This window comes from Gardnerella sp. c10Ua_31 (assembly GCF_055700915.1).
In genome coordinates this window covers 1-57,671 of the sequence record NZ_JANUYG010000002.1, presented here as the reverse complement: position 1 = coordinate 57,671, position 57,671 = coordinate 1, and the positions used below count along the sequence as shown (strand labels likewise).

The window sequence follows — 57,671 nt, the reverse complement described above, 5'->3', positions numbered from 1 at the left end:
ATCTACTGGTTTGCATCAGTCGGAATATTTGGATTAATTTGGATTTTAGTGTGGAAAATCTGCTCTAGAGTCTGCTGGCGATTTTTCCGCGTTAAGTCTAAAAATGTGCAAAATAAAATCCCGTTCGTGCCTGTTCTAGCTGTATCTGCGCTCATCGCTGTTATGCTTTGAACTTTTGCTGCAATTCTATAGTGATAAGTAAGGTGGAGATTCGAGATTTTTCGCCATGAATGAGATGTTTCGTTCGAGCGGTCTAAGCGCGCTCACGTCTTCGCAGCGCAGAAGCAGTGCTTCTGCCTTGAGCTGCTCAGCGCGCCAAATTGCCTTCGCGCGCTACGCTTTAAGCGCTCCGGCAGGTTGGCGCGCCTGCGAGGAGAGAAATACTCAAACCTCGCGCAATACTAAATAGGAAGTCGCGCAACAGCAAACAAGGAATCACACAATACCAAATAAAGATAGTGGTTTCTAGAAAAGTTTGCCAGATTTTGCGATTGATTACGTGGATTGTTAGCAATACTTAGTGGTTAGTAGAATACAGATTTAGAATCGAGTATTGATTTAAAATAAAGAACAGTATTAAGTGCAAGAAGTATAACAATAAATATAACGCACAACGCGATTGGAGAAGGCATGCTTAGATGGCAAACGGCAGGGGAGTCGCATGGTGAAGCGCTGGTGGCAATGATTGAAGGCATGCCAGCAGGAGTTAAGATTACTAGCGCAGACATTGTTTCTGCTCTTGCGCGTAGACGACTTGGATATGGTCGCGGAGCGCGAATGAAGTTTGAGCAAGACAAAGTGCGTTTGCTTACAGGTGTTCGCCACGGTGTTACTCTTGGGTCTCCAATTGCAATCGAAATCGCAAATAGCGAGTGGCCAAAGTGGGTGGAAGTGATGAGTGCAGATCCGCTAGACCATGATTTGCCAAAAGAAGGCCGTAACGCGCCTCTTTCTAGGCCTCGCCCAGGGCATGCGGATTTAACAGGCATGCGTAAGTACGGTTTTAGTGATTCTCGCGAGGTTTTGGAGCGTTCGAGTGCTAGGGAAACGGCTTCCCGCGTGGCTTTAGGTGCTGTAGCTAATGCGTTTTTGCAACAGGCGCTTGGCGTGCGAACAGTTGCGCACGTTATTGGGATCGGCGGCGAATATGTAAGCAAAAGTTTAGCCCTGCCAACACCAGATGATATTGAGGCGTTGGATGCTTCGCCTGTTCGTACTCTAGATAAAGATGCGCAAGCGCGAATGATGGCTCGCATTGATGAAGCAAAGGCCAATGCAGATACGCTTGGCGGTGTTGTTGAGGTTTTGGCTTACGGCATGCCTGCTGGAGTTGGAACGTATGTTGAGTCGGATCGCCGATTGGATGCGGCATTAGCAAGCGCGCTTATGGGAATTCAGGCCATTAAAGGCGTGGAAATTGGAGATGGTTTTGAAGAAGCAAATCGCCCTGGTTCGGTTGCTCACGACGAAATCGTAACAGGCGAAGATGGCAACATTGCGCGCCTTAGCAATCGCGCAGGAGGCATTGAAGGCGGAATGTCAAATGGAGAGACAATTCGCGTGCGTGCAGCAATGAAGCCTATTCCGTCCATTCCGCGTGCTTTGAGAACGGTAGATGTGCTTACTGGCCAGCCAGCGCAGGCAATTAATCAGCGCTCCGATTTTACAGCAGTTCCAGCAGCTTCCGTAGTTGCAGAGGCAATGGTTCGATTAACGCTTGCAAAGTATGCGTTAGAAAAGTTTGGTGGAGATTCGCTAGAAGAAACTGCTAGGAATGCTAAGAGTTACGTTCAATCTTGGAAAGAGCATATGAGATGAGCGAAGAATCTTTGCAAAGTTTCACTCACGGTGTGCCTAAATACAAAATGCCGTTAGCTGTTATAATCGGCATGCCTGCAGCTGGAAAAACGCGTGTTGGCAAGGAATTAGCGCATATTTTGAATGTTCCTTTTGTAGACACAGACGATTTAATTGAGCAAAAAATCAATATGCCGATTAGCCAATATTTTAAGGATTTTGGCGAAGAGTCTTTTAGAGATATTGAAGCTCAAATTGTTAAAGATGCTATTTTTGCAGATTCTGAGCAATCCGCCCCAATAATCGCCCTCGGCGGCGGCTCCCCAATGCGCCCACAAACGCAAGAAGTCTTAAAAAAATATACAAAACTCGGTGGCCGCGTTGTTTACTTGCAAGTGGATCCAAACGATGCAATTGAGCGCGTAAGCTGGAATTCAAATCGCCCTATGCTAAGCGGCAAAGACGGAGCAAAACGGTGGTTGGATTTGTTTGCTAGAAGAGACCCCGTGTTTTGTAAAGTAGCGAATTTGCACGCTCGTGTTTACGGATTAACGCCAAAACCTGCCGCAAGAAAGCTGAAAGATATGATTATGCAACGAATTGTGCATGTAAGTGGCAAAGATATTGAAGACTATAATGTTCATATTGGCGCTGGTGCTATGAGTCTTTTGCCGCAAATGCTTGGAAAAGAGCCTGTTCGAGTAGCTTTGATTCACACTCAGCCTGTTCAAAGGCATAGCGATAAAGCAAGAACTATTTTGCGCGCTGCTGGCTACGATGTTTTCGACATTCTTATTCCAGACGCAGAGGCTGGCAAAACCGTTAAGGTTGCGGATTTTGTATGGTCGCATCTTGCAAATGCTGGTTTTACGCGTTCAGATGCGATTGTTGGCTTGGGCGGTGGAGCAGCCACAGATTTGGCTGGATTCGTTGCATCTACTTGGATGCGCGGAATCCGCTACGTAAATTGCCCAACTTCTCTTCTTGCTATGGTAGACGCTTCGACTGGCGGAAAAACTGGCGTAAATACTGCATTTGGCAAGAATTTGGTTGGTAGTTTTTACACGCCTGCAGGCGTTTTGGCAGATACTTGCGCGTTTTCTACTCTCAATAACGATATTTTTGTTGAAGGCTTAGGAGAGGTTGCAAAATCAGGGTTTATTGGCGATACGAGCATCCTAAAAATTCTGGAAAATCCGCAAAATGCTAGCAAATTACGCACTCTCGATGGCTCTTCTGTTTTAAGCGATTCGCACTTGAACAATATGGTTTGCGATTTAATAGAAAAAAGCGTGCGCGTTAAGGCGTACCACGTTTCTAACGACTTAAAAGAGCAAGGTTTGCGCGAGTTTTTGAACTACGGCCATACTCTTGGGCATGCAATAGAGCAAATAGAGCATTTTTCTTGGCGTCACGGAAACGCAGTTGCTGTTGGAATGGTTTTTGCGGCGGAGCTTGCGAAAATTTTGGGCTATTTAAGTTCAGAAGACGTTGAGTATCATAGTTCACTTTTAAAGTCACTTGGATTGCCAATATCTTGGAATGGCGGCGGCAGTAGTGACGATGCTTTTAATAAGGTTCTTGATTTGATGCATAAAGATAAAAAAGCTAGAGGCAACACCTTGCGATTTGTTGTTTTAGACGGGATTGGAAACCCGATTCACTTAGATAATCCGCCGCTGGAGGCGATTCGCGAAGCGTTTAATAAGATTAGAGGTTAGAAAATGGTAGATGTAGAAAACGCGCAAAATTCAGAAAATTCAAAAAACGCTATAAATATGCGCAAAGTTTTGGTAGTAAATGGCCCAAATTTGGGGCGATTAGGCGTTCGCCAGCCAGACGTTTATGGCAATCAAGATTTTGAAGCACTGTGCTCGCTTTGCAAAAAGTGGGCGCAAGAGCTTAATTTGCAAGTAGAAGTGCGTCAAAGTGACGACGAAGCACAAATGGTGCACTGGATGCACGAAGCAGCTGATACGCATACTCCAGTAGTTATGAATCCTGCTGCTTTTACACACTACAGTTATGCGCTCGCGGATGCTGCTCACATGGTTTTGGATGCTGGAGTGCCGCTAGTGGAAGTGCATATTTCTAATCCTTCTGCGCGCGATGCTTTTCGTAAAATTAGCGTTATTAGCGCTGTTGCAACTGGAACTATTACAGGCATGGGGCTGTACGGTTACAAGCTTGCACTAGAAGCTGTCGCTCATTGTTTAACACCCGAGTCGAGGCTCGAAGATACTATGGAGTTCCATGGTTAGAAGAAAACATGGTAACTCTCAGGAGCATATTACAAAGCATATTTTTGTTACTGGTGGCGTTGTTTCGTCCCTCGGAAAAGGCCTTACAGCATCATCTTTAGGCCGACTTTTACGCAGTCGCGGATTGCATGTATTACAACAAAAACTTGATCCTTACATCAATGTTGACCCAGGTACAATGAACCCATTCCAACATGGTGAGGTTTACGTTACAGAAGATGGCGCAGAAACAGATCTTGACATTGGTCACTACGAGAGATTCCTCGATGTTTTTCTTAGCCAAAAAGCTAATGTTACAACTGGCCAGATTTATCAATCCGTGCTTAGAAAAGAGCGCGCTGGCGAGTATTTGGGTCAGTGCGTGCAAGTTATTCCACACATTACTGGCGAAATTAAATCGCGTATGCGTGCGCAAGCTAGCGACGATGTAGACGTTATTATTACGGAAATCGGCGGTACTGTTGGAGATATTGAGTCGCAGCCATTCTTGGAGGCTGCTCGCGAAGTTCGCCGCGATTTAGGTCCAGAAAATTGCATGTTTGTGCACGTTTCCTTGGTGCCTTATATTGCTGCAGCTCATGAGTTGAAGACTAAGCCAACTCAACATTCCGTAATGATGCTTCGCTCTCTTGGTATTTCTCCAGACGCGCTTGTTTTGCGTTCAGATCGCCCTCTTAATCAAGGCATTAAAGACAAGATTTCGCTTATGTGCGATGTTGATTCAGAAGGCGTTGTGAATTGCGTGGATGCTCCAAGCATTTACGATGTTCCAAAGATTTTGTTCAACGAGGGCTTGGATGCTTACGTTGTGCGCGAGCTTGAGCTTCCATTCCACGATGTTGATTGGAACGAGTGGGAAGATTTGCTTGAGCGCGTTCATCATCCAAAGCATGAGCTAAACATTGCAATTGTTGGAAAGTACATTGATTTACCAGATGCGTATCTTTCCGTTACGGAGGCCATTAAGGCTGGCGGTTTTGCAAACTGGGCTAAGGTTAACGTGCGCTGGGTTGCTGCCGACAAGTGCGAAACTCAAGAAGGTGCGGCGGCGGCTCTTGACCAAATGGACGGCATGGTTATTCCAGGCGGCTTCGGCATTCGTGGAATTGAAGGTAAGATTGGCGCGCTCCGTTACGCTCGCGAGCATGGCTTGCCAACGCTTGGCCTTTGCCTTGGCTTGCAATCTATGGTTATTGAGTACGCTCGTCACGTGCTTGGGCTTGAGGATGCTAATTCCACTGAGTTCGAGAAGGATTGTGGCGATCCAGTAATTGCGACTATGGAAGAGCAGAAGGATATCGTGGCTGGTAAAGGAGATATGGGTCACACAATGCGACTTGGCTCTTACCCTGCAACGCTTGAGGAAGACTCTATTGTTGCTGAGCTTTACGGCACTACGCATGTTACTGAGCGTCATCGTCACCGTTACGAAGTGAACGTGGCATATAAGAATCGTTTGCGCGAAGCTGGCTTGCGTATTAGCGGCCAAAGCCCAGATGGTAACTTGACTGAGTTTGTGGAGCTTCCAAAGAGTGTTCACCCATTCTATGTTGCAACTCAAGCTCACCCAGAGTTTAAGTCTCGTCCAACTAAGCCTCATCCTTTGTTTGCTGGATTAGTGGCAGCTGCTCTTGAGCATCAAACAAATAACGCTAAGTGATTTAATCAAACTATTTGACTAGATTCGATTAGCTACTTGACTTAAATTATTAAGTGGTGTAGACTCGTATTTTTGGGTGCGATTTTACACCACTTTTTATTTTGATTAATACTTAATCATCTTGTTGCATATTTTGCATCGTTTAACATGATTGTTACATATTCCAGATGTAAATTTACATTTTTGTAATATCACTGCAGATGTAAAAGACTTGGCAAAATATCTCATAAAACACGATTTAATCTAATATTTTTCTATTACAATAGTTGTTTTTACTGTTTATAGACAAAATAACAGTAAATTTTACATTTAGACTTTGAGCTTGCGTTGTTTAATAAAATCCGTATGATTGAATTTTAATCAACGAAGAGGCCTCCTTATTGGCTTTGCAAAGAATCCATCTGGCAATAAATACTAGGTGGATTTTATTTATTAAGCCTATAGAGCCTGTAAAGCGTAAAGGCTTTGCAAAGCTTGTAATGAGACTTTTTCGTGATATTTAATTGAATCCTGCCATACCCGACGTTAGGAGAAAACATATGAAGAATAAGGCATTACTTTTTGCCGCAGCTGCGTGCTCGGTTGCTATGCTGCTCGGTGGATGTGGTTCTTCTGCCTCGAAGACCGCTCAAACAAATGGTGGCAAGGTTGTTATTACTGTAAACAACTCCGAGCCTCAGAATGAGATTGTTCCAGGAAACATTAACGAAAATGCTGGTGGTCGCATTGGTTTGCTGGTCAACTCCACGTTGGTCACTTTTGATGAAAAAGGCAATACGGTAAACGAAGATGCCGAGAGCGTAACTCCAAACGCGGATGCAACCCAATACACTGTTAAGCTTAAGAAAGATAAGAAGTTCAGCGATGGCACTCCAATCACCGCAGAAAGCTTTACTAAGGCTTGGAGCTTTGTAGCAAACGCTAAGAATGCTCAGAAGTGCTCTTCCTTCTTCCAAACCATTAAGGGCTACGAAGACTTGCAGAAGAATGATACTAAGGGCGACGAGCAGCTTTCTGGCTTAAAGGTTGTAGATAAGTACACCTTTACTGTTGATTTGAACCAGCCAGATTCTGTGTTTGCTATTAAGGTTGGTTATCTTGCATTCGCTCCTCTTCCAGAATCCTTCTACAAGAATCCAAAGGCTTATGGCGAAAAGCCAGTTTCTTCTGGTCCATACCTCTTTAAGTCTTGGGATCACAACAAGCAGATTGAACTTGTAAAGAACCCAGCATACGAAGGTCCACGCAAGGCTCAGAATGACGGCATTACCTTTAAGATCTACACCGACGGCACCGCTGCTTACCGCGATGTTCAGTCTGGCAATCTTGATATGACCGATAACATTCCAGATACCGAAACCAAGACTTTCCAAAAGGATACTACTGTTAAGGCATACAACCGTCCAGGTTCTGTAATCCAGCAGTTCGGTATTCATGCAAAATTGCCACATTTCGATGTAACTACCGAAGAAGGCCGCTTGCGTCGTCAAGCTGTTTCTATGGCAATCGACCGCGAAACCATCATCAAGAAGGTTCTTAACAACACTGCATCTCCTGCAAACGAGTTCACTTCTCCTTTGACTCCAGGCTACAAGGCAGATCTTAAGGGTCACGAAAATCTTAAGTTTAATGCCGCAAAGGCTAAGGAGCTTTGGGCAAAGGCAGATAAGATCTCTAAGTATGATGGTCCTCTTACCTTTACTTACAACGCCGATGGCAACGCTAAGTCTGTGTTCGACGCAGTTGTAAACTCCCTCAAGAATCATCTTGGAATTAATGCTGAAACCACTCCAGTTCCAACATTCCAAGAGTTCCGTAACGCATGCGAACAGCGTCAGGTTAAGGGTGCATGGCGTGCAGGCTGGATGCCAGATTACCCAAGCCCAGAAAACTACTTGACTCAGGAATTTGCTTCTGTTGCTGCAGATGGCAATGGCTCTAACGAAGCTGATTACAAGAATCCTAAGTTTGATGCTTTGCTTAAGAAGGCTGCTTCTTCTAAGCCAGCTGAGGCAACTAAGCTTTATCAGCAAGCTAACGAGATTCTTCTTGAGGATCTTCCATACATCCCACTGTTCTACGCGAACGCTAAGGCTGTTATGGTTCCAAGCTTGAAGGGCTTTGTAATGGATTGGCAGAATATGCCACTTTACTACAAGCTCCACAAGTAAAGATTAAAATCAAGTAGCTATTAAAAATAAATCATAATTAAATAGCATGTAAAAACGTGCTGCTGCCTTCGAATGGCGAATAAAATTACAAAATTCTATCCGCTGTTCGAGGCAGCACTTTGTGTTTTTACTTAGGTTGGGTTAAATCAATATGCAAGCCACAAGTTGGGTGTGTGCTATGCGAATTTTTAAGTAAATATATAAGGAGAAACCAATGGGTAAATACGTTCTGCGTCGTGTTTTGCAGATGATTCCTGTGGTTCTCGGCACAACATTGTTGGTATACGCTTTGGTGTTTGCTTTGCCTGGAGATCCAGTAAAAGCAATGTTTGGCGATAAGCCAATTAATCATGCTGTAGAAGCGCAAATTCGTGCCGAGTATAATTTGGATAAGCCATTTATTATTCAATATTTGTTGTTCTTAAAGAATGCGCTTACTCTTGACTTTGGCCATACTTTTGCTGGTCAGCCAGTAATTGACGAGATTGGCCGCGCATTCCCTGTAACCATTAAGCTTGCGTTGATGGCGTTTGCTTTTGAAGCCTTATTCGGCGTAGCTTTCGGCATAATTTCTGGCTTAAAGAAAGGAAAGTGGTACGACAGTGTAATCCTGGTTGTATCACTTCTTCTTATTTCTGTGCCAACATTTGTTACTGGCTTTATTGGCCAATATTTGTTTGGTGTTAAGTGGCATATTATGCCTGTTACTGCAAGCAATGATCCTGGATTCTACGATCTTCTTCTTCCTGCAATAGTTCTTGGATCCGTTTCAATGGCATATATTATTCGACTTACAAGGTCGGAAGTTTCGTCAAACATATCGCTTGATTACGTGCGCACGGCTCGCGCAAAGGGCTTAAAAGAAGGCTCCGTTATTGTTCGACACATTTTGCGTAACTCGCTTATTCCTGTTGTTACATTCTTAGGTCAAGATTTGGGCGCTCTTATGGGCGGCGCAATGATTTCGGAAACAATCTTCAACATTCATGGCGTTGGATTCCTTACATATCAAGGAATTCTAAAGGGAGAAGGAAACCTTGTTGTTTCTATAGTTACGCTTCTTATGTTGATATTTGTAGTCAGCAATCTTCTTGTTGACATGTTGTACGCGGCTCTAGATCCGCGCATTCGCTACGCGTAAGGAGAGCACATTATGGAAGATAATTTGATGGAAGATAATTTGACTACAAATAATGCAAATTACAATACATTGCCAGGTCAGGAACGCTATGTTGCTCCTCTTGACGATACGCCTCTTCAAGAAGTTGATTCTGTAGACGAATCCGCTCCAGCTACAAGCATGTGGGCTGATGCTTGGCGATCTTTGCGCAGAAATCCATTGTTTATTGTTTCTGCAATTTTGATTATTGCGATTATTTTTGTTGCGCTCTTCCCAGGCGCTCTTACAAAGCACAATCCTAATTATTGCGCTTTGGAGCACTCGCTTGAGCCAGCTTCTGCTGCGCATCCGTTTGGATTTGACATGCAAGGATGCGATATTTATGCTCGAGTTGTATACGGAACACGTACATCTTTAAGCGTTGGCTTGCTAGCAACGGCTTTAGTGGTGTTAGTTGGTTCTCTAATCGGCGCTTTGGCTGGATTCTTTGGCGGATGGATTGATGCGGTTCTTAGCCGAATCACCGACATCTTCTTGGCTTTGCCAATGCTGTTAGGTGCAATCGTAGTTTTGCAAATGTTCCGCACATCTAAGTCGATTTGGAAAATCGTGTTTGTTATGGTTCTTTTTGGATGGGTAGGCGTTGCTCGAATCGCAAGAAGTGCTGTTATGGAATCCAAGAATCTTGAATTTAACACAGCATCTACCGCTTTAGGTTCTACTCCAATGCGAAACTTGTTCCAGCACATTATTCCAAACTCGCTGGCTCCAATCATTGTTGTAGGTACAACTTCTCTTGGCTCTTACATTGTTTTGGAAGCAACACTTAGCTTCTTGGGTATTGGTTTGCCAACTACAACAGTTAGCTGGGGTGTAGATATTTCTACCGCTAGAAATGTTCTTACTACGAATCCAGAAGTCTTGTTCTATCCGTCTATTGCGCTCGCTATTACCGTTCTCGCCTTTATTATGATGGGCGACGCCGTAAAAGATGCGTTGGATCCAAAGAGCCGCAAGGCGTAAGTTAGCGTGGAGGAATAGTGATTATGAACACAGCAACACGTAAAAATGTAGATACTATTGCAATGCAACGCGAGCAGGGTCCTTTGTTGGAAGTCAAAAATCTTCAAGTTGACTTTACAACGGATTCTAAAAAGGCCGTACACGCTGTTCGCGATGCAAGCTTTAACGTTTACCCAGGTCAGTGGGTTGCAATCGTAGGCGAATCTGGTTCTGGAAAGTCCACTTCTGCAATGGCAGTTCTTGGTTTACTTCCTGGAACAGGTCACGTTACGGGTGGTTCTATTAAGCTTAAAGGTCAAGAAATAAGCAATCTAAAGCCTAAAGATTATGCGGCTTTGCGCGGTACAGCAATGGGCTTGGTTCCGCAAGACCCTATGAGCAATCTTAATCCTGTTTGGCGAATTGGAACTCAAGTTAAAGAAGCTCTTCTTGCAAATGGCGTTGACGTTAGCCATGAGAAGCGCTCCGCTTTGGCAGAAGCTTTAGCAGGAGACGCTGTAGAAGTTAAAAGCAACGAAGACGAAATCTTCCTTGGCTCTAAAGAACTGAGCGCATTATTAGACGAAGCAAAGCAAGCTTTGGCGCAGGCTGGTCTTAGCGAGCAAACGAATGTCGAAAAGTTTAATGAAGCTATGGAATACTACAAAAAAGAGTGGGTTCCAGGTTCTGAAACTCGTTGGCGCGTTGCAGACGATTTAATCAAGTATGGCGTAGATGACGACAAAGCTTGGGAAATTGCCAAAAAGTATGTTGTTGGAGCAAGCGTTGAAGACCGCATTGCTGGTTTGCTTGATGAAGCTGGTTTGCCAGATGCTGCGACTCGCGCACGTCAGTTCCCGCACGAGTTTTCTGGCGGCATGCGTCAGCGCGCGTTAATTGCGATTGGCTTGGCTTGCCGACCAGATTTGCTTATTGCAGATGAGCCGACTTCCGCACTAGACGTGACTGTGCAAAAGCGCATTCTTGACCATTTGCATACGCTTACTGATTCGCTCGGAACGTCTGTTTTGTTTATTACTCACGATTTAGGTTTGGCTGCAGCTCGCGCGCAGCACGTTGTTGTTATGTATAAGGGTCGCGTTGTTGAGTCTGGTCCATCTTTGGACGTTTTGCAACATCCGCAGCATCCGTACACTAAGCGACTTGTTGCTGCCGCTCCAAGCTTGGCTTCTCAGCGAATCATCTCCGTTAAGGAGCATGGCGGCAACGCGGATAATTTGCTTGAGCATCACGTAGTGGGTGAGCAAACTCTTGAAAAGAGCGAGCATATTATTACAGTCGACCACTTAACGCGCGAGTTTAAGCTTCCGCGCAAGAAGGAGCTTTTTAAGGCTGTTGACGATGTTTCGTTCTCTATTAAGCGCGGAACAACGTTGGCAATTGTGGGCGAATCTGGTTCTGGTAAGTCTACTGTTGCAAACATGGTTTTGAGATTACTAAAGCCAACAAGCGGAACTGTTACTTACGAAGGCAAGAATATTGCTGACTTAAAGGGCGCGGATTTGCTCGATTTCCGCCGCCATGTTCAGCCAGTATTCCAGAATCCTTACGGTTCGTTAGACCCAATGTATTCGATTTATCGTTCGATTGAAGAGCCTTTGCGAATTCATAAGATTGGAAGTAAAAAGAGCAGACAGAATCGCGTACGCGAGCTTTTAGATATGGTTCGCATGCCTGCTTCTGTTATGACTCGATTCCCGAACGAGCTTTCTGGTGGCCAGCGTCAGCGCATTGCGATTGCGCGTGCAATGGCATTGGATCCAGACGTAATCGTTTGCGATGAGGCTGTTTCTGCATTAGACGTGCTTGTGCAAGATCAGGTTTTGCATTTGCTTAACGATTTGCAAGCAGAGCGCGGATTAAGCTACTTGTTCATCACTCACGATTTGGCTGTTGTTCGTCAGATTGCGGACGAGGTTGTTGTTATGCAACACGGCAAGCTTGTTGAGCATGCTACAACCGACGAAGTGTTTGATCATCCTCAAAAGGAATACACTCGCGATCTTCTCGACGCAATTCCAGGTGGAAATTTGGAGCTTGGATTGGATTAGTCGCAAGATTCGTATTAGTGCAAGCTAATAGATGCAGATAAAAGTGCAGGAGCTAAAACTTCTGCACTTTTGTTTTATAACGCGCTTTAATAGACTTTAGAATCTTGGTCTGTTTATTTGGTCTGTTTATTCAGTCTGCTTATATTCGCGTGTTTATATTCGCGTGTTTATATTATTAAAACATGGCTGATTTTTCTCATATTCTTGCAACGCGTCCAGATTTTGACGAGTCGGATCGCGAATGGTTGCATCACCTTGTAGCAGATTGGCAAGTAATAGCAGATTTAAGTTTTGCAGACTTGCTTTTGGTTATTCAAAATGGCAATGGCGATTACGTTGTAGCAGAACAATGCCGTCCGTCTACAGCAATCACGCTTAGAACCGAAGATTTACTCGGCGTAAAGCTAGATGAATCAATGCATAATGAGCTAGAAGCAGCAATGAGTAAAGAAACAAGTTTCCACTCTTCTGTGTTAAGAACTGTTGGCAGAGCTACTGTTTGCAACGTTTACGCTCCAGTTCGCCACAACGGCAAAACGCTTGGTCTTGTTCTTAGGGAAACAAATCTTGCAACAAGAGAATCAAACGGTAGGTACGAGACGGAAAGCATTAATGCTGGCAAAACGTTGTTCGACATGATTGCGCGCGAGCAGTTTCCGTACCACGATTCAATGCTAAATCAGCGCCACAATGCTCGAGTTGCAGATGGTTTTATTATTTTAGAAGAAAGCGGTGTTGTTCGTTATGCTTCTCCAAACGCAATCAGCTGCTTCCGCAGACTTGGCGGATTAAACACTATGCAAGGCGAGTTCTTGTGCGAGTTTGGAGCGCGTCTTCTTCACACAAACGATGTTGTTCCCGAAAGCTTGCCTTTAGTTTTAAGCGGTAAAGCCGATGTTGATTGCGAGTTAGAAGTAAATAATTCCGTTGTTTCTATGCGCTCGCTGCCGCTTTATGGTCCTAACGATAGAACTGGTGCAGTTGTTCTTTGCAGAGATGTTACGGAGGTTCTTAGAAGAGAAAAGGAGCTTCAGACTAAGAACGCTACCATTTCCGAGATTCATCATCGCGTTAAGAATAATCTTCAAGCTGTTTCTGCTTTGCTTCGTCTTCAAGCTAGAAAAACTAAGTCGTACGAAGTTAGAAAAGAGTTAGAAGAAGCTCAAAGGCGAGTTCAAACTATTGCTCTTGTTCACGAAGGTTTAAGCCAGACTGCCGATGAGGTTGTTGACTTCGACAAAGTGATTTCTAGCTTGCTTAAAATGACGATTGAGCTTGCTTCGCAAAATCAAAATATTACGGTTGATTTTTGTGGTAAATTCGGCAAGCTTGCAGCTCAAGACGCAACGCCTCTTTCTCTTGTTTTAACCGAGCTTGTTACCAATGCTGTTGAGCATGGTTTTGAAGGAATGAGCGAAGGCCATATTACGATTTCTGTTGGTCGTGGCGGAGACAATCTTAGTATTGTTGTAGAAGACAATGGCGGCGGAATCGAAAGCGAATCCTTGCATGGAATGGCAAAGTCTTCTGGATCTGGATTAGGCACTCAGCTAATCAACACTTTTGTTACTAACGATTTTGGTGGCACTGTTAAGTGGGAATCGCGCAGAGAAGGCGGAACTCGCGTTTTGCTGGATATTAAGCTGCGTGTGCCTGGAGTAGAGTAGTCTATTACTTAAAATTCAGTGCTTTGATTTCTGCGCGCTCGCATTGCTCTACGCTTTAGCGAGCGCCTTTCATCTTCGCTAAGTCCGCCCCAAACGCCGTAATCTTGGCTTGTTTCTAGAGCGCATCTTAAGCAATTGTCGGCAACATTACAAGTTCTGCACACCGCTTTGGCTTCTTCAACTTGCTGATTGGATGAGCTGTTGTTTCCTACTGGGAAGAAAAGTTCAGGATCCTTATCTCGGCAAGCTGCTTTTGCACGCCAGTCGAATGCGCTACTCATAAGTAAATAACCTCTTTTTAATACGCGTATATTTTTACTAAATTTGCTAGATTTTGTATAAAACTATCCGCACTCCAGGAAAGCATGAATATAACTTTTTTTCAAGACTTTTACAAAATTTTTTTAATCTTTTTGAGTGATTTAAGTCATATTTTTATGTAAAACTCAATATTTGCAGCAAATTAGCTTTTCCAGGAATCACCATTATGCATCTTCCTGGTGTTTGATAATCTTCCACGCTTAGTGTTTTTAGTAAGTCGGTAGGTATTCCAAGCATTGAGTCTGTTGCAGCATCGCCTGTTGGGAAGATTATTCTTACTGGCGCTTGCTCTGGTATGCGTATGTGTCTTGCGTTTTGAGCGCAAAATATTACTGTTGTTTTAGTGTCTTTTAGTTTGCATTGCAATTCTTTAGACTTTTCGTCGCTGTTAAAAGGCTCTAAAAGTGAGTCTGCGTTGTCTTGAATGTGAATGTTTTTTGAATCAAGATTTTGCACACTAATAGCATTTTTAATCACATTTATAAGATTAGACTTTCCTCGTTTGCTTCCGCCAATAATCGCTATGTTTCCAAGATTTGTTGGCAAAATTGCTTCGCTTAGGTTAATTCCATCGTCTTTTAAGCCGATTAAAAGTCCAAACTCGCTATCTTTTGTGTTTTTGCAGTATTTATTAAGCGTTGAATTATTTAAGTATCTTGGTAGTGGAGCGCTAAACAATTGCTTAGGAGTTTTGTAGCAATAGAATTTTCCAGCCAATTCGATTGCTTTTATAAGCGAATTTTTATTTTGACTTTGTGAACATTGTAACGCCACTATTCCGTCTCCTGTATTGCAATATGCTGCTCCAGGCTTATTCGGGTTTATGCTTGCGGCGGCAGGAGACCCAAGTAGCTCGTGCGATTGCATTGCATCTCTAACTCTTAAACAAATGTTTATAGACATATTCGCCTTCATATCTGCGTTTACTTGTCCCATTGGGTTTTGTGTGCATGCTATAAGATGCATTCCAAGGGACCTTCCAACAGAAGCTATGCGTATTAGGCGATTCATGTAATCGGGTAGTTGATTTTTAAGAGCATGGAATTCGTCTATAACAATCACCATTGAAGGCTCGCTTGGTTTTACTTGACTAATATCGTGGCAGCCTTGATTTGCCACCAATCTTTCTCGCCTGTCTAATTCCATTTCTAATCCGCGCAATGCTCTTGCAGCATGCTTAAGATTTAAGTCTCCAACGTTTCCAACGCTGTGTGGAAGCGTGGAAAGAGAATCGAATGTAGCTCCTCCCTTAAAATCCATAAACACAAATTGCAATAATTTAGGTGAGTATTTAAAAGCTAGAGCCAAACACCAAGATGTTAGTAAAACGGATTTTCCAGACCCTGTTGTTCCTGCTACAAGCGCGTGCGGCCCATTTTTAACAAGATCTATACAAAAATAACCGCTGCTGTTTATTCCAATCGGAGCTTCTAAAGAGTTTTTAGAAGACACTAGCCAAGCGTATACAACATTTTTCCATGGAGGAACACGATTTTGCATGTTTTTAGAGTAATTTGTAGAAACGATTTGATTTGCGTTATTAATCAGCATTGCTTCCAGGTTTATTGGAACAAGAGTTTCTGGAACACCTTTAATATGAGAGTCGACTGTTGTTTTGCTAAAGTGAACGCTTTGATTCGTATTATTCTTTACTAAACTTTTGTTGTTTTTGTTTGAATTGTATTGAACAATTTGCGGTATTAAGCAAGCAATATACATCATTATGCTAGGAACAATCATTGCAAGCATCATCCAACTTTTTTGCAAAAACGCCATTATAGCAAGAGCAATATTGGCTAAAATAGGCACAATATTTGCCATTATTTGCATCCAAAACATTGGTTTTGAAGCTATGCTTTTAGTATTGTTTGCATTGTTTTCGTATTCCATAACGCAATAGTGTATTGCGATTAAGAAATATGCAAGTAAAAACTATAAATGTGGTTAAAGGCTAAATTGGCTAAATATGATTAGCTAAAATTATGTTTATTGCTCTGCAAGCGTTCCAACGTTTCCAGGCGCATGCGTTCCAGCAGATAATTGATCGAATAATTCAATGTTTTTAGCATCGTCTAACAAAACGGCTGATCCAACTGAATACACCCAATAATCTGGATTAGTCCAATAGACTGTTCCTGTTACGCCGTCTTTTCCTGTTGCTTCCTTAAAAGCAAGACCCATGTTCAGCAGTGTTCCAGGATTTGAGTTTTCGTCTAATATTGCAGAATCAAGCGATGCTTTTGCAAAGCCTTTTACTTTCGAGAAGTTTGTAAGCGTGCTGCTAGATAAAGCTTTTTTCATTATTGCGCTAATTACCATTCGCTGTCTTGCAGCTCTTCCAAAATCAGATTGAGGATCCGCATATCTCATTCTAGAAAATGCTAATGCAACGTTTCCGTCTACGCTGTGGCATCCTGCAGTCCAATTAAGCCCACTGTAGACATCGCTAACTGTGCGATCGTAGCATAAGTCTATTGTTCCAAGCGAGTTTACAACGTTTGTAAGTCCTGCGAATTTTATTTCTGCAACGTGGTCTATTTTGTGACCCGTAATTTTTTCAACGGTTTTTGTTAATGCTCTATTTCCAAGATCTTGTGCAACTGTGTTAATCTTCATTTGCTGGCCGTTTACAGAAACTAGCGAGTCTCTTGGAATGGATATTAAGGAGCTGTGCCCACTTACTGGTTTTGTTAAAACAAGAATCGTATCTGTTCTAAAACCAGTTATTTCTTTTGCTTCTTCGCCTTCTCGCTGATCCGATCCCAGGATTAGCCAAGTTGTTTCTTGAGTATCTGGAGTATCCGTTAGCCAATTATCTCGCTTAATTTGAGAGTCAACCCAGTTCCAAGATAAAACGCCTAGTGCTCCTACAAGAATCAATATTGTTACTAAAAGCAGGGATAAGTACTTTAGTAAGCGATGTTTTTTTCTAAAAGCAAGAGTTCCAGCAGAAGAATTACTTGCTATTGGTCTAACTTCGTTTTGACTAAAGTTTTGGATTCTTTTTGAAGTAAAACTAGATGCACTTGCATTGTTTTGGCTTAAACGCTGACTTTGTTCGGGGTAGTATTGCTCGCTATATGCTTGTGTGCCAGTGTTTTGCGTGCGATAATTTTGCGAGTTTTGGCTTACTTTTCTAGGCTTTGGCTCAAACGACGGTGCACGCTGAACAGTCTCTTGCTTGTTTAATTCGCTGTTTTTATGCGCGTTATTGTGTGCGTTTTTAGGCGGAAAGCTCGGTATTGAATTCGCGTTTTTATTGTGTTTATTCGATGGAGTAAAGCTAGGTGGATTATTTTGATTCCCCAAAGCGTCTTCTGGACGTTGCTGGCTCATTTATCCTCCCTAAGCCATACATTTGCAATATTGATGGCGTCTATATGTATGCATAATTATTAGTGAAAACTACCAATGGCATTATAAAACAACGTAGTTATAAACGATTTAACAACGTGCTTTTTCTAGTGTATTATCTTCCTTTTGGAACAGCGCATATTGTATTATTTAGGTATTTATCTGCAATTCCCATGTAGTGACCAGTTTGTGGGTTTCTTATTGTTCCGTCTTCTGGGTTAACGATTCCGCCGCTATTTGGATCAATAAGTCTGCCTAAGCTGTCTTTTGCTAATCCAGTTTTTGGATCCACGCGCCCAATTTTAACTGCATTTGGATCTGCATAGGAATTAGAGGAATTAAGGCTATTCTCGCCAGAATTTGTAGACTCCGCAGAGTTGTTAGAATCTGCACTAGAAGAATCGGAGTTCTCTTTAGAATCAGACTTTTTGCCATTTTTTGCGTTCTTTTTTGAAGACTTTTTACTTTTACTTGGTTTTTCGCCTAAATCTTTAGTTAACGGCTTATCTTCTTGCATTAAATCCCAAACGTCTTGAGCACTTTCGTCTAAAATAACACGATTTGCATCGTATGGGTCGGTTGTAATCGGTATTGTTTGCGCGTAAATGTGCGAAGGTTTTAGATTACGAAGACTTGCAGCTAAACCAACCAGTGTTGTAGGGTTTGCAAGACCCTGGCTCATATTAAGTGACTTTAGAGCTGATTTTGCAAGTTGATAAAGCTGACTCGACTGTGTTAGAAGATTCTTTGATAGAGCTTGATGAATAAGTTGCTTAAGAAGATATTGCTGGCGCGTTGTTCGCATAATATCGCTTCCGTCGCTTGCGCTGTCGTGCCTCATTCTTGCATATTGTGTTGCTTGCACGCCATCAAGGTGTTGAAGTCCGCGCTTTAGATTAACGCCCGTGTAATAATCCCTAGTGTTTACAGGAATGCACAAGGTTACTCCGCCAATCGCGTTAATCATATCGCTTAAACCGCTAAAGTCTGCAACAATAAAATCTGTTATGTTTAAGCCAGTAATTTCGTTTACTGTTGCAAGCGTACATGATGCTGCGCTTGCTAAGTCGCCTCCCTTAGCGTAGCCAAGTGCGAAAATCGAGTTAAACATAACTTTACGTCTAGCTGGAATTCTGCCTTTAGACGTATTGCACGATGCGGCTTTAACCATTGAATCTCTTGGAATTGAAACAATGTTTATATAAGACCTGTCTGCGCTGATTTGAACAATCATTGCTGTGTCTGATTGATGATTTTCGTCTTCTCCACCGCCCTGAAAAGCGCGATTCTTACCTTCTCGAGTATCTTGACCAAGAACAAGAATATTAATAGTTTTACCAGCATTAGGGTCTATTGACTGAATCTGTTTGGCGCTTGTTGAGATGGTTTTTATAACGCGCGAACTAATAGTAGAAGAAAAGTCAAGCCATACGGATGCGATTATTGTAGTTAAAAAGGTTAGAACGGCAATAATTGCCATGCAAATGATTTTACGAGTATTATTAAGCATTTGACTATTGAGAGTATGGTGTGGTGCAGATGAGTCCCAATAGTTAGTTTGGTACCGACGGTCTTGATTATACCGAGAGGCTGCCATGCTTCCTTCTTTCGTAAATGCACATATAAATCACCATTATAGTGTATTCTATTGAGATTTTAACATGCATAATACATACCCCTTGCGTAAACTGTTATGTATGGATTCAATAACCGCTGAAACTTGCACTTTTGAAAACGATGTTTTACAAGTCTTTTCTGCTATGAATAGAATAAAGCCTCGCGAGGTTGATTCTTCTATTGTTTCAATAATGAGCGTTGAGCAAGATACGCGGTTTTACGAAGAAACTTTGCAAGCGGTTATAAATCAAAGTGTTCTTCCTGGAACTATTGTTGTAGCTGATTGTGCTAATAGAACACAAAAAGAGTTAGTAAAGTCTTTTGACGTTCAAATAGAGCCAACTCAATTATCGGGATTAATTTCTAGTGCAGATTTTTCCAACGGAAATCAAGCTTTTAGTAATGCGTATGGCAATGCGTACAGTGGCAATAATGCTGAATCCTACAAACAATATAAGCAAGTAAAAGTTGTTATTCTTCCTATTAAGTCTGCAAAATCATTTGGAGATGCTGTAGAAAAGTCTTTAAGAAAACTTTTGCCATTGCAAGGCGTTAAGTCGTTATGGCTTTTGCACGACGATTCAAAACCTTGCGATTCAAAATGCTTGGAAGCTTTAAGAGAGACTTGGCGAAACACTCCAACAGCTTGCGTTCTTGGTGCAAAACAAGTTGATTGGCAAGGAAAAATTCTTCATAACGTTGGCATGTATGCGTGGAAGCATAAAGTGCATTCACTTAGCGTAGAAGGCGAGCCAGATCAAGAGCAATACGATTTTAGGGGAGACGTTTATTCTGTTTCTCTTGCAGGCGCTTTAGTTTCGCTTAGCACTTGGCAGACAATGCGAGGAACTCAGCCTTGGCTTACCACTTTTGAAGAGTCTAACGATTTTTGTAGGCGAGTCGTTTTAAGCGGTGGGCGAGTTGTTGTTGTACCACAAGCCAGAATCGCGCATAGAAGAGCACGTTTTGACGGTCTTCGCACTAGGAGTGGCGAAGAGCGCGATGCAGAAAAAACCAATATTTGCTACGGCTTAGCTTATTCGATTATGGCAAAGCAAAGATACATGTATACAGATGTTAGCGTTATTATGTGGCCTCTTATTTGGCTTTGCTCTGTTCCAATGTCAATAATCCGCGCACTTCAATCTTTGTTTGCTAAGCAGCCGTATGTTGCGTTTATGCGTCTTATGCTTCCTTGGATTGCGTTAGCGCAATTACCTCGCGCTATTTTTGCAAGAAGACGAGTGTCTAGAGTTTCAAAAGTTTCCTTAAAACGACTCACTTCTCTTATAGCAAGTCGTAGTCAAATTACGCGTTGGAAAGACAAAACTATTGCTTTTAAGACTCAAAAAAAGGGTGTTATTTTAAGTCCACTTGCAAGAAAACACTTGCATAGAAGAGTTTTGTTTAGGTGGAGCGCAGCAATTTGTGCATCTCTTCTTGTTTTTGCAACCGTAATACTTCTTTACGGAGCGCCAATTAACAAGATTCTTTCTGGCTCTTCGCTTTATTCAAGCCAGCTTCTTTCTACTGGAACAAGTTTTAGCGATTTATTTAATGCTGCGATTGGAGCATACATTCCAGACGACGGTTTTGCATCTCCTCTTCCTCCATCTCCGCTTCTTATGATTTGGATGCTAGCTTCCATTGTGTTTGGTGGTAACACGCTAGCTGCAATAAACGCCATATTTTTCCTTGCTGCCCCCGCTATGCTACTAAGTTTTTGGGCGCTCGCAGGCGTCTTTACTAGATCAGACATTGTGCGAGTGTGCTCTGGTCTTTGTTGGACAATGATTGCGATGGCTTTTGGCGTTTTTGCTAGAGGCGATTTGCCAATGATTCTAACAATGGTATTTTTGCCAGCTGCATTTGCGTTCGCTTTCCACGCTGTAGGAATGTACGTTACAGAAGACCCTGTTGTTCCAGTTGCGTCAATCCAAAGCGCAGCTTGTGCATCTTTGTGCTTTATGGTTCCACTTGCTGCAAGTCCTCAGCTTTTGCTGCCAATGTTTGTTATTTTTGTTGCATCAATAATTATGGTGCGCTCGCATCGTTTTATGCTTGCGCTAATGCCTGTTCCATCTGTTTTGGTTCTTTTGCCAACACTTGGTAGCGTTGTGCGCTATTTTGGAACTGGAATGTGGCGTCAAATTTTTGCTAGTATGGCTTTGCCTTCTCAAAAAATAAATGGCGCTCCTAGAGCTAGTAGTTATATAGATGTTTTGCTTCGAGCGTTTAACATTGATTTGAATCATTTTTCTTCGGGTTCAATGTTAATTTTGCAACTTCGCGGAATAATCATGATTGTGTTCGCAGCCTTAGCTGTACTAATGGCTTTGTGCGCGCTTGCTCTTCCGTTTGCTTTAAGAGCTTCAAGAATGATGTGGGTTGTAATAGTTAGCGGAATGGTGCTTTCTTTAGTCGCTTGCCGCGTTGTTGTTGCATCCGATTTTGACGGTCCTATTAGTGCAAGTGTTCTTCCAGGCGTAAGCTTGAGCGCTCTTGGTGTTCTTGCATGCATGTGCATGGTTGCAGGAAAAGCAGTTCGTAGATTTGAGCCTTTGCGAAAATCTAATTCTGCTAATCAAGACAATAATCCAGACGATTACACTACTCGCGTTTCTAAGCGTGCAGCTATGAATCGTTCTGCTAAAGCAATGATGAAAAAGCTTATTCATCTTGCAAGAGGAATTTTAGCTTTTGGAATTTTTGCAGTTGCTGCTTTGCTTGGATTATTTGCGATTATTAGCGGACCTGTAACCTCCGTTTACGCAAGCGATAGTGGCCTGCCAATGGTTGTTTCGGACTACCTAAATAAGAATAGTGCAAATCGCGTTCTTGCGATTAAAGCTGTGAATAGTCGTGAGTTGAATATTTCGCTTATGCGTACCGCTCGTGGCGATTTAGTTGACTTATCTCCATCTTTACAAGTTAGAGATGTTTTATATGGGCATTCTCCTAGTACGAATACGCTTTATTACGCGGCTTCTAAGCTTCTTTCTCACGCAAGCGATGAGTCGATTGTAACCTTAAAGCAGCTTGGTATTGGCGGAATTTACATTGTTAATGATTCTAAAGCCAAAAACGATTTAGCGGCTAATAATTCAATGATTAGCTTAGAAGGAGACGCAAATAAAGACGCAACAGAAAAATTGATTGCAAACGTAAACGCTTCGGAAGGAACTCAGCTTGTTGTTTCATCTAGTCATGGAACGTATTGCAGATTCGACGATGTAGCAGATATGTCTTCTTCTAAAACTTCGATTTATAGCCATTCGCGTCCGCTTTCTTGGAGAATTCCATGGATTGTTGTTTTTGCTTTAGTGCTGCTATTGTATTGCCTGGTTGCTTTGCCTCGTTTTAACAGCAATAACGTAATAGAGCGTGAATAATTAGAGCGTGAATAATTAGGATGATTAGTTAGAAGCTATGATTGATTAGACGGATAAATGGCAGGTAGATTAATGAAGTCAGATACGAATTCTAAAAATAGTCATCGTCATGCACAAGATGCTGCTTCGATTAGCGCTTCTGTTCGTTTTAGAAGATTCAAACTGTGGTCTTTGTCTATTTTAAGCGCAGCAATACTGGTTTCTTGTGCAGTTGTTGCGTCTTGCGTATGCCCACTAAAACAGCTAACAGACGACCCGATTTTTCCTATTGGAAGCGTAGAAAAGCGTGTTGGTTCTACAAATTTGCAAACAGTTTGCCCTAGCAGAATAGCTCTACCAGATTCAGCAAAATATGGCGATAGCGAGTTTCAAGAATCCGAAGGAGACTTAAAGTCAGTATCCAGATATGCGTCTTTTGGAAGCGTTTACAAGTCCACTCTTAATGGCATAAAATATGCTGGCGATTCTAAAGATTTAGTTAACAAATCTTTTAACAATCCTTCTAGTTCTTCTAGTGATCCTAGTGATTCAAGCGAAAGCCAAGATAGAGCTTATTTTGCAGAAAGTAATGTAGATAAAGACGCTCAAGTTTTGGAAAGTAGTCTTTTAAGTGCGCAATCTGGAACTGGGTCTGCTGCATCTGTTGCATCTTGGGCTAAAAACGGCGACTTAAAAGGCTTATCGGCCACTTCTTGCGTATCTCCTTCAATGCGCCAAAACTTTATTATTCCAAGAATAGCGGAAGGTGTTTCTGTAAGATTAAACTCTGTTAATCTTTCGTCTAAGCCTACTGTTGTAAGCGTTAAAGCGTGGTCAACTAATAAATCGGGCGCGCAACTAAATCTTTCTACAGGAAGCACTTTTACTGTTCCAGCGCATAGTGACGCTTACTTTAACATTTCTGCAGCTGCAGAAAAGTCGGATGGCCTTTATATTCAAGTTTTAAGCGAACAGGCTCCAGTTTCGTCGTTCGTTAAGTTTATTCGTTCATCTGGTCTTGTTTCTAAAGGCGTGGATGTTATTTCTCCGCAAGAATCAGCATCTTTAGAGCCTGTTTTGCCAGGTGTTATTGAGGGTGATCAAGCTAAAGCTTATATTTGGTCTAATAAAAGCGGAAAAGTCGATTTGTATTGGCTTGATGATTCTGGAAAAAAGAGCATAAAGCAAGTAGATTTTAGTGCAAGACAAATTCAAGTTGTTGATTTACCAGAAGTACCTAAGGGCGTTGGGGCGATTTTTGCGCAAAGTAGCGTTCCGATTTTTGCTATGGCTTCTGTTGAAAAAAGTGGCAAAGATGGTCAAAGCGATATTGCTTTTGTTAATTCAGTTCGTTCTATTACAAATAGTGCGCTTGTTTCCCCATTTTCTGCAGACGAAACTTCGCTACATATTGCAAACGGATCTGTTGATAATGCCAATGTAAAGATTAGTGCTTACGATTCTTCTGGCTTAAAAGTAGCGTCTAAGACTATTGAAGTTAAGTCTTATACTGTTTCAACGATTTTAGCGAAAGATATTAATCCTAAAGCTGTTATGTTTACTATTAAATCTAAGTCTGGCGTTTCGTTTGCGTCTAGGATTCAATCAAAAGCAGTAAACGATGCTGGTTTTGCAGGCGTTGCATGGATTCCTTCTAAGTCGCTTGACCCTAACAGTATAAGTGTTAAAGTTCGCTCGAATCCTTCGATTGTAAAGTAGACTTAGGGCTTTTTAGGCTGTTATTTACAATCCCCAATCTGGGTCGATTTCTTCTGGTCTTCTTCCGTACAATTCTGCTAAACGTTGCACTATTTCGTCTCTAATCGCGTATTGAAGCTCAGCTCTGCTAGTAACGTGTGTGCATAGTGGAAGTCTGTACAAAACTATTCTTTGTGGTATTCCTTTAGATGCAGGAAAAGCTTGAGACATTATTCTTTTATTACTTTCCCACAAAACTGGCTGGCTTGGAGGAACATCTTCTACAGCAAATTGAACGTCTTTTATAAGATTTGACCAAGCACTGTTAAGTCTTCTAATTTGAGCTGCTACCATTGAATCGAACATTCCGCTGGCTGTTCTGTATCTAGGAAGTCGCGTGCCAAACATTGGCGCACGCATGCCGCGTCCGTGGCGGTTTCTATATCTTTTTTGTTCCCATACTAAAGACGTCATACACTTAACTTTATTTGTACGCTAGGGCATTTGATTAATATGCAAACACAAAACGGTGTAGTAAATATGTTGATAATATGGAATACTTGAATTGCACAGTTTGTACAGGAGGAAAGCGTTGGAGCCAAATATTCATGAGTACAATGAGCAGGGGATTTGTGAGCGTCTTGCTTTGTGTTCGCTTATTGGTTTTGACTTAGACAACACTCTTGCATGTTCTAAAAAGCCTATGACTAGTCCAATGTGCAAGGTTTTTGGCGATTTAATCAATAAAATGCCAATTGCGCTAATTACGGGTGGAGACTTGCGACTTGTTAAAAGTCAAGTTCTAAGCGTTTTGCCTGCTTCTACGAATTTAGACAATTTTCACATTATGCCAACTAATGGAACAAGCTATTATCGAATTGTTGATGGCAGTCTTAAATGCGTGTATTCTCACACGATTTCCGTAAAAGACGCAAATCGAATTATTTGCGTTGTTAAAGATTGCGCTAAAAAAATGGGATTGCTAAAAAGTAGTGGAGACAAAGACCTTTGGGGTAGTCAAATAGAAAATCGTGGTACTCAAATCACTTTTTCTGCACTAGGGCAGCTTGCTCCAATCGAACTTAAAAAGGATTGGGATCCTAGCGGCAAGCTAAAGGAGCAGCTAGCTGAACAAATTTCTGCATATTTGCCCGACTTTTCTGTGCGAGCTGGCGGAGAGACAAGTGTTGATATTGTTTGCAAAGGAAACAACAAGGCTTATGCTCTTGATTCTCTTTGTAGTATTTGCGAAATTTCGCTAAAATCTGTTGCTTTTGTGGGAGATCGTATGTATAAAGGTGGTAACGATTACCCAACTTCTTTAACAGGAGCGCTTGCGATTTGCGTAAAAAATCCTAATAACACTTTTGAATTATGCTCTAAGCTATTGGCAAGTCTTTAAGTAAAGTCTTAAGTAAATACTTAACTAAAGTCTTAAGTAAAAAGCCTTTAACCACATTGCTCTAATTTTATTGCCATTTGTTTTTAGCATTGTTATCGTCTTTTTATGATTTACAAAAACCTTAACAAAAGCAAACAAAATCGGCTTATTTCCAACGTTTCTTGGGTAAATTTGCTTAAGACCATTCTTAATCTTGCTTTTCCAATTTCTTGTGCTGGCTGCTCAATTGCAGATTGCGTACTTTGCAAAGAATGCAAATCAAAGTTTAGTAAGTGGCATATGGATCCGTTTAGCGGAGTGTTTTGCAAAAATATTTATTCTTGTGCAACATACGGATGGGCTGTAAGAAGGTGTATTTTGCAATGGAAAGATCATGGAAACCAACTTTTAGATAAGCCTTTTTCTAACTTGCTTTTTAGCTTGATTATTAGTGTTGTTGGAAGCTCAAGCAAAGTGGCCATTATTCCAGTTCCTTCGTCTTTTGCGTCTAAAAGAAAGCGCGGAAGAAGTCATATGGATCCAATAGCTAAAAATGTTGTTAAAAGTCTTAAAAAACAAGGCATCGATGCTACTTTTGTTAAAGCAATTAAAATGATTAATGTAAGGGGAAAATCGGTTCAAGCAAGGGGGAGTAGGCAAAGGTCTTTGCGCACGTCTAAAGGTTTATCTGTAAACGTAAAGGGCATTAAAAGCGGGTGCAAAGTGATTATTATAGACGACATTATTACCACGGGGTCTACGCTAAAAAACTGTGTTAAAGAGCTAAATAAAAGCGGTGTTACTGTTTTTGCATGTTTTGCGCTGGCTGGAGTGTGGTCTAAAGAAAGCGTTTTATACTCTTAGATTTGCGTGATTATGGGCCTTGCATGATTATGAGCCTTGCGCGATTATGCTATTAAAGTTTGCGCAATCTTTCTATTCGCTATATGTAAGCGGCAATGTTATCTCAAAATTAACTCCGCGCTTATCGTCTACAACTCTAATGTTTCCGTGATGAAGCAGAGCAGCCCATCTTGCAATAGAAAGTCCTAATCCAGTTCCTCCAGACTCTGTTCCCATTCCTTGATTTCCCTTAACAAATCTGCGGAAAATGTCTGCTCGATTTTCTTCAGGAATTTGTGTTCCAAAATTAATAACATTGCAAACTAAAATATTTTTTTCGTGATTCGACTTAGCGCTTATAAGAATCTTAGTGTTGTCTGCAGAATGTTTGATTGCGTTAGATACTACGTTTGTAAACAATTGAGATAGGCGATTTTTGTCTCCAACAAGCATAATGTTGTTCTCAATATTAAGACTTATGCTGTGATTGTGACCCGCGTCTGCGATTTTTACTGTTTCTACAATGTTGTTAATAAAGTCTTTAAAGTCAAAGCTTGTAATAACAAGGCTTTCTGCGCCTGCTTCTACTCTAGATAAGTCAAGAAGAAAAGTGATTAAATCAGCTAATTTATGTGTTTGATTTACGATTGCTTCCATATTGGAAGGCGTTGGCTCCACAACGCCATCTGCAAGGTTTTCTACCATTGCTTGCAAAGCGCTAACAGGCGTTCTAAGCTCATGGCTAACGTTTGCTATAAGGTCTCGGCGCATGTTGTCTGCGTGCTCTAGTTCTTCTGCCATCTCGTTAAAAGCAAGAGTGAGTTTTCCAACTTCGTCTTTTCTGCTTTCGATTTGAACACGCACAGAATAGTCGCCATCTGCCATCGTTTCTGCAGCATCGCGCATTTGTCTAAGTGGGGAAGTTAATCCTCTAGAAAACGCGTATGTTATTCCTAATGCAACTGCAAGAGTTAGTGGCATTGCAATCCAACCACTTAATCCAACTTTTAGTAAAAACCATGCCATAACAAATGCTATAGCGGTTGCAAAAACAATAATCGCAGACAATTCGCCTTTTAATGACGTAAAAAATCCTATTGCGCTTTTAGGATGAGGCAGTGGGTTTTTTAGTGGGCTTTTTAGAGTATTCTTCATTGAATTTTTTAATGAACGCTTTAGCAGATTGCTATTTTTTATGTTCTTATGATCTTTGCTATTTTTGAGAATCAAATTCTGGCTCATAATCTTCTTTAGGTGGCTCAAAAGCGTAGCCTACTCCATGTATTGTGCGAATCCAATCAGATCCAATCTTATGTCTTAAAGATTTAACGTGGGAATCAACTGTGCGCGTTCCCGAAGCATCTGGCCAATCCCAGACTTTTTCTAAAAGCGTTTCTCTTTTTAACACTTCGTGAGGATGATTTGCAAAAGTCGTAAGTAAAGAAAATTCTGTAGGCGTAAAGTGGATTGCTTTTTCGCCAATCGTAACAAGTCTCTGCTTTGTGTCAATAATCAAGTTTCCAAACTTAATTAAAGTGTTGTATTGTTCTCTTTTTGCTATTATTGCAGCGCGCTCAACTCTTCTTAAAAGCGCACCGCATCTTGCAATAAGCTCTCTAGGGGAGAATGGCTTTGTAACGTAGTCGTCTGCTCCTGCGCTTAGTCCAGCCAACTTATCTGCTTCTGAGTCTCTTGCTGTAAGCATAAGAACAGGAATCGGGCATTTAGATACTATTCTTCGCGTTGCTTCTATGCCATCCATAAGCGGAAGCATAATATCCATGATTATAAGGTCTGGTTTTAAGCTTAACGCTGCTTTAACGGCAGACACTCCATCGCAAACAACTCTAGCTTTCCAACCTCTAGCAGCAATTCTTTGTGCTATAGCTGTAGCTAAATCTGGCTCGTCTTCTACAACAAGAATTGTTCGAGGAGCACTTGTTTGTAATGGAGTGTCCAACATTTTACCTAGTTTAGATTCCTTTTTAGCTATTTAATTATTAACTTAATCTAGTGGCTTAAGGAATACAGCTCCAAGTGCTGGAACAGTAATCCTTGCAGAATACGGCCTGGAATGATACTCTTCGGCTGCAGCAGTAAATGTGCCGTTGTGAATATCGGATCCGCAATACTTAGCGTCGTCTGTAGTAAGAATCTCTTGCCACTTTCCGCCCTTAGGTAATGCCACTTGGTAATCTTGCCAAGCTTGACCAGAGAAGTTAACAACAACAACGATTTCTTCGCCGTTGTCTCCGATTCGCATGTAGCTTAATGTATTGTGGTCGGAATCGTCGCTAGTAAGCCACTGGAATCCGTCTGGCGTAAAGTCTTGGCTCCAGAATGCCCTAGAGCTCTTATACAAAGCATTAAGATCTGCAACCAGCTTTTGAACTCCTTGATGGAATGGCCATTGAAGCTCGTGCCAATTAAGCGAATTGTTGAAGTTCCATTCGCAAGACTGGCCGATTTCTCCGCCCATAAACAGAAGATTCTTTCCTGGGTGAGACCATTGATACGCCAAGAGCGCTCGAAGGCCAGCAAACTGTTGCCATTCGTCTCCAGGCATCTTTCCAAGAAGAGATCCCTTGCCGTACACAACTTCATCGTGGCTAAGTGGCAACACGTAATGCTCGGAATACGCGTAAACCATAGAGAATGTGATTTCGTTGTGATGCCAACGGCGATTAATCGGCTCTTCTTTAAGGTATTGCAAAGTGTCGTGCATCCAGCCCATGTTCCACTTTAAGCCAAAGCCTAAGCCGCCCATGTCTGTAGGAGCAGTAACGCCTTGGTATGCAGTGGACTCTTCTGCAATCATCATAATTCCAGGATTATTCTTGTATGCAGTAGCGTTTGCTTCCTTAATAAAGTCGATAGCTTCAAGGTTTTCGCGTCCACCATACATGTTTGGACGCCATTGGCCAGCTTTGCGGCTGTAATCCAAGTAGAGCATAGAAGACACGGCATCTACTCGCAAAGCATCAACGTGATATTCGCTAAGCCAGAAGCACGCGTTAGCAACCAAGAAGTTGCGAACCTCGTGTCTGCCAAAGTTAAATATGTACGTTCCCCAATCTGGGTGCTCGCCGCGAAGTGGATCTGGGTCTTCGTAAAGCGCAGTGCCGTCGAATCTACCCAAAGCAAAGTCATCCTTAGGGAAGTGTGCTGGAACCCAATCCATAATCACACCAATGCCAGCCTTATGGAGCTTGTTTACTAAGTACTTAAAGTCGTCTGGGCTTCCGAGTCTGGAATCAACAGCGTAATAGCCAGTAACTTGATATCCCCAAGATCCCGAGAATGGATATTGTGTAAGAGGCATAAACTCAACGTGAGTAAAGCCTTCTTGCTGAACGTAGTCAACTAAGTGATCTGCAAGCTCGCGATAATTGTCGTAATCGCGATTCCAGCTATTTGCTTGAACTTCGTAGATGCTAACAGGACCATCGTGTGCATTCGTCTTTGCGCGATGCTCAAGCCACTCGTTATCGTGCCACTTAAAGTCGGAGTCAACAACAACAGAACCAGTGTTAGGTGGAACTTCGTGCGAGCGCTCCATTGGGTCTGCCTTCATAATCCAGTTTCCAGCTTGAGTCATAATCTCAAACTTGTAAACCTCGCCTGCGCCTACTCCTGGAATAAAAAGCTCCCAAATGCCACTAGAGCCAAGTGAACGCATTGCGTGACGGCGGCCATTCCAATAGTTAAAGTTGCCAACAACTCTTACAGCGCGAGCATTTGGAGCCCACACAGTAAAGGATGTTCCAGTAACTTTTTTAACCATTTTGCCTGTTTCTGGGCTTACAAGACCCCAAGAATCAGTAATGCTTTTAACATGAGCACCTAGTGCTTCCCAAAGTTTTTCGTGCCTGCCTTCGCCAAACAGGTACATGTCCATATCGCCGATTTGAGGCAAGTAGCGGTACGGATCGTCGTCTACAGACTCAGTTCCATCTACCTCTACAGTGCGTATGCGGTAGCTAGGAACAGACCATTCTTTGCTTTTAGCGTGCTTAGTTGCAGGAATAGTGGCAACAAAAATGCCATTGTATTCGTGCTGAGCTTCGTATTCGCCGCTCTTAGTGAGAATTGTTACTTTCTTGGCCATTGGTCGTAAAACGCGAACAGTGGCAGTACCAGCGCCTTTGCCAGTTCCGAGATGTCCACCAAGGACCTCGTGCGGATTGTAATATTCTGCGTTGCTCACCGCAGCAAGCACGTCTTGACGAACGGCCACTGCGATTGCATCTTCATTGATGTTAGATACTGTACTCATGTTGTCTATCATACAACATTATTTGCGTATGTCTTGTGTGTTTTGAGTAAACTTTGGCTAATAAGTCAAAAAAATAATTTAGCAGCACTCAAGTCTTTGCCTTATGGGAAACTGAAATGAGTTTTTCTGTGCATACGGAGGGTTCTGTGGGTTATCAAGTCGGCGATATGGTCGTCTATCCTCGTCATGGTGCGGCTAGAGTCGAGGAAATTAGTGAACGTACTGTTAAGGGTGTTACTAGGCAATATTTGCGCTTAGTCGTATTGTCTTCAGATGGTTTAGAGATTAACGTTCCAGTAGATAATGTTAAAAAAGTTGGCGTTAGAGACATTGTTGGCGCCAAAGAAGTTGCTAAAGTTTTTGAGATTTTGCGTACGCCAATCATTGAAAAAGAAATGAATTGGTCTAGAAGATACAAGCTTAACGTTGAGAAAATTGCCACGGGCGATGTTAATAAGATTGCGGAAGTTGTTCGCGATTTGTCGCAGCGAGACGTTGACGAACACGGACTTTCTGCTGGAGAAAAGCGTATGCTTGCTCGCGCTCGCAGTATTCTTATATCGGAGATTGCGCTTTCGGAAAAGATTGACGAGGCTCAAGCAGAGCGTTTGCTTAATGTGAATCTTGGTTATGCTAATCCTTTGCCTGGAGACGAGGAACACCATACTCATGCTCCAGAAGAAGCAGCTGCAGATACTCTTAGATTGCTTGCGGAAAAGTCTAAAAAAGCTAAGAAGAAGTAAGTCTATTTTTATTAGCTTAAATTTTATTAGCTTAAATTTGCTACGTAGGAGCGCATTGTGTGCAAACCGCCGAAAGTGATTTCGATTGTAGGACCAACAGCATCTGGCAAAACGAGTCTTGGTATTGCGATTGCAAAGAAATTTGCTGAACGTGGTGTAAAAGCGGAAATTATTAACGCAGACGCATATCAAATGTACCGTTATATGGATATTGGTACAGCAAAAGCCACTAAAGAAGAGCAAAGCGCGGTTAAGCATCATTTAATAGACATTATTGATCCTCAAGAATCTATGAGCGTTGCAAAGTTTCAAACGCTTGCGCGCCAATGCATACGCGATTTGCAAGAAAAAGGTATTCGCCCGATTCTTGTTGGAGGTTCTGGTCTATATGCTCGCGCTGCTGTAGATGATATAACTTTTCCTGGCACGAATCCTGATGTTCGCAAAGCTTTGGAAGAGCGCGAAAAATCGCAAGGAGCAATGGCTCTTTTTGAAGAATTACAAAGGCTGGATCCAGTGGCTGCTAAAAATATGGATCCAAGAAATTCGCGCCGAACAATTCGCGCGCTAGAAGTTATTGAGCTAACAGGTAAGCCGTATTCCGCAACTTTGCCAAAATACAAGTATTTGATTGATTGCGTGCAAATCGGATTGGACTTAAGTAGAGAAGATTTAGATGCACGAGTGGATCTTCGCACAAAAATGATGCGCGAGCAGGGTTTTGTAAACGAAGTTAAAGAGATTCGCTCAAAGCTTGGTGTTACTGCTATAAGGGCTTTGGGATACAAGCAAATAATGGACTATTTAGATGGGGTTTGTAGTGAAGATGAAGCATTTGACGATATTGCGCAAAAAACTAGGCGACTTGCGCGCAAGCAAATGGGCTGGTTTGGAAGAGACTCGCGTATTCATTGGATTAATGCTTTGAAATCAAATGTTGTTGACGATGCTATGGAAATAATCGACGCGGCGGATAATGGCAATTTCAAAGATGATTTGATTGCCGAATCAACTTCCCATCATCTCGGCGCGTTAATTGTCGAATAGTAATAATAGAATAAGTTTTTAGATAATTAATCTTTAGATGTTTATGCGTGAACCCTAGCTTAGGCTGGGGTTCATTTCGTATAAGGCATATTGGGAATGATATTGAGAAACGATATCGAGATACTTATTTGTATGAACATAGGAGATTTGTGTGAATAATCATCATTTGTCAAACTCTTCCAGTGAAATCTTAGAGAAGAATGATTTAAGTACTTCTGGAACTAATGCCGCTTCTTTGCAAGATGCTATTAGCGCAAGTCACGCGCATCAGCATAAGCTTTCGCTATCACTAGCGTTAACGTCAATTGTGTTTTTGGCAGAAGTAATCGGATCTATTTTAACTAATTCGATTTCTTTGCTGATTGATGCTGGTCATATGCTAACGGATATTTCCGTTTTAGCTGCATCTACGGTTACTGCGATTTTAATGCGCAAAAAGCCTAATGCAAAGCGCACTTGGGGGTGGGCAAGGCTAGAAGTGATTACTGCTGCAGCTGGCGCTCTTGTGCTTCTTTTTGTAGGCGTTTATGCGATTGTGGAGTCGGGGATGCGTCTTTTTGGCGCAAGTCATAATGAAATTCACGGTGTAAGTCAGCTGCTTTTCTTTGGTATTCTAGGTCTTCTTGCAAATATTGCTTCGCTTATAATTCTTGTTTCTCAATCTAAAGACAATATGAATATGCGAGCAGCGTTTTTGGAAGTTATGAACGATGCTTTAGGCTCTGTAGCAGTAGTTGTTTCTGCATTAGTTATGATAGCTACAAATTGGAGCGGTTTCGACGCTGTAGCTGGCGGAATTATAGCAATTTTGATGATTCCTAGAGCGTTGCACTTGCTTAAAAATGCTGTAAAAGTTTTGCTTGAGCAAACTCCAGAAGGATTGGATATAGAAAAAGTTCGTGACCATCTTGAACACGTTCCGCACGTTCTTGCTGTTCACGATTTGCATGCAAGCACTGTTTCTACAGGAATGCCTATTTTTATGGCGCATGTTGTTGTTGAGCGCGATTTGACGATGGGGCAGTGTGCGGATATTTTAAGCCAGCTTCAAGATTGTTTGCGTGAGCATTTTCCAGTTTCTGTTTCGCACACAACATTCCAACTAGAACCTGAAGGATATACCACTCAAAGTTCGTCGGAACATCATGAGTAGTTTCGTTGAGTAGTTTTGTATTGCAACATTTACGCGTGTTGTAACTATATGTAAAGTAGAGTGATATTATGCCGTTAAAAGAGTTAATAGACAACGCGCATAGCGATCGCGTTAAGCGTATTTGCGCAATAAGTCGTGCAAAATCGCGAGTGGATGGGCGCTTTTTAGTTGAAGGACCGCAAAGCGTTAGGGAAGCTGTACGGTACGTGCATAAGTCGATTTTAGACATTTATGTTTTGCAAGATGCTGTTAATAGTGGCAGTAATCGTAGATATAGTAGCGTTAGTAGTGGTGGCCCTATAGAAGTTATCGCTAAAATCGTTGACGAATCATTAAAGAATAATTGCTATGTTCATCCTGCAACAGCAGAAGTTATGCGAAAAATCAGCACGGATTGCCAGGGGATTGTTGCACTTTGCGATTCTAAGGTTTTAGACGAAGAATTTAGTAAAGAATTTAATAAGATTGGCAAGATTAGCGAAATCGATGAGATTAGTGAGATTGATGAGATTGAGAAAGAAGTTGTCGATGATGCTAAATCTTGCAACAATAAAGACATATTAATTGCATCATGTTGGCAAGTAAGAGACCCAGGCAACGCTGGGGCGATTATTCGCGTTGCAGACGTAGCTGGATGCAATGCTGTTGTTTTTGTTGACGATTGCGTAAGTCGATTTAACTCAAAGCTTGTTCGATCTAGTGCAGGATCGTTATTCCACTTGCCAGTAGTAAAAATGAGCGAAAACGAATGGTTTGATTGGGCAAAAAATGCAAAAATCAAAGTGATTGCTGCAGATATTTACGGAACGGAAAATAAAAAACCAAAGTCGTTTGCGAGTGTTTTAGATTCGTTTAGAAATTCGCATAATATCGCGTCTAATAATGTGTCTAATGCGCATAATATCGCGTCTAATAATACATCTAATAATCCGTCTAATACCGCAATATTATTTGGAAACGAAGCCAGAGGATTGCCGCAAGAAGTCTTAAATAAAGTAGACGAAATATCGGTAATACCAATCTACGGAAAAGCGGAATCAATGAACTTAGCAACCAGTGCAGCGGTAATGCTAATGGGCTTGGCTATGTCTAGTCATGAGCGAAAAATGGGGATTTGAGACGTTTTTGAATGCTTCACAAAAGTACGCATACACGGATAGGAAGGGTGCTGTGGCAAAGAGTCAGCCATTTGACGCAAAGTCAATTACAAAGGTAGTAAAAGAGGGCATTGCTTGTGTTCAAGCCGCTAAAACAATGGAAGATCTAAAAGCGGCAAAAACTAAGTATGCTGGCGCTCAGTCTGCAATGACACTTGCTAGCAAAGCTATTGGAAGTCTTCCAGTAGAAGAAAAGAAAGAAGCTGGCAAAGTAATGTCTGTTTTGCGTGCTGATTTTGGTAGGGAATTTGCGGCTGCGCAAGAGCGTATTAAAGCTGTTGAAGAAGCAAATATGCTTCAAAAAGAAACAGTTGATATGACTTTGCCAATAAATCGTAAGCCGCTTGGCGCTCGCCACCCGATAGCGCGTATTATTGAAGATTTTGAAGACTTTTTTGTGTCTATGGGTTGGCAGATTTCTGCAGGTCCAGAAGTGGAAACTGAGTGGTTTGATTTTGACGCGTTGAACTTTGGTCCAGATCATCCTGCTCGCCAAATGCAAGATACTTTCTACGTGCAAGGAAATCAGGCAAAGGATGCTGCAGGATTTGTTGGATCTAACATGGTTTTGCGTACGCAAACTTCTTCCGACCAGGTTCGCGCGCTAATTGAGCGAGGCGTTCCTCTATACATTGCGTCTCCAGGTCGCGTGTTCCGCACGGATGAGCTTGATGCAACGCATACGCCAGTTTTCCATCAATGCGAAGCTTTAGCTGTAGATAAGCACTTAAGCATGTCAGATTTAAAGGGCGTGCTCGATCGCCTTGCTGTTGCAATGTTTGGTCCAGATGCAAAAAGCCGTTTGCGCCCAAGCTACTTCCCATTTACGGAGCCTAGTGCGGAGTTGGATCTTTGGTTCCCAGATAAAAAGGGTGGCCCAGGTTGGATTGAATGGGGCGGTTGCGGAATGGTTAACCCGAACGTTCTTAAGTCTGCAGGCTTAGACCCAGATGTTTATACGGGATTTGCTTTCGGTGTTGGCTTGGAGCGCACTTTGCTGCTTCGTCACGATATTAACGATATGCACGATTTAGTTGAAGGCGATAAGCGCTTCGCAGAACAGTTTGTGATGGGAGAGTAACTCATGCCAATGGTAGATATTGACTGGCTTAAAGATCATGTTGAAGTGCCAGAAGGTTTGACTTATAGTCAGCTTGCTAAAGATTTGGTGCGAGTTGGCTTGGAAGAAGAAGAGATTCACGATTCTCAAGTTACAGGTCCTATTGTTGTAGGTTACGTTGTTGATGCTACTCCAGAGCCACAAAAGAATGGCAAGGTTATTAATTGGTGCCATGTTGATGTTGGAGATAAATACAACGAGGTAGATGAAAATGGCAATAAGGTTCCTCGTGGAATTATTTGTGGCGCTCCAAATATGGCTGCTGGAGAAAAGGTTGTTGTAACTCTTCCTGGCGCTGTTTTGCCTGGCGATTTTAAGATTGAGCCTCGCAAAACTTACGGCCACATTTCTAATGGAATGTGCGCGTCCGAGCGCGAGCTTGGTTTGGGAGATAGTCACGATGGCATTATTTTGCTTCGCGAATATGGATTCTCTAAAGCAGAATATGAGGCGTTAAAGCCTGGAGATGACGCAATGTCGCTTCTTCACTTAAACAAGCCTTTGCTAGAGATTAACATCACTCCTGATCGCGGATACGCGTTCTCTTACAGGGGTGTTGCGCGCGAATATCACCATTCAACTGGTGCTGCATACACGGATCCAGTGGTGGAACTTAATAATAAGGCAAGTCAAGTTTCTGTTGAAAACGCGTCTACAGATATTGAAGTTAGCATTGAAGATACAAACCCTATTCATGGCGTTGTTGGATGCGATCGATACTATGCGCGTGTAGTTCGCAACTTTAATCCACAAGCTGCAAGTCCTAATTGGATGCGTAGGCGTTTGACTCGCGCTGGAATGCGTGGAATATCTCTTGCAGTAGACGTTACAAATTACGTAATGCTCGACTTAGGTCAGCCTCTTCACGCTTATGATTTAGATAAGATTGAAGGCCCTATTGTTGTTCGCCGTGCTAAAGCTGGAGAGCATTTAACAACTTTAGATGGCAAAGATAGAGAGCTTAACGTTGAGGACTTGCTTATTTGCGATTCTCCAAAGGGAAATCACGGTTCGCGTGTTCTTGGACTTGCTGGCGTAATGGGCGGAATGTATGGAGAAGTGACGAGCGAAACAAAGAATATTCTTGTTGAAGCTGCACACTTTGATCCCGTTTCTATTGCTCGTACAGCTCGTAGACACAAGCTTCCAACCGAGGCTTCTCGCCGCTTTGAGCGCGGAGTAGATACTCAGCTTCAGCCTGCAGCTGCGCAAATGGCTGTTACAATGCTTAGCGAGATTGGCTCTGGAGAGCCTTCTAATACGCCTACAGACGTAAACAATACTGTTGATAGAAACGTTATTGTTTTCAAAGCTAGCGAGGTAGAGCGCGTTTCTGGATTAAGCATTGATTTGAACCGCATTAGCGATATTCTTACGGATATTGGTTGCTCGGTTGCTGGCGGCGGAAATGGTTCGTTCTCTGTTTTGCCTCCAACTTGGCGCCCAGACTTGAATGATCCATGCGATTTGGTTGAAGAAATCGCGCGCTTGGTTGGCTACGATGAGATTCCTGTTAAGGTTCCAGCTGTTCCTGTTACTGGCAAAACTGGTTTAACGCAGGAACAAGCAACTCGTAGAGCTATTGCTTACGAGCTTGCAGAAATGGGCTTAGTTGAATCTTTGAGCTACCCGTTTGTTGGTAAGGAAGATTTTGATGCTTTCCGCGAAGATGTTGATTCTGTTGCTGAAGTTAGCGTAAAAATCGCAAATCCTTTGGCTGGTGATCGTCCTTGGCTTCGCAGGAATGTTCTTACCACTTTAGCTGGAACTGTTCGCAGAAATATTCGCCGCGGTTTGAGCAATGTTTCGCTTTATGAGCTTGGCCACGTGTATTTTGCAGATCCTAATGCTCCTGCAATTCCTGCTTTGCCTGGCTCGGTTCGCCCTACGGATGCTCAACTTGCAGCTTTGGATGCTGGTTTGCCTAAGCAGCCTTTGCACGTTGCAGCGCTTTTTACTGGTAAAGCAGAAGAAACTGGTTGGCTTGGTACGCATCGAGACGTTGACTACAGCGATGCTCTAGAAGCTGTTCAGCGTTTAGGAAAGCGCATCGGCGTTGATTTTAAGATTCGTCAGCTTAGTGCAAACGATGCTCCTGCTTCTTGGCATCCAGGACGTACTGCCAAAGTGTTTGTTGCTGTTGATGGCGGTGACGATGTTGAAATTGGCATTGTTGGCGAGCTTCACCCTAGCGTGAATGAGAATTTGGATTTGCCAAAGCATTCTGCAGCATTCGAGCTTGATTTGAGCGCATTGTTTAATGCTATGCAAGTTAAGCCTGTTCAAGCAAAGCCTGTTTCTACATTCCCACCTGTTAAGCAGGACTTTGCGTTTGTTGCTCCTTCTTCTTTGAGTGCTAGCGACTTAGAGAAAGCTATTGTTAAAGCTTCTGGCGATTTGCTTGAGTCTATAGAGTTGTTCGATGTTTATGAAGGCGAGCAGCTTTCAGATGGTTTGCGCTCTCTTGCTTATTCGGTAACGTTTAGAGCTGCAGATCGTACGCTTTCTGGCGAAGAAATGGAAGCGGTTCGAGAAGCTATTACAAAAGCGGCTAAAGATTTGCATGCAACTTTGCGCGTGTAAAATCGTGAATTAGCTTTTGATTAATGCGGCTGAATAACTATTCTTTAGTTGTTTGGCCGCATTTTTATTGTGATTTTATTGTGATTTTTATTCAGTATATTCGTTATATCCAATATGCAAATATTAATAAAGATCAATAAATATTAGTAAATATTAGCCAATCTTGGTAAATATACGGAAAGTTATGCATATATACATGTATATTAGATTGGAATAGTTTTTTTAGAAAGGTTTGCCAGCTATGACTCACGCAAAGAAGAATTTTGGGAATTTTGATGATAATGACTCTGCTGGCAAGCAACGTCCTGCAACCAAGGCTGCACGATTAAACGCGATTGAGCAGGCGCTTTTAAGCGAGGTTATTACTTCTCAATCGCAGCTTGCTTCTGTTTTGGCTCGTAATGGTTTTGATGTTACTCAAGCAACTCTGAGTCGCGATTTAGACGAGATAAATGCTGTTAAAATTCGCCTTACAGATGGCAGAATTGCGTACGTCTTGGGAGATGGCACTGGCAACCGTCACGCAATGGATACGGTTAGGATTGATCAGCAAGTTGCAAGAACTCTTTCTGGTCTTATTACAGAAGTTGGATTTGCTAATAATATTGTTGTAATTCACACTCCTTCGGGTGCTGCTCAATATGTTGCTAGTGTTATTGATAGACAGCCGTTAAAGGGGATTTTAGGTTCGGTTGCTGGCGATGATACCGTGCTTATGGTTTGTGTTTCTAACGAAGAAGCGGAAAATCGTGCAAATTGGATGCTTTCTGTTGCGTCAAGGTAGTGGAAAATCTGTAGCAAAGCTGTGTGCAAAGATTAAAATATTTGTTATTTAATATTTGTTATTTAATATCTTCCATTTAATACTTGCTATTTTGTAATACGCATTTGTAATACGCATATTCGATTAGAGTGGATTTTATGATTACAATTACAACTTCAAACTTGAATGGTATTCGTGCTGCCGAGCGCAAGGGGATGCTTGATTGGGTGGAAAATCACACTCCAGATGTGTGGTGTATGCAAGAGGTTCGTGCTCCGCAAGATGCGATCGACCCGATTATGAGCAAAATCAAGGATTTGTATGCGTCTAAAAGTGGCGAATCTGTGCAAAATGAATATGTGCAAGATGAATCTGTGCAAAATGACGGCCAATTTTGCGTTACAAATCAGATTTGCAATATAAAAGGGCGTGCTGGAGTAGCGCTTGTAACGTCTTTGCCAGTTGTAGAGCAGCGTTACGGTTTGCCTTGTTTAAGCGAAGATGTGGATTCTGGCCGCTGGATAGAAACCGACGTGCATACGCCTGAAGGGTATGATATTACGGTTGCTTGCGTGTATGTTCACGCTGGAAATGTTGACGATCCGCAGAAAATGCATCAAAAATTCCGCTTTTTAGACACTATGCTTACGCGATTAGGGGAGCTTAGAGATATTGCTGCAAGTGGCGGAAATCAGGCGATTTTGTGTGGTGACTTTAATATTGCACACACCCCTTTTGATATTAAAAACGCTAAAGCGAATGAGAAAAGTGCTGGATTTTTGCCAGAGGAGCGCGCGTACATCGACCGCTGGATTAACGAGTATGAATTTGTAGACGTTATGCGAATGCTTGCTGGCAATATTCAAGGGCCATACACGTGGTGGAGTCAGCGCGGCAAGGCTTTTGATAACAATGTTGGATGGCGTTTAGACTATCAATTTGCTACTCCAGAGCTTGCGGAAACTGCTTGCGGATTCGTGATTGATCGCGCGCCAAGCTACGATTCGCGTTGGTCGGACCATGCTGCGCTAAGCATAAGATACAATGTGTGATTTTGCTTTGCTTGTGGTAATCTGGTGAAGTTGAGTAAAAGTGGCATTGGCCGTTAGAAAAGAGGAATTATGGGATGGTTTAAGTCGAAGCGCAAGGCTAAAGCTGATAGTAAAAATGCTGGAAATCTTGCGGATTTGCAATCCCAAAATTCGGCCTTAAACGAGCTTATTGAAGGCGGATACAGCGCAGACACGTATTTGGGTCGAGGAAATCTTAGAGGACCTTGGAATATTTCAGACGAAAAGGTTCCTGATTTAAGTACGTATATTGACTTCGGAGCTATTCGCATTCCGTATTTGCAAGGAATAGAGTTGCGCGTAAAAAAGCAGCGCGAGTCTAACCAAGTTCTTGGCATAACAGTTACGTATAGGTCTTCTAGCGTAGAAGTTGAGGCGTTTGCGGCTCCTAAAACAGAAGGAATTTGGAGCGAAGTTCGCGCGGATTTGCTTAAGGGAAATTCTGATGCCAGGGAAGTGAATGGCGTTTTTGGCAAAGAGATTATATTGCCAGTTGAAGTGGAAGATAAAACTGTAGATACGCGAATTGTTGGAGTGGATGGCCCGCGTTGGATGCTTCGTGGAGTCTTTTCTGGTGTAGCTGCTGGCGATTCTTCGGTTGCTGGCGATTCTTCGGTTGCTGGCGATTCAAAAAAGGCGAGTGATGAAGCAGTTTTGCTTAATAAGTGGTTTAGTGACATTGTTGTAGATCGCGGAAGCGAGCCATTAGCACCAAGAGATATGATTCCAATGCATGATGTTGTGGTTCCTAGAGATTCTGACAATGGTGGTTCTGATAATGTTGATTCTAACAATGGTGATTCTGGCGAAATTCCAGGCCGTCCAAAGGGGCCACTTGGCGCAGATCAGCAGGTAGAAGTCAAAACTACGCTAACTCGCGGTCCAATGTTCTCCGAAGTTCGTTAGTAAAATAAAACAGCAAAAGTCGAATAGCAAAAGTCATGCAGCAAAGGATATTGTCTTGGAAAAAAATGCGCGCAACAAAAAACGCTCAGGATTAGCCTCTTTAGCTTCCATTGGATCCGAAGAAAAAGCGTTTTCTGTGATTGACTCCATTGGCGGAGTTCGTGGCGTAATTGAATCCATGCTGCCAGGCTTGCTGTTTGTTATTTGCTTTGTTGTAACGCGGAACGTACAAACAACAGTTATTGCGTCTGCAGCTCTTGCAGTTTTGCAAGTGGTGGCGCGACTTATTCAACGTCAGTCGATTATGGGCGCGCTAAGTGGGCTTGTTTCCGTTGGAATCTGCCTTATTTGGGTGTGGACGAGTCATCAAGCGCGCGACTACTACATGATGGGCTTTATTACAAACGCTGTGTACGGTGTTCTTCTTGCGATTTCGCTGATTGCGCGTGTGCCAGCTCTTGGGCTTGTGATTGAGTCGATTCGCAAAATGCCTACGGAAAATTTTGGCGCTTGGCTGCACGAATGGCTTGATTATAAGCCACTTAAGCGCGCGTACATGTATGTTACTGGATTATGGATTGGCGTTTTTGCGCTGCGACTCGTTTTACAAGTGCCATTATATTTGACAAATCACGTTGTGTGGCTTGGCACTGTTCGATTGCTTATGGGATTGCCGTTCTGGGCGCTCGCGATTTGGGTTTCTTACTTGATTATTGCAACGCCGTTTATGCGTCTTCATCATAAAAATCGCGAAGAAAATTATCGCGAAGAAAAGCAGATTGACGAAAAACAGATTAGCGAAAAGCAAAGTGAAGAGAAGCAGAACTAAGGGGTAGTACATGCAAGTGACGATGCGAATCGAGCGTTATGCGGATCAAGGAAGATGCGTAGGTCATCTTGACGGACGCGTTGTATTCGTGCGATTTGCGCTGCCTGGTGAGCTGGTTGTTGTGCGTATGGATGAGCCGATGCGTGCAAAAGCGCACTTTTTTACTGGCGAAGTTGTAGAAGTTTTGGAGCCTAGTGCGGATCGTGTGGAGCCGCAATGGAAGCTCGCTGGCCCTTTGGCTCAGGGCGGCGGAGTTGGCGGCGCGGATTTAATTCACGTTTCTTTGCCTGGTCAGATTCGTTGGAAGGCTTCCGTAATTGCCAATCAATTCCAGCGCTTAGCGCATATGGATGTTGCGGAAAGCGATGTTAGTGTTGAGCGCATTCCAGGGGACGAGGAGCTTAACGGATTTAATTGGCGTACGCGCATGGAGTTGGTTGCGGATGATGAAGGGCGATTGTCTATGCGTAAGCGCGAGTCGCATGATCGCATTGCGATTGATACTATGCCACTTGCGTCGCGCGCGGTTTTAGCTGTTGCGGATTCTTTGGACTTGTGGAATCGTTCTTTCTCGCCAAATGCGCAAATTCGTCTTGCTGTTCCAGAGCCTCGGGTTGAGGGTTTGGATTTTAATGACAAGGCTGCGCTTCTTGATGCGATTGGCGAAAATTATGCGCTTATAGTAAATGATGAGTTGGTTGCAGGATCGGCTTTGTTGCGCGAGCGCGTGCGCGTTGTGGCTGCTTGCGATTCATCGCGTGCGCGTACTTTTGATTACGATGTTGACGCGCGCGGTTTTTGGCAGATTCATCGCGCAGCTCCAGAGCATTTGGTGAGCTACGTTTTGGGACTAGTCCGTTCTGCGCTTGGGGGGCGTAGTAAGAATACGGTTTTGTGGGATTTGTATTCTGGATCCGGTTTGTTTACGATTCCGCTTGCGACTTTGGCTAATGTTGGCGGGAATTTATCTAGTTCTGCTGGCGATTCTGGTTCTGCAGAGCCAGCGCGCGTGCTTAGTATTGAAGGTGCGCCGATTGCTGTAAAGAATGCAAGGCGAAACATTGGGCGCGCAGGTCTTAGCAGAGATATTGTTGAAGCTTTGCAAGGCGATGTTGCGCAAACGCTTGAATCGCAGGTGTTTAAGGCGAGTAAGTCGTCTAAGATTGTTCGCCGATTTGCGCATCCTGATGTTGTTGTGTTAGATCCTCCGCGCGCTGGTGCTAAAGCTCAAGTTTGTAAGCAGATTGCGAAGTCTGGAGCAAGAGCTGTTGTGTATGTTGCTTGCGATCCGACTAGTCTTGCTCGCGATGTTGGCACGTTTAGGGAGCTTGGCTACAGCGTTCAGTCTTTGCGCGCGTTCGACATATATCCCAACACTCATCACGTTGAGAGTGTCGTATTGATGTCAAGGGCTGATTAGGTGGGTGCATTTTTGCCCTTATGTAGCAGGGTTTAGCGAGGGCTATCGTTAAAAGGTTTAGCGTGTGGCGGCTGTAAGCTGGCTTGGCGCGGTTTTTGGGCGCAGTTTGGCTGTTTGAGGAAACATGTCGACGCTCTAGGGTCGAGTGCACAGGATGGATAACGTTAAAAAGTGCACCCACTTTGCACCCAGGGTGGTGAAGTGGGAAAATAAGGTTTAGGCTAATTATCATGGAGAAGAAATCTAAGTTTCGTTAGTCTAATAATAAGGAGAGATGGCTATGGATAAGATAGATGAGCTAAATAAAGATGTGATAGTCATCCATCCTCAGCGTGTAATTAAGGATTATGCGGTTGGGGTTTATGCTCGTGTGAGCACAAATCGTAAAGAGCAGTTGGATAGTCTTGCTGTTCAGGTGTCTGGTCTTACTCGTCTTGCTGCTTCTCACATGAGTTGGTTTGTTGCTGATATTTTTCTTGATGTTGCTTCAGCTAAGGTTGGATCTTCAAGAAACGAGTTTAATCGAATGATTGAAGAATGCGAGAAAGGTAATATTGATATTATTCTTACTAAAAGTGTGAGCCGTTTTGGTCGTGATACGAAAGAAGGATTAGAGGCTATTAGAAAGATTCGATCATGTGGCACGAGAATTATTTTTGAGACAGATAAGATTGATACGGAAACTGTCGATGATGAACTTTTAATCAGTGTGGTTCAAGCTTGTAGTCAAGCAGAGAATGATTGGCGTAGCGAGAATATTGTTTGGGGATTAAGACGTAGGGCAGAAGATGGCACATCAGGTCTTTATAGCAGGGCTTGTTATGGTTATAAAAAAGATAAGCATGGCATGCTTATTATTGATGAAGACCAAGCACAAGTGGTAAGAGATATTTTTGACTGGTATTTAAAAGGATTAAGTATCGGCGGTATTATTAAAAGGTTAAAAAGTAGAGGTGTTAAGTCTCCAAAGGGAAAAGATATTTGGAGTAAACGGGCTGTTGAGAGCACTTTGACTAGGCGTAAATATACAGGCGATGTGGCGATTGCTGTTCCGGGAAATGCGGATTGTCAGTATTTGAATACAGATCATCATGCAGGCATTATTTCTAAAGAGAAGTTTGAAGCGGTTGAGCTTGAGATGGCGGCTCGGAGTAATGTGGAAGTTGGAGAGGACGGAACTATTATAAGAAAGAAGAAAAAATATAGCTCGAAAAGATGAAAATCATAGGAGAAAATATATGAGGGATAAATTTTCTAAGTCAAATATTAACACTGTTTCAGGTAATGTTTTTAATGGACCTACTAATATTGTTTCAGGAAACAATACAGATTTTAATGGGAGTTCATCGGGAAAGACTGCTACATATACGACTGAACCTGTTTGGAGAAGCCCTATAACAATGGCAATTCTATCATGGATGGGAATCTTCATTTCCCTGATAGGAATTTTCCCGTTTTATAAACTATTTGAATCTTTTTATAAACTATCTGAACCTTTAATTAATTTATTTACCAATAAAAGTATTCAAATAAATGCAAACAATAATATTATATATTTGGGGATCTTAGTTATTATATATTTGGGGATCTTAGTTATAGTAATTATACTTTTGGCAATTATTGCACGGTTAAGAAATATTACTAAAAGAGAAATTAGGCACCCGCTATTCTTTAATTATGCAATTAGTGGTCTTGGAAGAAAACTTACGATAGAAAAAATTCATATTGACAAATGCCCTATATGTGGTGGCACAATGAAATATTTCAATAAGGCTGTAGAATGGAGAAATACAACATATCCTGATGGAAAAACAAAACGTAAGGTTACAAAAAAAGTGCCTGCTTTGCAGTGCAAGCGAAACCCAGATCATTGCTTTGAAGTGGATCCAGCTGCAGATAGAGTAAATGAAATAAGATAATGAAATCATAAATAGCCTAATTAAGATTCACATAATCAGTCTAAATACTATAGATGTAATGCTATTAAAATAAATACTTTTATAAGTATATTGTCTAGTTTGGAAATAGCCTAAAAATCTCACGTGGAGAGTGTCGTATTGATGTCAAAGGCTGATTAGGTGGGTGCAAATTTGCCCTTGTGTAGCAAGGCTTAGCGAGGGCTATCGTTAAAAGGTTTAATGCGTGGCAGTTTTAAGCTGGGTTCTTGCGGTTTTTGAGTGCGATTTTGCTGTTTGAGGGAACATGTCAACGGTGTAGGGTCGAGTGCACAGGATGTTAACGTTAAAAAGTGCACCCACTTTGCACCCAGGCTGTGAAGTGGGAAAATTTATGCAGAAGGAAATGTACCGTAGCATATGTGTGAGAAAAAATATGCGAGTTTAGTGAACAGGTTTAATACTGTAGAGTCGAGGCTTAAGGAAGTTAAAGCTCGTATTGTTGAAAAGCAAGCGAGGCGTGATGAGGTTGAATATTTTATTGATGGCTTGAAAAAGCAGGACTTGTTAACAGCGTTCGATGAAAACGTCTGGCTTAGCATGGTTGACTATCTATGCGTGCATAAAGATGGAAAGGTTGAGTTTACTTTCCTTGATGGGAGCAAAACAGAATTAAAGCGTTAAGCTTATAGGAAATGTTAGAAGGCAAAATAAAAGCATATCAGCAAGCTGCTGACGTGCTTTTTTGCTGTTAAAAGAGTTACACGTTGAGTATAATAGGATAGATGTACATGAGATTCTTGAAATGAATTCAATTCTTCCTAACTTCTAAATCACGCTGTTTTAAAAATGTCAACCATTGCAGTATCACATCTAAAGCCAGTTTGGCGTTTCCTAAATTGCAATGATTTCCCGCATTTTCTTTTTCAGTAAAAAGGCGAAATGTGAGAGAGTTCGCATTGGTAAGTGCGTTGATTTCTTTGCTGATCATTCGGTAATCAACGAGGTGGTCTTGGTTGGCACCAAGAATCAATACATCTTGTTCAATCATGGAGGCCACATCCATAATCTGATATTTACTCACTTTCTTCAGATAATCATAAATGCTGTCAGCTCCATAGGCGTACATTCCATGATTGACACCCCATTGAAATAATGGGTCATTCTTCCGTATCAATTTCATCATGCAAAGAATAGGGCTGAGAACGATGCGAAGATTATGTTTCAACATAAACCGAACGATACCGGCTACCTTTTTTGGTATTTGGTCGAGAACCACGTCAAGAAAGTCCGGAAAAACAGACCAAGATACAGCCCTTGTAATTCTCTTGTCAAGTGCAGCAGCACGCAGGGCCAGCATAGCTCCCAAAGAAACACCAATAATAATGACGTCATTCAAGTGAAAGAAATCTAATATTGCTTTGACCGGACGTTCCCAAGCATATGTAAAGTGTTTACCTTGAACACGAAGAACGTTGCCTTGTCCAGGACCTTCAAATAGATATACATCATACCCGTGTTCAGAAAGATATAACATCGGCAAAAACATTTCCTCAAAGCATGAATCGTTGCCACCGTGTAAAAGAATGGTGCCCTTACATTGTTTTTGAGTTTTTGCAACCATGATTGGCAGCATAACATCTTCATATGGAACTTGAATTTTCTGGACACGTCTCTCATCGAAATAAGAATGGTAATACTCATAAAACAGTCCTGTGGCTTTTATATAGTATTCCTTGTTGCCAGTATTTCCATCAAAAAATTCGCTCATCTGGTAATATGCAATTGCCTGAGGGATTCTGTTTTGAGAGAGTGCATGATCCCCAAGGTAAATCATTTCCTGTTTCCAGCTTGTGCTGTCTGTAATCCTTTTGGCAGCCTGCATCACATCGTTTAAATTCCCTCCATCCCAAAGAATGACACGGTTAAGCTGAAAGTTAAAATTAGGATCAGGATTTAGGTGATACATACCTTGTTTAAATTCCAACTCCATGCAAAAGACCTCCTTAAAAATTTGCTATTTGTGGGTAATTAAACTTCCCACTTCTTGATAAAAGTTTCAAACGATTTCATACATCTATGCAAAACAGCCACCATTAAGAGCATCAAAATAGCGCCTACTACACAACTGATCCATAATTGAGCTGTGGTAAAAGAAAGGAATTCATTTGAGACCCAAAGGATATAAAAGCAAAACGGAAGTAACGGGACTGCTGTGACCACTCCGGGTACATAGCCTTTAAATTGCGACGCCAACATACAATGCACAATCAGGTGAATGGTAAATCCAAAAAATAATCCCAGCCACAAAAAGTACCAATCAAAGATACAAGCAGAGAGCGATAAAGCTGAAATAATGAAAAATTCAATCAATACACCAATGGAAAATGACGGGGTGCTTCCCAAATCGGCAAATGGAATCTTCTTCATTTTTGTTGTTTGTATTTTTCTTTTATATTTCCGTTTCCATGCCTCCACAAAAATAATCTCCTCGAAGTCATGCAGCATAAAAATAACCGGGAACAGCCAAACAATCGTATTTATTGTATTCATAAAATTGAGCCTCCTTTATCTGTCTCACTTGTGTCACTTTCTAATTTATATTATATTCAAAAAGACATGATTGTTAATGGAAGAAGTTCAAGTGCTACAATCCCGAAAAAGTGTGACAGGAGGACCAAAATGAGTTTGGTAGAAAAGGAAAAGAATCCCATCGCTGAGCAATCCCGTCAATGGTTGATGCAGTCCTTGTTGGATCTTATGAGCCAAAAAGACTACGCTCGTATTACCGTAACAGAAATCGCCGAACATGCGCTTTTATCAAGGAGAACTTTTTATCGGATCTTTGATTCGAAGGAGCAGGTATTACAGCAATGCTTCTTAGAAAGATGTGAGGACTACATTACTTATTTTCAAAAAGACAGGCACTATACACTGGAGCAGATTGTGGAAGTGTTTTTTACCTTTTGGGAGAAACAGATCAACTTTTTGCGTCTTTTGCAGCGGAATCATCTGTTCTATTATCTGCTGGAAGAATTCAATCGGGCCTTACCTGTGATTTATGACACCGTTCGTGGAAATCAAAATTTGTACGATAGCATCTTTGAAAAGAAAGCTGCACTGCTTGTCAGTGCCGGTGCACTTTGGAATCTTCTTTCCGAATGGATGCAAATGGAAAATCGCCCGTCTCCAAAAGAAATATCTAAAATGATGCTACAAATAATTGCATCTAATTCTTGAGTTTTTTAATAGTTAATCTGATACACTAACGGTAGTAATTGCGCGAAAAAGGCTGACAAAATCTTTATAAAAAATAGTTAAAACAGCCGGTCAATTATTACAATCGACCTGTTTTTATGCTTAAGGCACTTAGTTTTCAAGATATAATAAGTGCTAGACTGATTTCAATAGATGAAGGAGGTGCTTTTTATGTCCAATTCAAACTCAAATTACACTAAGCAACTCATTGATGATTACTGTGTGCTGGATACCGAAACGACCGGCTTATCTGCGTATTACGATGAAATTATTGAAATTGGTATTTTAAGGGTCAGGAACAATGAAATTGTAGATCGTTATGACCAGTTGATTAAACCAAACTTTGACATAGACGATTTTATTACAGCATTAACAGGAATAACTAATGACATGCTGGAAGGTATGCCATCTATAGACAGTGTTAAAACGGATGTACTCTCGTTCATAGGTGATGACATTATCCTTGGTCATAACACCTCTTTTGATATGCGTTTTTTGAATGAAGGCTTTAAGGAACAATTGTCTAATCAGTATATGGATACGATGCAATTTGCTCGTAAACTGTATCCTGAGTTGAAGCATCACAGACTCTCCGATTTAACTGACTACTTAGGCTTACACAATAATGAACACCGTGCTTTATCAGACTGCACATCAACGAAAGAACTATATGATGCTGTAAAAGCTAGTATGGCTGAGAAGAATCTCGCTATTGAAGATTTATGGATCGCCGGCGAAAGCCACGGCGGCAAAGGAATAGATATCAAAGCCATTAAGCCTACTGAAGCGGTCATTGATGAAGATGGATTTTTCTATAATCGACATGTGGTTTTCACTGGTAAGCTTGAGAAAATGCTTCGCAAAGATGCGATGCAGATTGTAGTGAATCTCGGCGGTGTCTTAGATAATAGCGTGAATAAGCAGACGAACTATCTGATCCTTGGTGACAATGACTACAATGCAATTCTTAAAGGTGAAAAGTCATCAAAGCATAAAAAAGCAGAAAAGCTCAAGCTTGAGGGTCAAGATATAGAAATCATAGATGAGCGGACTTTCTATGATTTGCTAAATGTGTGAAGTTGGATGATTGAGAGGTGATTACGTGTCTAAAATAAATGTTGAAGGTTCAGAAATCAGCATTATTGCCATTGACAATAGAGATTATATTTCTTTAACGGATATGGTTAGAAATATTGATAACGGTTCTGCTTTGATTGAAAAGTGGCTTAGGAATAAGAATACGATAGAGTTTCTAGGTATTTGGGAAGAAATGTATAACACGAATTTTAATTCCACCGAATTCGAGGGAATTAAAAATGAAGCAGGACTTAACCGTTTTATATTATCTGTTAAGCAATGGGTGTGGAAAACCAATTCTGTCGGTATTGTTGCTAGAGCGGGAAGATATGGTGGAACTTATGCTCATAAAGATATAGCGTTTGAGTTTGCTTCTTGGGTATCGCCATACTTTAAATTATATTTAATCAAAGAATTTGAACGTCTAAAGGAAGAAGAACAGAAGAAGCTAGGATGGGATATTAAAAGAAATTTGGCAAAAATCAATTATAGAATTCACACAAATGCCATTAAGAACAAACTTGTACCAGATAAACTTTCAAAAGAAAAAATCAATTTTATTTATGCAAATGAAGCGGATATTCTTAATGTTTCTTTATTTGGAATAACAGCTAAAGAGTGGCGTGATGAAAATCCGGATTTAAAAGGCAATATTAGAGATTATGCAGATATATCTCAGCTTGTTTGCCTTTCTAATCTTGAGAATCTTAATGCTGTATTTATAAATGAAGGTATGAGTCAATCTGAAAGATTGGAGAAATTAAATGCAATAGCTATTGAACAAATGAGGATACTGTCTGAAAGTGAATCAATTAAAAAATTACAATAAGCTGCGTCGTATCATTGGGAAACAGTGGCGGTGTCTCAAGAAGAGTTTCGTATACCAGAAAACTATATTCAAATAGGAAGGCCTATGCGATAAATTCAGGTATTTTAGGAGAAAAGGAATATATGGATATTTGGGATACAATGTATGAAAAGGTGAAGACACAATTTCATCCGGAGGAAGTTTCTCCATTCGTTTACGCACATCATGTTGTATGTGCAATAGAAGCTGAAAACGGAGAAATTTTCACGGGTTTCTGCATTGAGAGCTGCAGTGGGGTTCTTAATTTGTGCGCAGAGCGCGTAGCCGCTCTTAATATGTATGTGAATAGCGGACAGACGAAGGTGAAGCGCTTCATCGCATTCCGCGACAAGGCACCTTATGGCGCGGGAAGCGGTATGCCTTGTGGGGCGTGTAGAGAGTTCTTTTATCAATTGAATGAAGAAAATGAAAAAATGGAGATTATGGAGGACTTTGAACAGCGGAAGACTGTCACATTGAAGGAGCTCATGCCAAATTGGTGGGGCAAAGATAGATATGCTGAAGCGAAAGCAAAATGACCCTCCCGCTTGTATAGACGCCCACACTGCCATTTCGGTTTCCTATTTAGTCCCTATGGGTTTCCGATGATAGGAGTGACTGTGATATCGTTTATTGAATTGATAAATTATAAGATTAAGGCAGTGTAGGTAAATTTGAATTTCTGGAGGAGAAAATGGTGGATGAATTAAGAAAAGAAATTGCAATTCAGCAGAAAAAAGGATTGCCATTTATCATGGCATCGGTGATTATATGGTTTCTGATAGTACTTGTGTCAGTTTTAGATATCAATGTGGATATGAAAAATTTATTGGTATTTTGCTGTTCATGCCCATTATTACCGCTGGCTTGGTTCATTGGTAAACTTATAAAGGTTGATATCTTTTCAAAACAAAATCCACTTGGACAATTAGGCTTCATTTTCACCTTAAATCAAATGATTTATTTATTAATCGTTATGTGGGTGTTTAGTGCGGTTCCGGAAAAGATGATTATGGTATACGCTATGGTGTTTGGAGCACATTTATTTCCCTATTCATGGTTGTATCAATCAAAGGGATATACGGTTGCTGCAATTTCCATTCCGATGATTTCCTTGATTTTAGGATGTGCATTAAACGGCACAACGGTTGCTGTTGTGGCATGTATTATTGAGATAGTATTTGCTTGTGTATTACATATGGAATTAAAGAAAATGGGAGATAACTACAACAAATCCCAGTTTGTAGAGCTTAGCAAGGATCAAGTTTCTATGAAATAGAAATCTAAATACGTTATGTGTAAATAATTAAGGCGGTAGTAATATCGTCTTTTTTGATGCCTAAAAAGGTTTCAGAATTCAAGGCTAAAGTTTCAGAGTTCAAAGCTAAGGTTTCATTGTATCCAACACGTGATGAAACTATATACGAAAACTGTCAACGAGATTGATGAACTGAAAGTTAAGAAACAGCAGCTTCTTATAGAAAAAGCAGGTCAAGAAGATGCTAAAAGACGAATCAGAGAAATGGAAGATTTTCTGAAAAGTGAGTGTCATGATATTAGTGAGTATGACGAGAAGCTGGTAAGAAAGTACATCAAGAAAATAAAAGTTTACGAGGACAGGTTCAGTATAACTTTTAAATCAGAGATTAGTGTGGATGTTGAAAGGGCATCGTAAAAGTCAAAAGAATGTGAGCATTTGAAATGTTACAAAACTCAGCCTAGGGGGAATCCTCTCTAAGCTGTTTTTATGCTTAAAAACCAAGTTATCAAGCCAATCTTAAACCTTTTAACGATAGCTTTTCCTATCGTTAAAAAGTGCACCCACTATCAATAGTGTGCACTCAAAAAAGTGTAACTATACTTGGAGTTCTCTCAATCCACGTCGAGACTGTCGTATTGATGTCTAGGGCTTAATAGGTGGGTGCAATTTTGCCCTTGTGTAGCAGGGGTTTGCGAGGGCTATCGTTAAAAGGTTTAATGCGAAGCAGCTTTAAGCTGGGTTCTCGCGGTTTTTGAGCGTGATTTTGCTGTATGAGGGAACATGTCAATGGTGTAGGGTCGAGTGCACAGGATGTTAACGTTAAAAGGTGCACCCACTTGCACCCGGGGTGGTTTATTCAAAAGTAACTATAAAAGTAATTACAATAGAAGTCCAAAAAAGTCCTAGTTTTTGCTGCAGAATTCCCGTGAAAGGGACAGCATATGGATGTTACTAATTAATTCTATATACTTAGTAGATATTTATGCAGATGAAGGTATTTCTGGGACTAACATGAAGAATCGGTGAGAGTTTAATCGAATGATTGAAGAGTGTAAAGCAAGGTATATAGATCTAGTGATTGCTAAATCTATTTCACGCTTTGCCAGAAATACTTTAGATTGCTTACAATACGCTCGTGAGCTAAAGGCTAAACAAGTTGCTATTTACTTTGAAAAGGAAAACATCCATACGATGGATGCTAGTTGATGAAGTACGAGCGAAAGATGCTAGTTTAGAGTTAAAGCTGAAAACAGGGCAAGTTATCAATATTAAAAAGTAAGAGAGTCATAGACCTATGTAGGATTGCCTTCTTTACATAGTTCTGTGTCTCTCTTTTTTGTATAGTATAAGTGATGAGCATGTATAATATATAACAAATTAAAAGTTGGTCGGAGGGGGGTACAAATTTTGACTAATTATCTTTTGAATAATGTGATACAAATAAAAAAATATGAGGATTATTATAAATATAATTTTGATATCGATAAAATTAAGCAGGATATTTGCACAAACAAAATAGATATGAATTTAGTAGATTTATTCAGATTTCGAATTTTTTTAGATTCTTGTGTGATGTTGTTTAACAAAGAAAAATTAGAAAAAGATTATTTAAAAGATACTTTTGATTCTAAAAATTATATTGCTAGTATTAAGAATAAATATGGAGAAACGATTAAAGAAATTGAAGACAGATTTAAAATAACTGTTGATGACACGTTTTATTATGAATTTAATGAATCAGAATTAAAATATAAACCTAAGTCATTATGGGATAGTAGAAAAATTTTAAGAAATTCATTTGCACATATGCAGTACGGATGTTTTATGAGTTATGGAGAGAACGGCCCAATTCCATATTATTTTGCATTCAATAAAGATAAGGGGATTTTAAAAAGCAAGGGATTGGTTATAGAACCACTTTGTCATGAATTAATAGGAAAACTATACTTAAATCAAATGACAAAATCTATTGCCTACAAACATACCTATATTAAATTAAGTGAAGAAATTCCATATTTTATGGAAGTTAAATATAAAGGAAAGCGAAAATATACTCTTGATAATCAGCTACATCCTATGAATAATAAGGTCTTTTCGAGTGGAGAATTTCAAGCTTTAAAAGAATTTTTAGTTAATAATGAGGATTGCTTTGAAATTACTAAAACGGAAATTACAGAAAAAGAATTAACGAAGTATTGTGAAATGTTACATAAATATCTAGGTAAAGATATTACAAAGAATGAGCTAGGATATTTTGTCAAAAGCATCTATGATATAGAAACCGAATTTTCAAATTTTTTAACTCACCTAATTCAGTTGAATGATAGAATCATAGATTATAAAATTGCTATAGATTCAAAAAAAGCTAAGATGATCGATCGAATATTGAAAAGTATTGATGAATTAAAAGAAGACAGTGATTCATGGATAGAATTCCGATGGTTCTTTAAAATTATATATATTATTAATTTTTCATTGAGGTTGGAAGATACTGACCTAGAATCGATAAAATATTCTGTTTTAAACGTAGATGACTTTGAATATGATAGTTCACAAATGGCATTGTTTGTTAAAAAGAAAATATCAGATGGTACGATTAGAAGTAGGGATGAAAAGTTTGGAAACACTATATATATTCTACATAAGATAAGAAATGCAATAGCACATGGTAGAATAAAATTAGAAGTTATTGATAATAAAGTATATTATGTATTTGAAGATTGTTATTATAAAAGAACTGAATTAATAAAAATTGCTGTGGAAAACATGAATCAATTTATAAATAATGTGAATGCGTTAATAAAATAGCAACATGTTTAAGTTGTGTAAATGATGAGTTTAAATGTAGGAAAATAGTATCAGTAATTTGTGGCATCTAAACCACCTACACAACATATCAAATTCAATCCATAGTTATAACCCGACACACGTGGAGACTGTCGTATTGATGTCACGTGTGGATTAGGTGGGTGCATTTTTAGGCTTTATGCTTTTGGTTTCTTCTTCGTAAAAACTCTTTAACAATGATTGGAATTATAGTTGGAATACATTCAGTGGTTAAGAAATACGTAATGTATAAGTAAATCCAGCTACTACCCAATTGTTGAGGAGACTCTTGTAATATCAATAAATCAATGGCTGGTGCGATAAGCGCTATGGCAATGGTTTTACAAACTCCTAAGTTTTCGAGTGTTTTTTGATTGACGATGATTGAGTAAAGGACAAGCGTTGTTAAACCAAATACGTGAGCTATACCGATAAATAAAACAGGTGAGTCATAAACAATTTCTGGATTAAACAATCTAAGTGAGTTAAGGATTAGTCCTAAAAGAGGTAATAATAATGAAAAAAGGAATAATCGTATAGCCTGATACACAGATTTCTTCATTACAACCTCCTTAAATTTATATAGCCAAGCAGATGACTGCTGTTGTAGACGGACTATTTTTCACTCATTTTACGTTAATTTATCTTACTTAGAAAGTTGGGATAATCATATCCGATTAAAATCTGGCGGTCATTGGCAGACAGGACTTAAAGAACTGGATAAATACGGCATTGAGTATCATATCGTGAAAACATATCAATGGGGTGAGGGTTGGATATGGCCGAATTATAAGGCACTGAAAAAGAAGAATGGTGTTAATCAAGCGTGGTTTTCGGCTAGCTGGTAAGCAAGGGCATGGTCTTTTTGTTACAACGTCTAGGTTTTCGCAGAAAGCTAAAGATTACGCTGACAATCATCATATTATTTTGGTTGATGGTGTGAAGCTTGCAAATCTTATGATTAAGCATAATTTTTGTGTTTCAACAAGAAAAACGTTTGAGATTAAAACGATTGATACTGATGCTTTGCTTGAATATCAAGATGAGTAGTGTTTTTGTGTAAGTTTTGTGACTTGATTTTGTTATGTTTTAAGTTTATTAGCTGAGTTTTTTGAGATTTTAGATATGAATTTGCTATTTTATCAGTTATAAATTATAAATTATCGATTTTGCCATTAAATTTCGCTTATAAGCGATGTGTGCGGTGAAAAGTCTTGGTTTGTTTTTTGTTTTACTTTTGGCTTTGGTTGTGGATATTGGTTAATCGTACATTTTTTACGATTACAGGTTGAAGAGGTCTGCGTGGCTACCAGTATCGATAAGTGTGAGGGTGAGAATATCATCCTCTAGCAGATAAACAAGTAACCAGTCTGGCTTGATGTGGCATTCGTGAAAACCGTTGAATTTTCCTTTGAGTATATGGTCTTTGTATTTAGGGTCAAGTGGAATACATTGTCTTAGATTATCTACTACTTCATCCAAAAGAGAAAGATTGATTCCTCGTTTAGCCATACGCTTATAGCTTTTCTTATAAGCATTCGTGAACTTAACGTTGTACATCAGTCTTGCAACAGCGCTTTCTTAAGGTCTTCCATAGAAGAATACGATGGTACGTTAGGGTCTCTGGAAATTCTTTTGGCTTCTTGCATGGCCGCCAGTGTTTCAGTATTGAACTTTGGGATTTCTACTTTAAAAGGAAGTCCTCCATGCAAAACGCATTGGCGTAAGAAGATGTTTACGGCACTTGACATATCGATGCCGAGTTCGCTAAACAGTTCATTTGCTTCTGTTTTGACATTACTATCGATACGAATTTGAGTAGGACTTGTTGCCATAATATTAGCTCCTTTTAAAATGATTATGATACAATCAGTATACGTTGTCAAGCATAAAGAGGGAATAGTAATATTTTGCACTCAATGATTAGTGTTAATGTTAAAAGAGTAAAAAATTGCAATGGGAAATTACAATTTGAAGTACATCATGCAATTTGTTGATTTTTATGATAAAAACGCTGATTGACTTTAATATTTCAGAGAAAAACGGATGTAGAGTTATGCTATATCAACAGATGAAGATGATTGTATTGGATTTTGTTAAGTCGTATTTTAGTTGTATACGAATAATGGGAAACTGCTCATTAGGAGAAAACGATGGATAGATTTTCAGAGAAAAGTCTTCTTTCACTTGGAGATTATTATGTGTATGGACTTATCGATCCACGTAGTAAGCGAATCTTCTATATTGGAAAAGGCGCAGGAAACAGAGTATTTGAACATGAGAAAAAAATCCTGGGTAGTTCTGAAAGTGAGAACCTGAAACTTAAGACAATATCAGAAATTAAGGCTGCTGGACTTGAAGTTGAAAAGATTATCATTAATTCAAACCTTACTGAAGAAGAGGCGTTTGCGTCAGAGGCGTCTTTAATCAATGCATTTAATTACGTCAGTGACACAGGCCTCACTAATATTGTTGCCGGGCATCATTCTGCAGAGGCATTATCGGTTGATGAATACGAAAGAATAAATGGCGCGGTCGAACTTGAAGAAAAAGACATAAAGCACAGAATTCTTGTTATAAAAATAAATAGGCTTTATCGGAGATGCATGGATGAGAATGTATTGTATGATGCTGTTCGTGGTATCTGGAGAGTATCAAAAGAAAAAGTAAAAACCGTTGAATATGTTTTTGGTGTATACAATTCTTTGATTGTGGCGGTATATAAGCCGTCAAAGTGGTTTGTTTGCAAAGAGGCAAAGGACAGACTTCCAAGGCAGGATATCATTCTTGAGCCAAAAAAGGCGAATAGATTATTTTTTGTGGATGATAGATATGAACAAGGATTTACACTTGATGAAAATGAAGCTTTTTATCTAGGGAAATCTATAATCAGATTGAAATTGAATCAGTCGGCGCAGAATCCGATTACATACCTAAATCCGCAGAAGTGAGATAAATTATAGTTTATTGTAGGAAATGATTTATTAGAAAGTGCGTTTGTTTTGAAGTTGAACTTGAAATTTACGCCCATTATTAGAACATCACGGCTTACAGACAACAAGCTGATATCGCATGGGTATGGTGTTAATAGAATGGATATCGCCC

52 protein-coding genes (1 of these 52 running past the window's edge) are annotated in these 57,671 nt (G+C 40.9%); 39 read left to right on the top strand and 13 right to left on the bottom strand.

What is annotated here, in order from left to right:
- The 10 genes from NYP55_RS02715 to NYP55_RS02670 form a co-directional block, all read left to right on the top strand.
- Nucleotides 1–171, top strand: the final stretch of a protein-coding gene (locus NYP55_RS02715; protein WP_004131957.1) for an A24 family peptidase. The gene continues 279 nt to the left of window position 1, outside the view; the window shows 171 of its 450 coding nt (coding positions 280–450); its start codon lies beyond the left edge, outside the window; its stop codon occupies nt 169–171.
- Between the two features lie 459 nt (nt 172–630).
- Nucleotides 631–1,818, top strand: coding sequence for a chorismate synthase (aroC, locus tag NYP55_RS02710; protein ID WP_004131960.1), 1,188 nt, complete (start codon nt 631–633; stop codon nt 1,816–1,818).
- On the top strand, nt 1,815–3,518 hold the full coding sequence (locus NYP55_RS02705; RefSeq protein ID WP_472781535.1) for a bifunctional shikimate kinase/3-dehydroquinate synthase: 1,704 nt from the start codon (nt 1,815–1,817) through the stop codon (nt 3,516–3,518). Before aroC ends, NYP55_RS02705 begins: the two co-directional genes overlap by 4 nt.
- 57 nt (nt 3,519–3,575) lie before the next feature.
- On the top strand, nt 3,576–4,058 hold the full coding sequence (gene aroQ, locus NYP55_RS02700) for a type II 3-dehydroquinate dehydratase (RefSeq protein WP_032836151.1): 483 nt from the start codon (nt 3,576–3,578) through the stop codon (nt 4,056–4,058).
- A complete protein-coding gene (locus NYP55_RS02695) occupies nt 4,051–5,718 on the top strand; it encodes a CTP synthase (protein ID WP_472781534.1) in 1,668 nt (555 codons plus the stop codon). Before aroQ ends, NYP55_RS02695 begins: the two co-directional genes overlap by 8 nt.
- 539 nt (nt 5,719–6,257) lie before the next feature.
- The gene (locus tag NYP55_RS02690; RefSeq protein ID WP_018640756.1) at nt 6,258–7,889 is read left to right on the top strand and encodes a peptide ABC transporter substrate-binding protein; all 1,632 of its coding nucleotides are present in this window, start codon (nt 6,258–6,260) and stop codon (nt 7,887–7,889) included.
- A 214-nt stretch (nt 7,890–8,103) separates the two neighbouring features.
- Nucleotides 8,104–9,030, top strand: a complete 927-nt coding sequence (locus NYP55_RS02685; protein ID WP_004131972.1) for an ABC transporter permease — start codon at nt 8,104–8,106, stop codon at nt 9,028–9,030.
- A 12-nt stretch (nt 9,031–9,042) separates the two neighbouring features.
- The gene (locus NYP55_RS02680) at nt 9,043–10,032 is read left to right on the top strand and encodes an ABC transporter permease (RefSeq protein ID WP_415688277.1); all 990 of its coding nucleotides are present in this window, start codon (nt 9,043–9,045) and stop codon (nt 10,030–10,032) included.
- Nucleotides 10,033–10,055: 23 nt separating this feature from the next.
- Nucleotides 10,056–12,083: a dipeptide ABC transporter ATP-binding protein gene (locus tag NYP55_RS02675; RefSeq protein ID WP_415688278.1), complete on the top strand. Its 2,028-nt coding sequence runs from the start codon at nt 10,056–10,058 to the stop codon at nt 12,081–12,083.
- 182 nt (nt 12,084–12,265) lie between these two features.
- Entirely contained in the window at nt 12,266–13,750 is a 1,485-nt protein-coding gene (locus NYP55_RS02670; RefSeq protein ID WP_004131977.1) for a sensor histidine kinase, read from the top strand.
- 8 nt (nt 13,751–13,758) lie between these two features.
- Here NYP55_RS02670 and NYP55_RS02665 read toward each other — a convergent pair whose 3' ends face one another.
- The 4 genes from NYP55_RS02665 to NYP55_RS02650 form a co-directional block, all read right to left on the bottom strand.
- Nucleotides 13,759–14,031 (bottom strand): WhiB family transcriptional regulator, encoded by a 273-nt coding sequence (locus tag NYP55_RS02665; RefSeq protein WP_004131981.1) that lies wholly within the window; start codon nt 14,029–14,031, stop codon nt 13,759–13,761.
- 154 nt (nt 14,032–14,185) lie between these two features.
- On the bottom strand, nt 14,186–15,961 hold the full coding sequence (locus NYP55_RS02660) for an FtsK/SpoIIIE domain-containing protein (RefSeq protein WP_415688279.1): 1,776 nt from the start codon (nt 15,959–15,961) through the stop codon (nt 14,186–14,188).
- Nucleotides 15,962–16,057: 96 nt separating this feature from the next.
- Complete coding sequence (locus NYP55_RS02655; protein WP_020757527.1) at nt 16,058–17,407, bottom strand: LCP family protein; 1,350 nt, start codon at nt 17,405–17,407, stop codon at nt 16,058–16,060.
- A gap of 133 nt (nt 17,408–17,540) precedes the next feature.
- Nucleotides 17,541–19,022, bottom strand: coding sequence for an LCP family glycopolymer transferase (locus NYP55_RS02650; RefSeq protein ID WP_032812806.1), 1,482 nt, complete (start codon nt 19,020–19,022; stop codon nt 17,541–17,543).
- A 100-nt stretch (nt 19,023–19,122) separates the two neighbouring features.
- On the opposite strand from NYP55_RS02650, the gene NYP55_RS02645 reads away from it, so the two are divergent.
- Entirely contained in the window at nt 19,123–22,434 is a 3,312-nt protein-coding gene (locus tag NYP55_RS02645; RefSeq protein ID WP_016800775.1) for a glycosyltransferase family 2 protein, read from the top strand.
- A gap of 72 nt (nt 22,435–22,506) precedes the next feature.
- Nucleotides 22,507–24,132, top strand: a complete 1,626-nt coding sequence (locus tag NYP55_RS02640; RefSeq protein WP_004574641.1) for a DUF5719 family protein — start codon at nt 22,507–22,509, stop codon at nt 24,130–24,132.
- A 24-nt stretch (nt 24,133–24,156) separates the two neighbouring features.
- On the opposite strand, the gene NYP55_RS02635 is transcribed toward NYP55_RS02640, so the two are convergent.
- The gene (locus tag NYP55_RS02635; RefSeq protein WP_004131993.1) at nt 24,157–24,585 is read right to left on the bottom strand and encodes a metallopeptidase family protein; all 429 of its coding nucleotides are present in this window, start codon (nt 24,583–24,585) and stop codon (nt 24,157–24,159) included.
- A 118-nt stretch (nt 24,586–24,703) separates the two neighbouring features.
- Between NYP55_RS02635 and NYP55_RS02630 the strand changes: the two genes are divergently transcribed.
- Together NYP55_RS02630 and NYP55_RS02625 are read left to right on the top strand one after the other, a co-directional pair.
- Nucleotides 24,704–25,513: an HAD-IIB family hydrolase gene (locus NYP55_RS02630; RefSeq protein ID WP_032812807.1), complete on the top strand. Its 810-nt coding sequence runs from the start codon at nt 24,704–24,706 to the stop codon at nt 25,511–25,513.
- Between the two features lie 105 nt (nt 25,514–25,618).
- Nucleotides 25,619–26,356 carry a ComF family protein gene (locus tag NYP55_RS02625; RefSeq protein ID WP_472781533.1) on the top strand — a complete coding sequence of 246 codons (738 nt, stop codon included), beginning with the start codon at nt 25,619–25,621 and terminating at the stop codon, nt 26,354–26,356.
- Between the two features lie 72 nt (nt 26,357–26,428).
- On the opposite strand, the gene NYP55_RS02620 is transcribed toward NYP55_RS02625, so the two are convergent.
- From NYP55_RS02620 to glgB, 3 genes are read right to left on the bottom strand one after another with little or no spacing between them, the layout of a single operon-like run.
- A complete protein-coding gene (locus NYP55_RS02620) occupies nt 26,429–27,577 on the bottom strand; it encodes a sensor histidine kinase (RefSeq protein ID WP_115761585.1) in 1,149 nt (382 codons plus the stop codon).
- Nucleotides 27,549–28,298 (bottom strand): response regulator transcription factor, encoded by a 750-nt coding sequence (locus tag NYP55_RS02615; protein ID WP_004131998.1) that lies wholly within the window; start codon nt 28,296–28,298, stop codon nt 27,549–27,551. Before NYP55_RS02615 ends, NYP55_RS02620 begins: the two co-directional genes overlap by 29 nt.
- Nucleotides 28,299–28,340: 42 nt before the next feature.
- Complete coding sequence (gene glgB, locus NYP55_RS02610; RefSeq protein WP_472781532.1) at nt 28,341–30,611, bottom strand: 1,4-alpha-glucan branching protein GlgB; 2,271 nt, start codon at nt 30,609–30,611, stop codon at nt 28,341–28,343.
- 146 nt (nt 30,612–30,757) lie between these two features.
- Here glgB and NYP55_RS02605 point away from each other — a divergent pair, with 146 nt between their 5' ends.
- The 14 genes from NYP55_RS02605 (at nt 30,758) to NYP55_RS02540 (ending at nt 45,981) form a co-directional block, all read left to right on the top strand.
- Nucleotides 30,758–31,354: a CarD family transcriptional regulator gene (locus tag NYP55_RS02605; protein WP_346284357.1), complete on the top strand. Its 597-nt coding sequence runs from the start codon at nt 30,758–30,760 to the stop codon at nt 31,352–31,354.
- A 57-nt stretch (nt 31,355–31,411) separates the two neighbouring features.
- Nucleotides 31,412–32,401 (top strand): tRNA (adenosine(37)-N6)-dimethylallyltransferase MiaA, encoded by a 990-nt coding sequence (miaA, locus tag NYP55_RS02600; RefSeq protein ID WP_472781531.1) that lies wholly within the window; start codon nt 31,412–31,414, stop codon nt 32,399–32,401.
- Between the two features lie 151 nt (nt 32,402–32,552).
- Nucleotides 32,553–33,554, top strand: coding sequence for a cation diffusion facilitator family transporter (locus NYP55_RS02595; protein WP_004574945.1), 1,002 nt, complete (start codon nt 32,553–32,555; stop codon nt 33,552–33,554).
- 68 nt (nt 33,555–33,622) lie between these two features.
- Complete coding sequence (locus NYP55_RS02590; protein WP_415680771.1) at nt 33,623–34,672, top strand: TrmH family RNA methyltransferase; 1,050 nt, start codon at nt 33,623–33,625, stop codon at nt 34,670–34,672.
- Between the two features lie 52 nt (nt 34,673–34,724).
- Nucleotides 34,725–35,792 (top strand): phenylalanine--tRNA ligase subunit alpha, encoded by a 1,068-nt coding sequence (pheS, locus tag NYP55_RS02585; RefSeq protein ID WP_415680780.1) that lies wholly within the window; start codon nt 34,725–34,727, stop codon nt 35,790–35,792.
- Nucleotides 35,793–35,795: 3 nt separating this feature from the next.
- Nucleotides 35,796–38,414: a phenylalanine--tRNA ligase subunit beta gene (gene pheT / locus NYP55_RS02580; protein WP_102704688.1), complete on the top strand. Its 2,619-nt coding sequence runs from the start codon at nt 35,796–35,798 to the stop codon at nt 38,412–38,414.
- Between the two features lie 241 nt (nt 38,415–38,655).
- The gene (locus tag NYP55_RS02575; protein WP_004132008.1) at nt 38,656–39,198 is read left to right on the top strand and encodes an arginine repressor; all 543 of its coding nucleotides are present in this window, start codon (nt 38,656–38,658) and stop codon (nt 39,196–39,198) included.
- A gap of 137 nt (nt 39,199–39,335) precedes the next feature.
- Nucleotides 39,336–40,229 (top strand): exodeoxyribonuclease III, encoded by an 894-nt coding sequence (locus NYP55_RS02570; protein WP_004574630.1) that lies wholly within the window; start codon nt 39,336–39,338, stop codon nt 40,227–40,229.
- Between the two features lie 69 nt (nt 40,230–40,298).
- On the top strand, nt 40,299–41,153 hold the full coding sequence (locus NYP55_RS02565) for a DUF3710 domain-containing protein (RefSeq protein ID WP_004574629.1): 855 nt from the start codon (nt 40,299–40,301) through the stop codon (nt 41,151–41,153).
- Between the two features lie 55 nt (nt 41,154–41,208).
- Nucleotides 41,209–41,982, top strand: coding sequence for a DUF3159 domain-containing protein (locus NYP55_RS02560; protein WP_004574628.1), 774 nt, complete (start codon nt 41,209–41,211; stop codon nt 41,980–41,982).
- A gap of 10 nt (nt 41,983–41,992) precedes the next feature.
- The gene (locus tag NYP55_RS02555) at nt 41,993–43,402 is read left to right on the top strand and encodes a class I SAM-dependent RNA methyltransferase (protein WP_472781530.1); all 1,410 of its coding nucleotides are present in this window, start codon (nt 41,993–41,995) and stop codon (nt 43,400–43,402) included.
- A 280-nt stretch (nt 43,403–43,682) separates the two neighbouring features.
- On the top strand, nt 43,683–44,621 hold the full coding sequence (locus NYP55_RS02550) for a recombinase family protein (protein ID WP_421776865.1): 939 nt from the start codon (nt 43,683–43,685) through the stop codon (nt 44,619–44,621).
- 19 nt (nt 44,622–44,640) lie between these two features.
- Nucleotides 44,641–45,321 carry a hypothetical protein gene (locus NYP55_RS02545; protein WP_004123538.1) on the top strand — a complete coding sequence of 227 codons (681 nt, stop codon included), beginning with the start codon at nt 44,641–44,643 and terminating at the stop codon, nt 45,319–45,321.
- A 396-nt stretch (nt 45,322–45,717) separates the two neighbouring features.
- Nucleotides 45,718–45,981: a hypothetical protein gene (locus NYP55_RS02540; protein ID WP_004111740.1), complete on the top strand. Its 264-nt coding sequence runs from the start codon at nt 45,718–45,720 to the stop codon at nt 45,979–45,981.
- A gap of 127 nt (nt 45,982–46,108) precedes the next feature.
- Here the strand turns inward: NYP55_RS02540 and NYP55_RS02535 are convergent, their stop codons facing one another.
- Nucleotides 46,109–47,290: an alpha/beta fold hydrolase gene (locus tag NYP55_RS02535; RefSeq protein WP_415682773.1), complete on the bottom strand. Its 1,182-nt coding sequence runs from the start codon at nt 47,288–47,290 to the stop codon at nt 46,109–46,111.
- 38 nt (nt 47,291–47,328) lie between these two features.
- Nucleotides 47,329–47,850, bottom strand: coding sequence for an HXXEE domain-containing protein (locus NYP55_RS02530; RefSeq protein WP_004111736.1), 522 nt, complete (start codon nt 47,848–47,850; stop codon nt 47,329–47,331).
- A 129-nt stretch (nt 47,851–47,979) separates the two neighbouring features.
- Here NYP55_RS02530 and NYP55_RS02525 point away from each other — a divergent pair, with 129 nt between their 5' ends.
- From NYP55_RS02525 to NYP55_RS02485, 9 genes are all read left to right on the top strand, one after another.
- Nucleotides 47,980–48,537: a TetR/AcrR family transcriptional regulator gene (locus tag NYP55_RS02525; RefSeq protein WP_004111734.1), complete on the top strand. Its 558-nt coding sequence runs from the start codon at nt 47,980–47,982 to the stop codon at nt 48,535–48,537.
- A 189-nt stretch (nt 48,538–48,726) separates the two neighbouring features.
- On the top strand, nt 48,727–49,632 hold the full coding sequence (locus tag NYP55_RS02520; RefSeq protein ID WP_004115155.1) for a BRCT domain-containing protein: 906 nt from the start codon (nt 48,727–48,729) through the stop codon (nt 49,630–49,632).
- Nucleotides 49,633–49,657: 25 nt separating this feature from the next.
- The gene (locus tag NYP55_RS02515) at nt 49,658–50,461 is read left to right on the top strand and encodes a KilA-N domain-containing protein (RefSeq protein ID WP_004111730.1); all 804 of its coding nucleotides are present in this window, start codon (nt 49,658–49,660) and stop codon (nt 50,459–50,461) included.
- Between the two features lie 122 nt (nt 50,462–50,583).
- On the top strand, nt 50,584–51,018 hold the full coding sequence (locus tag NYP55_RS02510) for a cytidine deaminase family protein (protein ID WP_004111727.1): 435 nt from the start codon (nt 50,584–50,586) through the stop codon (nt 51,016–51,018).
- Between the two features lie 9 nt (nt 51,019–51,027).
- Nucleotides 51,028–51,147, top strand: coding sequence for a CD1845 family protein (locus NYP55_RS02505; protein ID WP_472781529.1), 120 nt, complete (start codon nt 51,028–51,030; stop codon nt 51,145–51,147).
- Between the two features lie 26 nt (nt 51,148–51,173).
- On the top strand, nt 51,174–51,758 hold the full coding sequence (locus NYP55_RS02500; RefSeq protein WP_472781528.1) for a DUF7010 family protein: 585 nt from the start codon (nt 51,174–51,176) through the stop codon (nt 51,756–51,758).
- Nucleotides 51,759–51,890: 132 nt separating this feature from the next.
- Nucleotides 51,891–52,154 carry an integrase gene (locus NYP55_RS02495; RefSeq protein ID WP_472781527.1) on the top strand — a complete coding sequence of 88 codons (264 nt, stop codon included), beginning with the start codon at nt 51,891–51,893 and terminating at the stop codon, nt 52,152–52,154.
- 624 nt (nt 52,155–52,778) lie between these two features.
- A complete protein-coding gene (locus tag NYP55_RS02490; RefSeq protein ID WP_004574620.1) occupies nt 52,779–52,946 on the top strand; it encodes a recombinase family protein in 168 nt (55 codons plus the stop codon).
- A gap of 201 nt (nt 52,947–53,147) precedes the next feature.
- Complete coding sequence (locus NYP55_RS02485; protein WP_004574619.1) at nt 53,148–54,548, top strand: hypothetical protein; 1,401 nt, start codon at nt 53,148–53,150, stop codon at nt 54,546–54,548.
- Nucleotides 54,549–54,717: 169 nt separating this feature from the next.
- On the opposite strand, the gene NYP55_RS02480 is transcribed toward NYP55_RS02485, so the two are convergent.
- Entirely contained in the window at nt 54,718–55,128 is a 411-nt protein-coding gene (locus NYP55_RS02480) for a hypothetical protein (protein ID WP_102704684.1), read from the bottom strand.
- Between the two features lie 248 nt (nt 55,129–55,376).
- On the opposite strand from NYP55_RS02480, the gene NYP55_RS02475 reads away from it, so the two are divergent.
- Nucleotides 55,377–55,616: a restriction endonuclease gene (locus NYP55_RS02475; protein WP_004132045.1), complete on the top strand. Its 240-nt coding sequence runs from the start codon at nt 55,377–55,379 to the stop codon at nt 55,614–55,616.
- Nucleotides 55,617–55,847: 231 nt separating this feature from the next.
- On the opposite strand, the gene NYP55_RS02470 is transcribed toward NYP55_RS02475, so the two are convergent.
- Together NYP55_RS02470 and NYP55_RS02465 are read right to left on the bottom strand one after the other, a co-directional pair.
- Nucleotides 55,848–56,126 (bottom strand): type II toxin-antitoxin system YafQ family toxin, encoded by a 279-nt coding sequence (locus NYP55_RS02470; protein WP_288231404.1) that lies wholly within the window; start codon nt 56,124–56,126, stop codon nt 55,848–55,850.
- A complete protein-coding gene (locus tag NYP55_RS02465) occupies nt 56,126–56,401 on the bottom strand; it encodes a type II toxin-antitoxin system RelB/DinJ family antitoxin (protein WP_004110960.1) in 276 nt (91 codons plus the stop codon). The genes NYP55_RS02470 and NYP55_RS02465 overlap by 1 nt, the downstream gene beginning before the upstream one ends.
- Before the next feature lie 318 nt (nt 56,402–56,719).
- On the opposite strand from NYP55_RS02465, the gene NYP55_RS02460 reads away from it, so the two are divergent.
- A complete protein-coding gene (locus NYP55_RS02460) occupies nt 56,720–57,517 on the top strand; it encodes an LEM-3-like GIY-YIG domain-containing protein (RefSeq protein ID WP_004110959.1) in 798 nt (265 codons plus the stop codon).
- Nucleotides 57,518–57,671 lie beyond the last annotated feature (154 nt).

Coding starts and splice junctions, on each gene's coding strand:
- aroC (WP_004131960.1), top strand. CDS start 631: ATGCTTAGATGGCAAACGGCAGGGGAGTCGCATGGTGAAGCGCTGGTG.
- NYP55_RS02705 (WP_472781535.1), top strand. CDS start 1,815: ATGAGCGAAGAATCTTTGCAAAGTTTCACTCACGGTGTGCCTAAATAC.
- aroQ (WP_032836151.1), top strand. CDS start 3,576: ATGCGCAAAGTTTTGGTAGTAAATGGCCCAAATTTGGGGCGATTAGGC.
- NYP55_RS02695 (WP_472781534.1), top strand. CDS start 4,051: ATGGTTAGAAGAAAACATGGTAACTCTCAGGAGCATATTACAAAGCAT.
- NYP55_RS02690 (WP_018640756.1), top strand. CDS start 6,258: ATGAAGAATAAGGCATTACTTTTTGCCGCAGCTGCGTGCTCGGTTGCT.
- NYP55_RS02685 (WP_004131972.1), top strand. CDS start 8,104: ATGGGTAAATACGTTCTGCGTCGTGTTTTGCAGATGATTCCTGTGGTT.
- NYP55_RS02680 (WP_415688277.1), top strand. CDS start 9,043: ATGGAAGATAATTTGATGGAAGATAATTTGACTACAAATAATGCAAAT.
- NYP55_RS02675 (WP_415688278.1), top strand. CDS start 10,056: ATGAACACAGCAACACGTAAAAATGTAGATACTATTGCAATGCAACGC.
- NYP55_RS02670 (WP_004131977.1), top strand. CDS start 12,266: ATGGCTGATTTTTCTCATATTCTTGCAACGCGTCCAGATTTTGACGAG.
- NYP55_RS02665 (WP_004131981.1), bottom strand. CDS start 14,031: ATGAGTAGCGCATTCGACTGGCGTGCAAAAGCAGCTTGCCGAGATAAG.
- NYP55_RS02660 (WP_415688279.1), bottom strand. CDS start 15,961: ATGGAATACGAAAACAATGCAAACAATACTAAAAGCATAGCTTCAAAA.
- NYP55_RS02655 (WP_020757527.1), bottom strand. CDS start 17,407: ATGAGCCAGCAACGTCCAGAAGACGCTTTGGGGAATCAAAATAATCCA.
- NYP55_RS02650 (WP_032812806.1), bottom strand. CDS start 19,022: ATGGCAGCCTCTCGGTATAATCAAGACCGTCGGTACCAAACTAACTAT.
- NYP55_RS02645 (WP_016800775.1), top strand. CDS start 19,123: ATGGATTCAATAACCGCTGAAACTTGCACTTTTGAAAACGATGTTTTA.
- NYP55_RS02640 (WP_004574641.1), top strand. CDS start 22,507: ATGAAGTCAGATACGAATTCTAAAAATAGTCATCGTCATGCACAAGAT.
- NYP55_RS02635 (WP_004131993.1), bottom strand. CDS start 24,585: ATGACGTCTTTAGTATGGGAACAAAAAAGATATAGAAACCGCCACGGA.
- NYP55_RS02625 (WP_472781533.1), top strand. CDS start 25,619: ATGATTTACAAAAACCTTAACAAAAGCAAACAAAATCGGCTTATTTCC.
- NYP55_RS02620 (WP_115761585.1), bottom strand. CDS start 27,577: ATGAGCCAGAATTTGATTCTCAAAAATAGCAAAGATCATAAGAACATA.
- NYP55_RS02615 (WP_004131998.1), bottom strand. CDS start 28,298: ATGTTGGACACTCCATTACAAACAAGTGCTCCTCGAACAATTCTTGTT.
- glgB (WP_472781532.1), bottom strand. CDS start 30,611: ATGAGTACAGTATCTAACATCAATGAAGATGCAATCGCAGTGGCCGTT.
- NYP55_RS02590 (WP_415680771.1), top strand. CDS start 33,623: ATGCCGTTAAAAGAGTTAATAGACAACGCGCATAGCGATCGCGTTAAG.
- pheT (WP_102704688.1), top strand. CDS start 35,796: ATGCCAATGGTAGATATTGACTGGCTTAAAGATCATGTTGAAGTGCCA.
- NYP55_RS02575 (WP_004132008.1), top strand. CDS start 38,656: ATGACTCACGCAAAGAAGAATTTTGGGAATTTTGATGATAATGACTCT.
- NYP55_RS02570 (WP_004574630.1), top strand. CDS start 39,336: ATGATTACAATTACAACTTCAAACTTGAATGGTATTCGTGCTGCCGAG.
- NYP55_RS02565 (WP_004574629.1), top strand. CDS start 40,299: ATGGGATGGTTTAAGTCGAAGCGCAAGGCTAAAGCTGATAGTAAAAAT.
- NYP55_RS02555 (WP_472781530.1), top strand. CDS start 41,993: ATGCAAGTGACGATGCGAATCGAGCGTTATGCGGATCAAGGAAGATGC.
- NYP55_RS02550 (WP_421776865.1), top strand. CDS start 43,683: ATGGATAAGATAGATGAGCTAAATAAAGATGTGATAGTCATCCATCCT.
- NYP55_RS02545 (WP_004123538.1), top strand. CDS start 44,641: ATGAGGGATAAATTTTCTAAGTCAAATATTAACACTGTTTCAGGTAAT.
- NYP55_RS02540 (WP_004111740.1), top strand. CDS start 45,718: ATGTGTGAGAAAAAATATGCGAGTTTAGTGAACAGGTTTAATACTGTA.
- NYP55_RS02535 (WP_415682773.1), bottom strand. CDS start 47,290: ATGGAGTTGGAATTTAAACAAGGTATGTATCACCTAAATCCTGATCCT.
- NYP55_RS02530 (WP_004111736.1), bottom strand. CDS start 47,850: ATGAATACAATAAATACGATTGTTTGGCTGTTCCCGGTTATTTTTATG.
- NYP55_RS02525 (WP_004111734.1), top strand. CDS start 47,980: ATGAGTTTGGTAGAAAAGGAAAAGAATCCCATCGCTGAGCAATCCCGT.
- NYP55_RS02520 (WP_004115155.1), top strand. CDS start 48,727: ATGTCCAATTCAAACTCAAATTACACTAAGCAACTCATTGATGATTAC.
- NYP55_RS02510 (WP_004111727.1), top strand. CDS start 50,584: ATGGATATTTGGGATACAATGTATGAAAAGGTGAAGACACAATTTCAT.
- NYP55_RS02500 (WP_472781528.1), top strand. CDS start 51,174: ATGGTGGATGAATTAAGAAAAGAAATTGCAATTCAGCAGAAAAAAGGA.
- NYP55_RS02495 (WP_472781527.1), top strand. CDS start 51,891: ATGAAACTATATACGAAAACTGTCAACGAGATTGATGAACTGAAAGTT.
- NYP55_RS02490 (WP_004574620.1), top strand. CDS start 52,779: ATGATTGAAGAGTGTAAAGCAAGGTATATAGATCTAGTGATTGCTAAA.
- NYP55_RS02480 (WP_102704684.1), bottom strand. CDS start 55,128: ATGAAGAAATCTGTGTATCAGGCTATACGATTATTCCTTTTTTCATTA.
- NYP55_RS02475 (WP_004132045.1), top strand. CDS start 55,377: ATGGTGTTAATCAAGCGTGGTTTTCGGCTAGCTGGTAAGCAAGGGCAT.
- NYP55_RS02470 (WP_288231404.1), bottom strand. CDS start 56,126: ATGTACAACGTTAAGTTCACGAATGCTTATAAGAAAAGCTATAAGCGT.
- NYP55_RS02465 (WP_004110960.1), bottom strand. CDS start 56,401: ATGGCAACAAGTCCTACTCAAATTCGTATCGATAGTAATGTCAAAACA.
- NYP55_RS02460 (WP_004110959.1), top strand. CDS start 56,720: ATGGATAGATTTTCAGAGAAAAGTCTTCTTTCACTTGGAGATTATTAT.